47 protein-coding genes and 4 pseudogenes are annotated in these 41,149 nt (G+C 38.8%); 20 read left to right on the top strand and 31 right to left on the bottom strand.

Annotated features, from left to right (window positions below; translation table 11 throughout):
• Nucleotides 1-127 precede the first annotated feature (127 nt).
• Together ACIQXN_RS14270 and ACIQXN_RS14265 are read right to left on the bottom strand one after the other, a co-directional pair.
• The gene (locus tag ACIQXN_RS14270) at nucleotides 128-772 is read right to left on the bottom strand and encodes an FMN-dependent NADH-azoreductase (protein WP_402967577.1); all 645 of its coding nucleotides are present in this window, start codon (nucleotides 770-772) and stop codon (nucleotides 128-130) included.
• A 261-nt stretch (nucleotides 773-1,033) separates the two neighbouring features.
• On the bottom strand, nucleotides 1,034-1,183 hold the full coding sequence (locus ACIQXN_RS14265) for a hypothetical protein (protein WP_402967575.1): 150 nt from the start codon (nucleotides 1,181-1,183) through the stop codon (nucleotides 1,034-1,036).
• A gap of 123 nt (nucleotides 1,184-1,306) precedes the next feature.
• Between ACIQXN_RS14265 and ACIQXN_RS14260 the strand changes: the two genes are divergently transcribed.
• The gene (locus ACIQXN_RS14260) at nucleotides 1,307-1,831 is read left to right on the top strand and encodes a GNAT family N-acetyltransferase (protein WP_402967572.1); all 525 of its coding nucleotides are present in this window, start codon (nucleotides 1,307-1,309) and stop codon (nucleotides 1,829-1,831) included.
• 117 nt (nucleotides 1,832-1,948) lie between these two features.
• Here ACIQXN_RS14260 and ACIQXN_RS14255 read toward each other — a convergent pair whose 3' ends face one another.
• The 3 genes from ACIQXN_RS14255 to ACIQXN_RS14245 all read right to left on the bottom strand — a co-directional run bounded on the left by ACIQXN_RS14255 (nucleotide 1,949) and on the right by ACIQXN_RS14245 (nucleotide 3,419).
• On the bottom strand, nucleotides 1,949-2,779 hold the full coding sequence (locus ACIQXN_RS14255; protein WP_402967570.1) for an STAS domain-containing protein: 831 nt from the start codon (nucleotides 2,777-2,779) through the stop codon (nucleotides 1,949-1,951).
• A gap of 199 nt (nucleotides 2,780-2,978) precedes the next feature.
• Entirely contained in the window at nucleotides 2,979-3,137 is a 159-nt protein-coding gene (locus ACIQXN_RS14250; protein WP_402967567.1) for a hypothetical protein, read from the bottom strand.
• A gap of 30 nt (nucleotides 3,138-3,167) precedes the next feature.
• Nucleotides 3,168-3,419 (bottom strand): hypothetical protein, encoded by a 252-nt coding sequence (locus ACIQXN_RS14245; RefSeq protein WP_402967564.1) that lies wholly within the window; start codon nucleotides 3,417-3,419, stop codon nucleotides 3,168-3,170.
• A 527-nt stretch (nucleotides 3,420-3,946) separates the two neighbouring features.
• Here ACIQXN_RS14245 and ACIQXN_RS14240 point away from each other — a divergent pair.
• On the top strand, nucleotides 3,947-4,684 hold the full coding sequence (locus ACIQXN_RS14240; RefSeq protein ID WP_402967562.1) for a hypothetical protein: 738 nt from the start codon (nucleotides 3,947-3,949) through the stop codon (nucleotides 4,682-4,684).
• Between the two features lie 18 nt (nucleotides 4,685-4,702).
• Complete coding sequence (locus ACIQXN_RS14235) at nucleotides 4,703-5,230, top strand: hypothetical protein (protein WP_402967559.1); 528 nt, start codon at nucleotides 4,703-4,705, stop codon at nucleotides 5,228-5,230.
• A gap of 639 nt (nucleotides 5,231-5,869) precedes the next feature.
• Here the strand turns inward: ACIQXN_RS14235 and ACIQXN_RS14230 are convergent.
• A complete protein-coding gene (locus ACIQXN_RS14230; RefSeq protein WP_402967556.1) occupies nucleotides 5,870-6,193 on the bottom strand; it encodes an antibiotic biosynthesis monooxygenase in 324 nt (107 codons plus the stop codon).
• A gap of 227 nt (nucleotides 6,194-6,420) precedes the next feature.
• Here ACIQXN_RS14230 and ACIQXN_RS14225 point away from each other — a divergent pair, with 227 nt between their 5' ends.
• The 3 genes and pseudogenes from ACIQXN_RS14225 (at nucleotide 6,421) to ACIQXN_RS14215 (ending at nucleotide 8,220) form a co-directional block, all read left to right on the top strand.
• Complete coding sequence (locus ACIQXN_RS14225; RefSeq protein ID WP_402967554.1) at nucleotides 6,421-6,618, top strand: hypothetical protein; 198 nt, start codon at nucleotides 6,421-6,423, stop codon at nucleotides 6,616-6,618.
• 96 nt (nucleotides 6,619-6,714) lie between these two features.
• Nucleotides 6,715-7,794: pseudogene (locus ACIQXN_RS14220) on the top strand (CotH kinase family protein); the annotation flags it as partial.
• Between the two features lie 66 nt (nucleotides 7,795-7,860).
• Nucleotides 7,861-8,220 (top strand): SET domain-containing protein, encoded by a 360-nt coding sequence (locus tag ACIQXN_RS14215; RefSeq protein ID WP_402967616.1) that lies wholly within the window; start codon nucleotides 7,861-7,863, stop codon nucleotides 8,218-8,220.
• Between the two features lie 32 nt (nucleotides 8,221-8,252).
• Here ACIQXN_RS14215 and ACIQXN_RS14210 read toward each other — a convergent pair whose 3' ends face one another.
• From ACIQXN_RS14210 to ACIQXN_RS14170, 9 genes are all read right to left on the bottom strand, one after another.
• Complete coding sequence (locus tag ACIQXN_RS14210) at nucleotides 8,253-8,429, bottom strand: hypothetical protein (protein ID WP_402967551.1); 177 nt, start codon at nucleotides 8,427-8,429, stop codon at nucleotides 8,253-8,255.
• Nucleotides 8,430-8,487: 58 nt separating this feature from the next.
• Nucleotides 8,488-9,444, bottom strand: a complete 957-nt coding sequence (locus ACIQXN_RS14205; protein ID WP_402967548.1) for an ABC transporter permease — start codon at nucleotides 9,442-9,444, stop codon at nucleotides 8,488-8,490.
• Entirely contained in the window at nucleotides 9,441-10,373 is a 933-nt protein-coding gene (locus tag ACIQXN_RS14200) for an ABC transporter ATP-binding protein (RefSeq protein ID WP_402967545.1), read from the bottom strand. Before ACIQXN_RS14200 ends, ACIQXN_RS14205 begins: the two co-directional genes overlap by 4 nt.
• 556 nt (nucleotides 10,374-10,929) lie before the next feature.
• Nucleotides 10,930-11,739 (bottom strand): alpha/beta fold hydrolase, encoded by an 810-nt coding sequence (locus ACIQXN_RS14195; protein WP_402967542.1) that lies wholly within the window; start codon nucleotides 11,737-11,739, stop codon nucleotides 10,930-10,932.
• Nucleotides 11,740-11,826: 87 nt separating this feature from the next.
• The gene (locus ACIQXN_RS14190; protein WP_402967539.1) at nucleotides 11,827-12,264 is read right to left on the bottom strand and encodes a GNAT family N-acetyltransferase; all 438 of its coding nucleotides are present in this window, start codon (nucleotides 12,262-12,264) and stop codon (nucleotides 11,827-11,829) included.
• A 45-nt stretch (nucleotides 12,265-12,309) separates the two neighbouring features.
• Complete coding sequence (locus ACIQXN_RS14185; protein WP_402967536.1) at nucleotides 12,310-12,699, bottom strand: VOC family protein; 390 nt, start codon at nucleotides 12,697-12,699, stop codon at nucleotides 12,310-12,312.
• A 64-nt stretch (nucleotides 12,700-12,763) separates the two neighbouring features.
• A complete protein-coding gene (locus tag ACIQXN_RS14180; RefSeq protein WP_402967533.1) occupies nucleotides 12,764-13,099 on the bottom strand; it encodes a VOC family protein in 336 nt (111 codons plus the stop codon).
• A gap of 36 nt (nucleotides 13,100-13,135) precedes the next feature.
• The gene (locus ACIQXN_RS14175; RefSeq protein ID WP_402967530.1) at nucleotides 13,136-13,540 is read right to left on the bottom strand and encodes a PH domain-containing protein; all 405 of its coding nucleotides are present in this window, start codon (nucleotides 13,538-13,540) and stop codon (nucleotides 13,136-13,138) included.
• Entirely contained in the window at nucleotides 13,541-14,056 is a 516-nt protein-coding gene (locus ACIQXN_RS14170; protein WP_402967527.1) for a DinB family protein, read from the bottom strand. It abuts the gene before it with no gap.
• Nucleotides 14,057-14,199: 143 nt separating this feature from the next.
• Here ACIQXN_RS14170 and ACIQXN_RS14165 point away from each other — a divergent pair, with 143 nt between their 5' ends.
• The 3 genes and pseudogenes from ACIQXN_RS14165 to ACIQXN_RS14155 all read left to right on the top strand — a co-directional run.
• Nucleotides 14,200-14,847 (top strand): glycosyltransferase, encoded by a 648-nt coding sequence (locus ACIQXN_RS14165; RefSeq protein WP_402967613.1) that lies wholly within the window; start codon nucleotides 14,200-14,202, stop codon nucleotides 14,845-14,847.
• 119 nt (nucleotides 14,848-14,966) lie between these two features.
• Nucleotides 14,967-15,560, top strand: coding sequence for a GNAT family N-acetyltransferase (locus tag ACIQXN_RS14160; RefSeq protein WP_402967524.1), 594 nt, complete (start codon nucleotides 14,967-14,969; stop codon nucleotides 15,558-15,560).
• A 42-nt stretch (nucleotides 15,561-15,602) separates the two neighbouring features.
• Nucleotides 15,603-15,753: pseudogene (locus ACIQXN_RS14155) on the top strand (helix-turn-helix domain-containing protein); the annotation flags it as partial.
• Nucleotides 15,754-16,280: 527 nt separating this feature from the next.
• Here ACIQXN_RS14155 and ACIQXN_RS14150 read toward each other — a convergent pair.
• Both ACIQXN_RS14150 and ACIQXN_RS14145 read right to left on the bottom strand, forming a co-directional pair.
• Nucleotides 16,281-16,745: a stress protein gene (locus ACIQXN_RS14150; protein ID WP_402967521.1), complete on the bottom strand. Its 465-nt coding sequence runs from the start codon at nucleotides 16,743-16,745 to the stop codon at nucleotides 16,281-16,283.
• Nucleotides 16,746-16,974: 229 nt separating this feature from the next.
• On the bottom strand, nucleotides 16,975-17,829 hold the full coding sequence (locus tag ACIQXN_RS14145) for an alpha/beta fold hydrolase (protein WP_402967518.1): 855 nt from the start codon (nucleotides 17,827-17,829) through the stop codon (nucleotides 16,975-16,977).
• A 182-nt stretch (nucleotides 17,830-18,011) separates the two neighbouring features.
• Between ACIQXN_RS14145 and ACIQXN_RS14140 the strand changes: the two genes are divergently transcribed.
• The gene (locus ACIQXN_RS14140) at nucleotides 18,012-18,455 is read left to right on the top strand and encodes a MarR family winged helix-turn-helix transcriptional regulator (RefSeq protein ID WP_402967515.1); all 444 of its coding nucleotides are present in this window, start codon (nucleotides 18,012-18,014) and stop codon (nucleotides 18,453-18,455) included.
• A gap of 246 nt (nucleotides 18,456-18,701) precedes the next feature.
• Here ACIQXN_RS14140 and ACIQXN_RS14135 read toward each other — a convergent pair whose 3' ends face one another.
• Together ACIQXN_RS14135 and ACIQXN_RS14130 are read right to left on the bottom strand one after the other, a co-directional pair.
• Complete coding sequence (locus ACIQXN_RS14135) at nucleotides 18,702-19,238, bottom strand: TetR/AcrR family transcriptional regulator (protein ID WP_402967512.1); 537 nt, start codon at nucleotides 19,236-19,238, stop codon at nucleotides 18,702-18,704.
• A gap of 137 nt (nucleotides 19,239-19,375) precedes the next feature.
• Nucleotides 19,376-20,014, bottom strand: a complete 639-nt coding sequence (locus ACIQXN_RS14130; protein WP_402967509.1) for an FMN-dependent NADH-azoreductase — start codon at nucleotides 20,012-20,014, stop codon at nucleotides 19,376-19,378.
• Nucleotides 20,015-20,269: 255 nt separating this feature from the next.
• Between ACIQXN_RS14130 and ACIQXN_RS14125 the strand changes: the two genes are divergently transcribed.
• The 4 genes and pseudogenes from ACIQXN_RS14125 to ACIQXN_RS14110 all read left to right on the top strand — a co-directional run bounded on the left by ACIQXN_RS14125 (nucleotide 20,270) and on the right by ACIQXN_RS14110 (nucleotide 22,467).
• Nucleotides 20,270-20,581 carry an ArsR/SmtB family transcription factor gene (locus tag ACIQXN_RS14125; protein ID WP_402967506.1) on the top strand — a complete coding sequence of 104 codons (312 nt, stop codon included), beginning with the start codon at nucleotides 20,270-20,272 and terminating at the stop codon, nucleotides 20,579-20,581.
• Between the two features lie 92 nt (nucleotides 20,582-20,673).
• Nucleotides 20,674-20,739: pseudogene (locus tag ACIQXN_RS14120) on the top strand (arsenate reductase/protein-tyrosine-phosphatase family protein); the annotation flags it as partial.
• Between the two features lie 12 nt (nucleotides 20,740-20,751).
• Nucleotides 20,752-21,057, top strand: a complete 306-nt coding sequence (locus ACIQXN_RS14115) for a Fe-S cluster assembly protein HesB (protein ID WP_402967503.1) — start codon at nucleotides 20,752-20,754, stop codon at nucleotides 21,055-21,057.
• An 87-nt stretch (nucleotides 21,058-21,144) separates the two neighbouring features.
• Entirely contained in the window at nucleotides 21,145-22,467 is a 1,323-nt protein-coding gene (locus ACIQXN_RS14110) for an FAD-dependent oxidoreductase (RefSeq protein WP_402967500.1), read from the top strand.
• A gap of 44 nt (nucleotides 22,468-22,511) precedes the next feature.
• Here ACIQXN_RS14110 and ACIQXN_RS14105 read toward each other — a convergent pair whose 3' ends face one another.
• Nucleotides 22,512-22,928: a DUF2283 domain-containing protein gene (locus ACIQXN_RS14105; RefSeq protein WP_402967497.1), complete on the bottom strand. Its 417-nt coding sequence runs from the start codon at nucleotides 22,926-22,928 to the stop codon at nucleotides 22,512-22,514.
• 408 nt (nucleotides 22,929-23,336) lie between these two features.
• On the opposite strand from ACIQXN_RS14105, the gene ACIQXN_RS14100 reads away from it, so the two are divergent.
• Nucleotides 23,337-23,504, top strand: a complete 168-nt coding sequence (locus tag ACIQXN_RS14100) for a hypothetical protein (protein WP_402967494.1) — start codon at nucleotides 23,337-23,339, stop codon at nucleotides 23,502-23,504.
• Nucleotides 23,505-23,636: 132 nt separating this feature from the next.
• On the top strand, nucleotides 23,637-24,017 hold the full coding sequence (locus ACIQXN_RS14095) for a nuclear transport factor 2 family protein (protein ID WP_402967491.1): 381 nt from the start codon (nucleotides 23,637-23,639) through the stop codon (nucleotides 24,015-24,017).
• A gap of 271 nt (nucleotides 24,018-24,288) precedes the next feature.
• Here the strand turns inward: ACIQXN_RS14095 and ACIQXN_RS14090 are convergent, their stop codons facing one another.
• Together ACIQXN_RS14090 and ACIQXN_RS14085 are read right to left on the bottom strand one after the other, a co-directional pair.
• Complete coding sequence (locus ACIQXN_RS14090) at nucleotides 24,289-24,582, bottom strand: hypothetical protein (RefSeq protein ID WP_402967488.1); 294 nt, start codon at nucleotides 24,580-24,582, stop codon at nucleotides 24,289-24,291.
• 20 nt (nucleotides 24,583-24,602) lie between these two features.
• A complete protein-coding gene (locus tag ACIQXN_RS14085; RefSeq protein ID WP_402967485.1) occupies nucleotides 24,603-24,938 on the bottom strand; it encodes a hypothetical protein in 336 nt (111 codons plus the stop codon).
• Nucleotides 24,939-25,061: 123 nt separating this feature from the next.
• Between ACIQXN_RS14085 and ACIQXN_RS14080 the strand changes: the two are divergent.
• Both ACIQXN_RS14080 and ACIQXN_RS14075 read left to right on the top strand, forming a co-directional pair.
• Nucleotides 25,062-25,166: pseudogene (locus ACIQXN_RS14080) on the top strand (hypothetical protein); the annotation flags it as partial.
• A gap of 118 nt (nucleotides 25,167-25,284) precedes the next feature.
• Nucleotides 25,285-26,583: an MFS transporter gene (locus tag ACIQXN_RS14075; protein WP_402967610.1), complete on the top strand. Its 1,299-nt coding sequence runs from the start codon at nucleotides 25,285-25,287 to the stop codon at nucleotides 26,581-26,583.
• 211 nt (nucleotides 26,584-26,794) lie between these two features.
• Here ACIQXN_RS14075 and ACIQXN_RS14070 read toward each other — a convergent pair whose 3' ends face one another.
• Nucleotides 26,795-27,085 (bottom strand): DUF3817 domain-containing protein, encoded by a 291-nt coding sequence (locus ACIQXN_RS14070; RefSeq protein WP_402967482.1) that lies wholly within the window; start codon nucleotides 27,083-27,085, stop codon nucleotides 26,795-26,797.
• Nucleotides 27,086-27,376: 291 nt separating this feature from the next.
• On the opposite strand from ACIQXN_RS14070, the gene ACIQXN_RS14065 reads away from it, so the two are divergent.
• A complete protein-coding gene (locus ACIQXN_RS14065; protein WP_402967479.1) occupies nucleotides 27,377-28,174 on the top strand; it encodes a peptidoglycan-binding protein in 798 nt (265 codons plus the stop codon).
• An 81-nt stretch (nucleotides 28,175-28,255) separates the two neighbouring features.
• Here the strand turns inward: ACIQXN_RS14065 and ACIQXN_RS14060 are convergent, their stop codons facing one another.
• The 7 genes from ACIQXN_RS14060 to ACIQXN_RS14030 form a co-directional block, all read right to left on the bottom strand.
• On the bottom strand, nucleotides 28,256-32,590 hold the full coding sequence (locus ACIQXN_RS14060) for an endonuclease (RefSeq protein ID WP_402967476.1): 4,335 nt from the start codon (nucleotides 32,588-32,590) through the stop codon (nucleotides 28,256-28,258).
• Nucleotides 32,591-32,666: 76 nt separating this feature from the next.
• The gene (locus tag ACIQXN_RS14055; RefSeq protein WP_402967473.1) at nucleotides 32,667-35,471 is read right to left on the bottom strand and encodes a bifunctional metallophosphatase/5'-nucleotidase; all 2,805 of its coding nucleotides are present in this window, start codon (nucleotides 35,469-35,471) and stop codon (nucleotides 32,667-32,669) included.
• Between the two features lie 769 nt (nucleotides 35,472-36,240).
• Complete coding sequence (locus tag ACIQXN_RS14050; RefSeq protein WP_402967470.1) at nucleotides 36,241-36,621, bottom strand: DUF1648 domain-containing protein; 381 nt, start codon at nucleotides 36,619-36,621, stop codon at nucleotides 36,241-36,243.
• Between the two features lie 2 nt (nucleotides 36,622-36,623).
• Complete coding sequence (locus tag ACIQXN_RS14045; protein WP_402967467.1) at nucleotides 36,624-37,139, bottom strand: hypothetical protein; 516 nt, start codon at nucleotides 37,137-37,139, stop codon at nucleotides 36,624-36,626.
• Nucleotides 37,140-37,161: 22 nt separating this feature from the next.
• On the bottom strand, nucleotides 37,162-37,623 hold the full coding sequence (locus ACIQXN_RS14040) for a VOC family protein (protein ID WP_402967464.1): 462 nt from the start codon (nucleotides 37,621-37,623) through the stop codon (nucleotides 37,162-37,164).
• A 13-nt stretch (nucleotides 37,624-37,636) separates the two neighbouring features.
• Nucleotides 37,637-38,257 carry a class I SAM-dependent methyltransferase gene (locus ACIQXN_RS14035; protein WP_402967461.1) on the bottom strand — a complete coding sequence of 207 codons (621 nt, stop codon included), beginning with the start codon at nucleotides 38,255-38,257 and terminating at the stop codon, nucleotides 37,637-37,639.
• Between the two features lie 392 nt (nucleotides 38,258-38,649).
• Nucleotides 38,650-38,814, bottom strand: coding sequence for a hypothetical protein (locus ACIQXN_RS14030; protein WP_402967458.1), 165 nt, complete (start codon nucleotides 38,812-38,814; stop codon nucleotides 38,650-38,652).
• Nucleotides 38,815-39,115: 301 nt separating this feature from the next.
• Between ACIQXN_RS14030 and ACIQXN_RS14025 the strand changes: the two genes are divergently transcribed.
• Nucleotides 39,116-39,367, top strand: a complete 252-nt coding sequence (locus tag ACIQXN_RS14025; protein WP_402967455.1) for a hypothetical protein — start codon at nucleotides 39,116-39,118, stop codon at nucleotides 39,365-39,367.
• Between the two features lie 227 nt (nucleotides 39,368-39,594).
• Here the strand turns inward: ACIQXN_RS14025 and ACIQXN_RS14020 are convergent.
• Nucleotides 39,595-41,149: SH3 domain-containing protein (locus ACIQXN_RS14020; RefSeq protein ID WP_402967452.1), on the bottom strand; the 1,555-nt coding region annotated here is incomplete at its 5' end.

The following is a 41,149-nucleotide window of genomic DNA, read 5'->3' as shown; positions in this document are numbered from 1 at the left end:
CTTGAACAAGTTTGAATTTAAATTCCGTATTATATTTCACCAAAAAAAACACCCCAAAAGTTAGTTTTTAACTCTAACTTTTGGGGTGCAGCACCTGATTCAAAACTCAAATGCCTCTTTTTCTAGATTATGCTTTAGGAGCTAATTCTACTAAACGTTGTGCAGAAGCTTTTACTTCTTCTAGACCTGCAGAGATAATTTCTTGCGCTTTATCAGGCATTGCATTGTGACCTTCGATAATGACTTCGTCGATGATTTTCATGCCAAAGATGCCGCCAAATACGTTACGCATATAATTTACAGCCATCTCCATAGGAGCCGCTTCCGGTGTTGAATAAACTCCGCCGCGGGCGCTTAGGAAAATTGCTTTCTTGTCTGTCATTAATTGAACCATGTTTCCTTCTGCATCATATTTGAACGCGAATCCTGCCGCAAAGACATAATCGATGAACGTATGCAATTTAGCTGGGATCGTTAAGTTCCATAATGGGAAGGCGAATACCACTACATCTGCAGCAGTGATTGCGTCCATTGCTTTTTGTTTGGCAGCCAATAGGCGTGATTCAACGTCAGTTAATTCTCCGCCAGTTTGCACTTTACCAAAAGCGTTGAATAGCTCTTGTCCGAAATATGGCGTATCTTCTTCAAACACATCATACGTTGTTACATTTACGTCTTTGCCTTCTAATGAAGCCATAAATGTTTCGTACATTTTGCTTGAGATTCCTTCTGTTGCTGGACGGTTGTTAGCTTTCACTACTAATACATTCATTTATCCATTCTCCTCAATTATCCTATGTTTAGTTATATCGAAATAATATATCTCTATATCGAGATAATTACATCTTGGACGATTCACCGTGTTATGTCAATAATAAGTGATTCATTCATTATATTTTTCACTTTAATATAATAATAATCACATAATAAATATACCATTTCTGTAAATTTTCAAGTTGTGGCAATCGTATCGATTGCCCCTTTAATTGAATGTTAAAAACCGCTCTGCCTGTAAGGCAAAGCGGTTCTTGTTCTAATCTTGACTCGGACCAGGGTTGCTTCTTTTGCGTCTTGCCGCAGAATATTCTTTACCGTGTGCTTCATGTTCGGCAATGATGGCTTCTTCTGGAATATGGTTATTCTTTTTTGGTGAACTGATGCGATTGCGGTGTTTTTTACCCATGTAATTCCCCCCTTTTAGAAAAAGGATAAGCATAGTTTGTCCTTAGAGCAGGAAAACATGTACATGGCAGGAATCCTCCATTCAATGCCGAATAGATATAAAAATGGTTGGAGGATGATACATATGTTTCCGGTACTCGAGACAGACAGGCTAATCTTAAGGGAAATTATCGAAAGTGATACCGAAGAAATCTTCCGTTGCTTTTCAAATGATGAGCTTACACGGTTTTATGGACAGGATTCATTCGAAAGTTTAGAACAGGCGAGAGGCATCATCGAAACCTTCGCACAGAATTATAAGGAAAAACGGGCCATTCGCTGGGGAATAGAAAGAAAGGAGTCACCTGGACTAATTGGAACGATTGGCTTTCATGCTTATATGCCCAAAAATAAAAGAGCGGAAATCGGCTATGAGATCCACCCGGAGCACTGGCATAAAGGGTATATGACGGAGGCTTTGAATAAGATAAAGGCATTCGGTTTCGATGATCTCGGCCTAACGAGAATCGGCGCGGTGGTGTTTGTTGAAAATGAACCATCTAGCGCGTTATTAAAAAAAGCCGGCTTTGCCGAGGAGGGAATCCTTAGAAAATATATGTATCAAAATGGAATCCCGCATGATACCTATATGTATTCACTAATCAAGTGATAGAAGGTAAAGAGTAAAAGAAGAGGCTGCCCCACTATTGCTTGGGCAGTCTGTTTTTTGTACTATTCTATAGGGAAATCAAAAATGAAGTCATCCTGGATGACTTCATTGTAGCAATTAAAAGGTTAGATAATCTTGTAGGGCCTGTTGCAGCGTTCCTTTCGTTTCTGCTTTATTCTCAAAACAAACCCCAGCTCTGACCATTTTCGTGACGATTTCAGGTCGTAGGCCGGTAATGACCGCTTTACAGCCCATCATGGCCGTCCCATCTAGAATATTCATTAACTTTCTAAGGACCGAAATCTCCATATCGATGATTCCCGATAAATCCAAGATCAAGGTTTGAATCCGCAGTCTACCTATTTCAATCAATACTTTTTCCTCGATAATATACATGCGTGAATCATCCATCTCCCCAATTAAAGGCAGGATGCAAATGGTCGGGGTAATCGGAATGATGGGAACGGACAAATTCTCCACCAAGTTTTGTTGTGATAGGATCAAGCGGTCCTTATAGTCCGAATAACTGATAAAGAAGGCTTTAAGGAATTGATCGACCTGCTCATTCACTTTCTTCTCTAAATCGAAAAACACTTTCACATCTTTACATGCTTCATGTATTTGCTCGTATTCATAAAGAAATGTCCACAGCGTCCTGCGAATTGCTTGAACCCATTCCAATTTGAATGAAAGTGTCAACGAGTGAGTTGCCCACGCTTCTCCCTCTTGTTCCGCAAAGGAAATGATGGCTTCTTCATTCTGTTCCACAATGAACTGAACCAGCTTATGCGCATTATTCAGAAGATCGACATTCCCTATCAGCAGAATTTCCTCAATCTTCTCCCTGACATTGACGGCCTCTTCCAAAATCCGATATTCAAACTCTTCTTTTTTATCTAGGAGAAACCCAATTATCTTGTCTTCTTCATTAGTGGAAAAACTCACCATGTTCACTCCTTTGTCACACTTCTGTACCTTTAAAGATTCTCTATAACAGGATAAATGTCCTGCTATATGCAAAGAATTAGGTCACTAAAAAGCACCGAATAAATGGTTAAATCAAAGGATGACGAAAAATTCATCTTTTTTGGCATTATATCGACATAAAAAGAAATAAGCATAACTTTTCAGCTATGCTTATCTTTCATTACTTATCAGGTATTTCTTTTTCTTCTTCATCATTACGGTAGATTTCCGAGATACCATTCATCCCGTTCAACAGCTGTTGTGTCGTATAGTCCGTCCCTCCGACTAAATTATCTTCCCGTTTTTGCTGCTCATCTTTTTTCAAATTTGATTGATCCATGTGATGATCACCTCCATGATATAGGTTGTCTTATCCTGGAAGGAGTATACATGGAACACTTATATTAAAAATATAGACATTATGACCTTTTCCACCTTTAGCTTTTGCCGTGTTTTCGATGGATAAGATGCCTAGCTCCTTCGCTTTTCTTAGCATTCGTTCAAAAGTGGACCGACTCACGCCATATCCGTTCAGTTTTTCATTGATTGCTTTTACTAGCGTTCCGATCTTGGCCTGGGCCACACCTACAAATTTGGGCGGAGAACCGAACCAGGCGCTCAAAATGCGACGAGTTCTCCTTTTACAAAATCTTGCTTATGTTCGGCTAGGAACATTTCGATTGTGGTATTAAATTCTTTTTGCTGCTAAACTTGCTGAACTCTTTGAAATTCTCGATTCTACCAGCGATCCACCTGGTATTTCCTCCTAAGAGGACAATGAAAAAGACACTGCTCCCGATAAAGATTAAGGGAAACAGCGTCTTTTTTATTGTGTCTAAACGTTTAGGTCTTTTTTACGTCCGTATTTTTCAGGGTTAATTATCCAACATTTGTTACCAAAAAACAAGTAAATTTGATAGTTTATAAGTCTTTTTACTATTCAATGTTTCTGATAATATACTCATATTGGTATTCTCTGAAATGTATTCATACCAATTCACTTATCAAGTCAAACGAAAAAAAATTTAATTTCAGCTGTATACTTCCCAGAAACATGGACCTTTAGTTATATTCCTATTTTATTAGTCTTATTGTTATATTATATATAATATTGTTGTTCAATAGAGCATTATTAGAGGAGGAAATATTATGAGAAGGTTCTTTTTTATATTTTTATCGTTTATTCTCTTGTTCTCGTTCATTCTACCAAGTTTTGCACAAGCAACTATACCGGTAGAAAAAAGTAAAGAACAGGTAGATTCTGAAGAAACCCAACTAGACTGGATAGATATTGAAGAAGCAAAAAATTGGTTGATTGAAGAAGAAGCACCTGAATTATTTCAACATCTTGAAGAAATAAATTGGGATGAATTGGAAGTAGATTTCATTGAAGAAGAAGTAGATTGGAATAGTATCCCTATAGAAATCAATGAAGAAATTTCTACTAGTGAGATTCAACCTCTATTTTGGGGAATTGTAGCAAGACTTGTATTAAGTGGAGGAAAACACGTAATTAAATGGGGCTCTAAAATTTTCAAAAAGGCTCCTACATCCAAAGTTACAAATGCTTTAGCTAAATTTACAACTGGAACGTTTAAAACAGGAAGTCACACTTTTAAATTAACTAAAACAGATATGAAACATATGCTAACCAGGCATCATCCTAAGTATTGGGATGGCACAGTAAAAGCTAGTCAAACTTTCTATAATCCAAATTTAAGCGTAAACGATGTAAAAAAAATCGCCTTGACTATAGCTAAACAAAACAGTTCAACTTTGTCTAAAAAAGGAACCAATGCAACATTCCAAGTAGAAGGAACAGTGAATGGTATTAAATATGTAATGGGAATCACAAAAGGACACATCAAACAATTATATCCGAAATAATATACGAGGAGACATGTAATGGAGATATTAACATTCAATGAGTTTATCATAAAAAAACCTGTAACGGACCTTCAGGATTTAGTCAACAACCCTGTTCAATATATTGTAAATATTGAAAAAGATTTTAATGAATTCATCTCTATTATCAACAACAATCGGGATAGATACATAGAAGATGGGATTCTTACCTTAGAAGGTGGTCTCTTCATTCAACAGCATTATCGGGAAATTTCAGGAGTGAAATATTTTGATGATCTTCCTACGTTGTGGTCATATATTTTAAATGTAGTGGAGGAATATCTAGAAATCGGAAATGGGAAATCTTATTTTCCTAGTCAGCCAATTAAAATTCAATTAAATCAGCTTCAAAAGAGAAAAGTAGAATTTTTAATCGATCACAATAGATTAGAAGTTGAACAAGATGTGTTCTTGAAAGTTATCTTAGATCGTGCTGAGTTCTTTTTTATTACACTTGTAAAAGAATTAAGTTTAAGTAAATATAAATATGAGATTGATCAAATCCAAAAACTAAAATCTATGATTTAAATAAGTAAAGCAAAAAAACCTTAATCTGCGCCCCCCTGTCCAAAAGGACGGGGGGCGTTGTCTAACTAGACAATACACGATTTTTGTTAGTTATTTCCTATTGGAGAGAATCATTTGTAACCGAGGTACATTTGGATATACTGTTAATTTGGAAAGTACGATAATTGTAATTATCATACATTCAAAACGTGATATCGATGAAGAACCTATAAATGTGGAATATTACTAGATTGATACTGAGACAAATGAAACTATTAAGTTGACTGAAGAAGACGAAACATTAGGATTAGTCTTAGACTAGGAAGTCTATAAAGAAGAAGAAAATCAATAACAAATAAAAAAACGACAGCAACTTTAACTATCGTTTATTTGTTTGTTTTCTTAAACATAAGATATAGGCCAATAATTAGAGGTATTAGAACAAATAGATATTATTTAGTAGAGTAAATCCTATCATTAGTAATCCGTAAACCTTATTCGATACCAATAGATATCACCTTCTTTAAAATATAACCGCATCATTAGTTGTGATGATTTCTGTAGCATCATTAGCTATTAAAAAAAATACTTCTTCACATAAACACTGGATATACTACATACCATTTCCTACAAGTCTAGATGGAAAGTAGCCCCACTCTTTTATGATTTCACTGGTGTCTTAATTGCTTTCACTTCGTATAAGCCGCCTTCTGAACTGACGACATAATCGGGCTTTGGCTTGCCAAGATTGGCTTTATGTCCAGCAATATGGGCATCGCTCTTCTCCCATTGCTTCCAGTGTGCCTCCGATTCCCAACGAATCATAATGACCACTTCCTCATCGCCACGGCGCACCTTCTTGACCAATACACTTAGGTCGACGAACCCTTCTTGCTTTTCGATCAAGCCTTCTCTACTGAATCTTTGGACCACTTGATCTGCATGACCTTCTGTAACCACTGTTTTCTTCATTTGGACAAACATCTCGCATATCCCCCATCTATTTCTTTCTCTATAATCCATTTAATCAATAACGATTCTCATTGTCAATAAAGTGGTTCTTTTAGATTTCCACGTTTTTGAAAGGAATTCTCTAATCCTCGACAACATTCCTTACTCATACTCATTTTTCGCCCGATTTCGCTAAATCACATTCAAGTTCGGACAACCCTGCATACTATACCATTAGCTTCATGAAAGGAGGGGTTTGAATGCCGAAAGGAAAAAAAGGGAAAAAGGGTAAACATTCTACTGGTAGTAGGTCAACTGGCCATAAGTCCACTGGCCATAAGTCCACTGGTCACAAGTCCACTGGTCACAAGTCCACTGGTTGCACGCACACTGGTGGGACGTATACTGGTGAAACTTTTACTGGATTTACAACAAGAAAGAGAAGAAATAGAAGATAAATAAATGTTTGATTGAAGTTTCAGCTTGTTTAGTAGTAGCCGATTGATCAAGCTGAAGCTTCTTTCTTAACAATAGTCTAAAAGGTAGGTAATTGTATGAGCTATCCTATTCCCTCTTATTTCTTGACGATTGAAGAAAAAGATTTGGATCATTTACGGAGAAATGTATGGAGTGACAACCCGATTCCCGCTTATTTAAAGGTTGATAATGATACCTATGATATTGATATGGCCTACAGAGGCTCTTATACGCGGAAATTCCGAAAAAGGTCGTATTGGGTTGAGTTTATCGAACCTGAAAGATTCTTCGGCACACAAAAAATCCATCTGAATGCTGAATACAGAGACCCCTCGTTCATACGCAATAAGCTTTCTCTAGATTTCTTCGAAGACCTTGGAGTGCTTTCACCACATAGTCAGCACATCAATTTAACACGCAATGATTCCTTAAAGGGCGTATATTTACAATTGGAATCCGTGGATGAATGTTTTTTAGAAAAAAGAGGTCTTCCTTCCGGTCCCATCTACTACGCTGTCGGTAATGACGCAAACTTTGCCCTGGAAAGAGACGGAAAACCAAAACAATCTCTTCTATCTGGTTATAAGCGCGTATATGGCATCGAGTCCGACGATGTTTTCCTGCATAATTTCATCCATCAAATCAATACGACCCCTCTATTAAAATTGCTTGATGTCGTTTCACAACATATTTCTCTCGATTCTTACGTGCGCTGGCTAGCCGCAGCCGTTTGTACGATGAATAATGACGGTTTCACGCATAACTATGCCTTATACCGCAATAGTAAAACCGGTTTATTCGAAATCATGCCTTGGGACTATGATGCAACATGGGGACGGAAAGTGAGCGGTGGAATCATGGAGCACACATACGTGCCCATCGAAGGAAAAAAGCAAAATCACCTGAACTCTCTACTTCTACAAATACCCGAATTCCGTAAACGCTATAAAGATACATTAGAAGAAATCTTGGAAACTACATTCACAATTGATTATATGGAAAATAAAGTACAAACCCTCCATCAAGGGTTACGCCCCCATGTCCTCCTTGATCCTTATAAGCAAAAGCAAATTGATGTATTCGATCAAGAACCTGAATTCATCTTCGAATTCATCCGCAAACGCAATGCTTATTTAAAAACACAACTAAAAACCTTAGATAACGAACCCAAGAAAAGCAATCAAGAGTCACTGAAAGGAGATTCCACAGTGTCACCCATTTGCATGAAAAACACAGGAAAATATGGACGCGGGATATATGCGACACGTGATATAAAAAAAGATGAACTGATCGAGGTATCCCCTGTGGTCGTTTCGCCTCATAAGGAATGGAAATACTTAAAGAAAACCTCTCTATTTGAACATTGCTTCTATTGGGGAGATGACGATACAGCGATTGCCCTAGGATATGGTTCCCTATTCAATCATTCCTACACGCCAAATGCCCGGTATGATAATAATGAAGATCGTTTGACCATCGAGTTTTATGCCCATGCTGATATATTGGCCGGAGAGGAAATCACCATCAATTATAATGGCGAGGTGGATGATACAGGATCCTTGTGGTTTGATGTGATTGAATAATTAGCAAAAACCGTTCAGATAAGCGAACGGTTTTACTTTTTTCCTGATGAAGAACGATCATGAACCTCTTCCTTTTCAGAAAACAAGAAAAATATCAACAATCCATTTATCAACCAAATCGTTACAATCGAGATGAATCCATCCGTAAAAAAGGTCAAAATGATGGCAATTCCAATCATGGTGATGGAAGACAAGATTTTCTGTAGCATTCGAGCACCTCAGGTTTCTAAAAAACCGAAACCCCAGAGGATTTCGGTTTTTTGTAGATTAGTTCGTGATATCCTTTTTTTGAAAGAAGAAGAAGGTTAGCGCTAAGAATAGCAGATAATAGACGATAAGCACTCCTATAGAGAAACCAAGGGATGCCCCTTCGAACATGTTCACCGTTTCAGAGATATATCCTCTTAAATCAAGATGTGGGAACAGGACAAACTTTAACCACTCATTTTTTTCTATAAATGACTGAATGATCGCAGTCAACGTAGAAGAAGCAAATAAAATGAAGATGGAAATCCCCACTGCAAGAGCTTGGCTTTTAAATAGCGTGCTTAACATGAAAGCGATGGATGTGATTACCAAGAATCCTGGAATCCAATAGACCATCATATTCACAACATATTCGCCAACTAAAACAGGAGCGAATCCAAGAGAAGTCGGATCCGTGATTTTATCTGAATAGGAACCACTTCCAAAGAATAAAAGACCGATTAGATAACTGAATACGAGTAGAATTACAAGTAATAATGCCGCAAATAATAGAGAAGTGATGTATTTGGAAAGCAGGATCTTCCAACGTTTATACGGCCTGATCAACAACTGCTTAATTGTTCCATCCGAAAACTCGGAAGACACCAAGGAACTACAAACAATGACGACAAATAAAGTAATGAATGAAGTAATGGATGTCGTCCATTCCGACATATACGTCCAGCTTGTTTGAAGGTCTGGGTTTATGTTTTCCTTGAGAAGTTGTTCGTTAACTTCCATTCGTTCCTTGAAGAATTCCTTGTCTTCTTCATCGAATTCCGTACTTTTCATTTGTTTTTCCTGCTCTTTTATATCTGCACGAACATCTTGCTTCCAGTCTGCATTTTCATCGACTGGATTTAGTTTATATTCAATAAACGCCGAACCGATTACCATTAAGAGAAGGAAACCAATAAACACATAGCTCGACTTTTTTTGAAAAATTTTCATCCATTCATTGCGTATCAAGGACATCATACCGTTTCCCTCATTCCTTGCTGTGTTATTTCAAAGAACTTATCTTCTAACGATTTTCTAGTAATCACGATTTCATATACGTCCAGATCATTCTTTATGAAACTACTATTTATACTGGCCGTCTGTCCACGTGTCGCAGGTACAGTAATGGAATCCGCACTATGCTTAATCACCTGAAGGCTAGGAAACCCTTCTAGCAGAATCGTTTTTGCCCGCTCCCCGTCGCTAACGGTAAATGTCACTGCATGAATATCCTCTTGTTTTTCCTCTGTTCTTTTTTCTTCCGTATGTATGAGTTTTCCCTTTTCAATGATGGCAAATGTATCACACATCAATTGCATTTCCGAGAGGAGATGAGATGAAATCAAAACGCCTACACCTTCACTTGCCAACAACTTCAAATGATCGCGGAATTCACGTATCCCTTGTGGATCCAAGCCATTGGTTGGTTCATCAAAGATCAATAAAGCTGGTTTATGTAAGATAGCCTGTGCCACACCAAGACGCTGACGCATGCCCAACGAATAGGTTTTCACTTTTTTATCAATCGCCTCTTCTAATTTTACAATTTTAATCACTTCTTCAATCCGCTCAGGGGAAATCTTATGTTTGGACATCTGCGCATAATGCATGATGTTTTTTCTACCAGTCATATATTTATAGAATTCTGGATTTTCGACAATCGCCCCAATTTGGGTCATGGCCCTTTCAAAATCTTTATCAAGGTCATGTCCATTAATCCTGACACTGCCGCCCGACCGATTAATCAACCCCGTAATCATCCGGATAATCGTCGTTTTCCCCGCCCCGTTTGGACCAAGCAAACCGAATATTTCATTGCTTCTAATCTCGAAGCTCACATCATCCACAATGACGCTTTTCCCAATTTTTTTCTTTAAGGATTGGACCTTAAGAATAGTTTCTGACATAATATACCTACCTTCCTCATGAGTTATAAAAAACGTAACATAATAACCAATTATTTACCAGTCATTTAGGAAATTGTTTCCAAATATACAAAAGGTCTCTATCAAAAAATGAATAGGTTAGGAGAAATAGAACGATAAATAAAAAGTTCAAACTACTTCGTAAAGAGAGGTGGTATCGGGAGAGGTACAGTCCCGTCATACATTTCAATCATTCCGTGAGGGCCTTTATTGATAAGGAGGATATACAGACATCATTGAAAGATCCAGAAGAGAACCTAAGGATTCGTAGCGAATTAGAGAAGATAGTCAAGGAAGAGAATCTGTAAAACTTTTCAGTGAGCAGAGAGTGTAAGGGAATCCAATGACTTGGAGTTCCCTTGTTCTATCGTGGTGCATCATTATCGCGGGATACTGAAATCAAGAGGATTCCGCAGTTGTATTGGATCTCGTTTTCTGTGTCGATCTATAAAAAGTTTATCATTAAAAAAACAATAAATTTATCATTAAAAAAACAATAAATTTATCATAGCTTCCTGCCACATTCTTTAATCGTTTTTTACCCTTCAAGTCTATCCAACCACTCGTTTAATAAGGAATTAAAAATGTGTGGTTGCTCTATCTGCAAGTTATGACCTGCTGTATCCAAAACTGCAAATGTCCCTCTAGGATATCTATGGATAAGATCCAGAGCATCCTTATATCCAACCGAAGAGTCCTGTCTACCTAACAGGAATACACTAGGTTTAATAAAATCGGACTGGTCAATTTTAAATGAAAACCCATAATTCTGCTTAACCTTATTTAGAAACTTTTCATCTCCTATTTTACAACCACTTAAAATCTCTTTGTTATACCTCATCCAAGTATATTCATTAAGGACAACGTTATTATTTTTAAAATCTTCTAATTCATCATCTGATAAGCTTTCTATAAATTTCTCATCTGCACTTAATATTTCATGCTTCTCGACTGTTCTGTTTTCGGGGAAAGGAGTAATAACAGGGCATACAAATGCAGCACCAAGTATTTGATCTTGATGTTTTTCAATTATGCCTCTAGCTATATAGCCACCATAGGATTCACCAGCAATGACGTATTCTTGATCAGGAATGACAGCTTGTATAAAATCTAAAACAGCATTCAACATTTCATCAGAACTGCTTATTTCGTTATATTCTTTTGTTCTTCCCATTCCAGGAAGGTCAATATAAATACGTCGCCAGCCCTTCCTCTTAGTAAATATAGGTTCCATACAACCACTCATTAATTGATGGTCAGGGGAATATCCATGTATCATTAAAATCGGTATACCTTCCCCAAAATCTTCATAATATAGTTCAGCCTGGCGGACTTTGCAATATGCCATAGTATTCCCTCTTTCTTTAAATTCCTTACTTCCATGTAAAAAGAAGCACTGTTCAGTTCGTGATATTGAGGGAAAGCCATCTATATTTTAAACTTTCATGCTCATCGTCACGGTTCTTATATTAAATCCTAACTTTTCATAAGATTTTATTGCATGATTTCCTTCATATGCACTTAGACGGATTTCAGAATATCCATCTATTTTTAGATGGTCTATCCCCTTTTGCATTAACTTTTTTGAAATTCCAATCCCTCTGAATTCTTCCAAAACAAATAACTCGTAAATAAATCCGTTCTTCTTATCTGTAAATTGGTCTTTGCTTGCCCCTATAAGAATCCAACCCATTAGTCTATCGTTTTCTGTTGCTATTAAATAATAGCTTCCCTTCTGTAAAAGCGGTTCAATCAGCTGGTTCATTTTTTCATTCGTAGGTTTTACTTCACCTAATGTACCGTCAAATATAGCTTGTGGAGAAAACAAAAAAATCTTTTTAAGTTCCGTTTCATTCGGTTTCCTAATATCCATAGTTTTCCCCCCTTCCTATCCTAATACTCCAATCTTCCATTGACATCATCTTAAATTCTCCTTCAACATCCAACTTAAAGGGGTAATCAATTCAAGAGAGTTGCCATCGGGATCTTGAAAGTAAATGTCTGCGTGGGCATGAGGGGTATTAGGAAGAACAAGGGGCTGCATGTCAGGTGGAAAGTCGAAAGCTGTTTTTATCACAATCCCCTTATCGCCCAGCCATTCCTTTGCGTGTTCGATATCTTTTTTGTCCACATGTAAGGCGACATGTCTTAGCGAAGGATGGTAAAGGGTTTGCACTTTATCCGTTTCCCACAAGCCTAACCAGCTGCGTCCCTTCTCGATCCAGAAGAAAGCTAATGTCTCATTTCGATAGGCTAGTTCTAATTCCAGTAGTTCATAGAAGGTTTGATACAGGTAGATGTGCTTCATACAGGCCTTTGATCATGATTTGGCTCTCCTCTTCTTTTCCGATGAAAAAAGGGTCATTATCCCTTCAGCTCTTCGTTTTATCAATGATGCGAATTGGGTTTCCCGAGCGATCTTGAAAGATGGCGTATCTACCTGGTGGGATATCACATGGTTCCTTCACAAAATCCAATGTGCCGTTTTCATGGTAAAATCGATCAACACTATCCACGATGAAAACACCACCGGCCGAGAATCCTTCCCCGTCATCTTCAAGCATTAACTGCACGTCACTACCCGGCAGTTTCAACGCAACCGTATGGTCCCCTTCCTGCCAAGCTTCTTCAAATCCTAACACTTCCCGATAGTAACGGGATGAACCTTTTAAATATTTGACTGGATGACATAAAAAAGCTAATTTCATCAGCTCGCCTCCCATATATTTTTCATTCACTACGTCCTATTTCTTTCTGTCGACTACAATCGAATGATTCAATTTTTCTAATTCCTCAAGGAATTTATCACGATTGTCCGGGGATATAAGCACCATTTTGCCATTCCCATATATAATCTCTAACCGGTCGAGTGAAAGTGCTGGAGATGATAACGGATTAAAGGTTCTTCTTATCGATTTGATTTCATACACCGGAATGATTTTATGGATGAACGCCGACCGGACCACCAAGCTATTATTCTCGATTACATAATAGGTCGTAAACCATATCCACAGTATTAAACCGGCAACCGGAACGCCTATATAAAGACTTGTAAGATCTTGATCCATGAACAGCGGGATGAAGACTGCGATGATGATCCCTAAGAAAACAGGATAGGTCCACCAGTCTTTTTTCGATTGAAATTTCATTTAAATACTCCTTTTACTCGTTATAGAATGCTCAAACAAACCATTCCAAGCATTCCCCTTCAGCAGGTTGGCTATATATACGATTTGTCCGATATGATACGAATAGTGATACATTTGTCTTTCAAGGGCTTCAATCAAGGTTTGAGCTTCTTTTTTAATCAATATTTCTCGAAGTAGATGTTCCTTCTTTATGGCATGCAGTGAATAAAGGAGCACATTCCAACCCTTTTCCCAAACCTCGACTAACTCTTTACGGGTAGTAATGTCAGACTCGATTTCCGAGTCTCGATTCCAGGACTTTTTCTCCCCATCGGTATGTAAAAAGTCCGTCCATCGAGACATCATATTTTCACTCATATGCTTCACGATGCTGGCAATGCTTTTGGATTGATTATTCGGAGACCAAAATAACATGTCCTCACTAAGCTGATTCATCGCCTTATCTGCCGTATTTTTCATATCCTTAAACCGCAATTTAAACACCCTAATATATTCAGAAGAAATATCGTTTGACATCGTATCATCCCCTTGGTATTTATTTCTCTATTTAAGTGGGCATTTCCTTCTCCCCATCACGCTCAAATTGATTTAGGAGTAAAAATTGGAAATCCATCAAATAATAATCCGGTAATTCATTTTAAATAAAGGAGATGTTTTTTATCAGAAACCTATTCATGAAGGCAGCGCTATTGTTTATGTCAGTCGCCTTACTTTTTAATCCCCTACATCCGGAGGCGAAAGGAAAAGCCAATCCCCCAAGGCAATGTATGGATGAATCGTCCGTCCAACTTCAACATGCTTTACGGAAACTTTGGATCGATCATACGATCTGGACAAGAAGCTATATTGTAAGTGCCATCTCAGGCCTGGATGACCAAGAAAAGATATTGGCACGTTTATTAAAAAACCAGGATGATATCGGAAATGCCATTAAGCCCTATTATGGGGAGGAAGCCGGTAACAAGTTGGCTCAACTGTTAAGGGAACACATTCAACTTGCTGGAAAAGTGGTCGAGGCAGCCAAAAGCGGGAATCAAGATAACTTCAAGAAATACAATGCTGAATGGTATAGGAACGCGGATGATATCGCCCTTTTTCTCAGCCAAGCCAATCCGAATTGGGACAATGAAGAACTGAAGGAGCTATTATATACACATCTGCAATTGTTGACGGACCAAGTGAGTGCCAGGCTTAAAAAGGATACCGACGCTGAAATTGTCGCATTTGATCAAGGTGAAGACCATATCATTAAGCTGGCGGATGTCTTAACCAAAGGAATTATCAAGCAATTTCCAAAGAAGTTTTAAGGGATTGCTGTTTTGAACGACATCTAGCAATTAAGTAGCGTTCTTCTATAAAAGAATGCTACTTTTTTTCTGTATATTTTTATATAATGGAAATTACTAACAATAAAAGAGGTGGTTATATGGAAAAACCATTTGAAAATTTCCCTACTTTAGAAACGGAACGACTAATTTTGAGAAAAGTGACGTGGGATGATATTGAAGATATACATGCTTATAGTTCGAATGAAGAAGTAACAAAATACGTCACGTGGGAAACCCACAAAACACTAGCTGATACTAAAGAGTTTATTGAATTTGCTTTCACCCAATACGAGAATAAGCGAATCGCTCCCTGGGGAATTCAGTATAAAGAAAACGGAAAGATTATTGGAACCATTGACTTTGTCTCTCACCACGGAGGGCATCATGTAGCTGAAATCGGATATGTACTTTCTCAAGACTATTGGGGGAAAGGCATCATGACAGAAGCTGCCAATGAAGTGATTGCATTCGGCTTCGACCGGATGGATGTCGTTCGGATTCAAGCCAGATGTTTTGTAGACAATAAAGGATCCTCACGCGTAATGGAGAAAACAGGGATGTCCTTTGAAGGAACCATGAGAAAAATGATGTTCGTAAAAGGTAAACATCAAGATGTCAACATGTACTCCATCCTGAAAGAAGAGTTCGCCTCCCTTCATAAACCCAGGAAAGAAAAGGCAAATAATATATAAGTAGCTTGTGCTATCAAGCTGCTTTCTACTTTTGCAAGATAGTCAGTTTCAAATTGGGAAACTGGTAAAAATTATTCCAGCATCAAAGTGATAATTGAATGAAGTGATCTGTTCGATATCACTATCGATGAATGATTAAGGAGTGATGAGGAGTTGACGGAAAAGATAATTCAAGATAGTAAACAATTGAAATTCCTCGATCTGAAAGGTTATTTCATGCTTGTTGCTGGTGTTTTGTCGGGAATTTTACTTGTGAGCTTTCTCAAAAATGGAGAAGTGAATTGGACAATTACGGGTGCTACGTTTGCTTTTTCGGTGTTAGGATTTTTCATTTTATTACTTATTAGAGTTGAAATGAAAAGGGCAAGGACAAGTCCTAAATAATCGGGGAATACATATATGTGAGGGGTGGCAAACTAGCCACTCCTTTTATTCTCTTTGGTCAAAAGTGAACCTTGCTGCAGAAGAAAAAACGTAGCAATTGTCAACGGTAAATGTACCATTAACATAGCCTTTTTCTAATTCACTACTATCTTTATCTATTCTATATAAAAACACACGTTATCGATTACTTATAATCGATAACGTGTGTTTTGAACGATCATTCGGCTGTTGCTTTCCCTAGGCTACGACTGCTGGGGCTGAACAATAAGCTCTATCTCTTCTTCATCATGATCATTGGTTTTTCCCTACATCTATTTGTTGTCATCTCTATTTTGATTAAGGTCTATGAAAATTGACGGTATTCCCATCACGGTCAAACCATCCTCTAAACGCCCAGTTAATATATCCTCCATCACCTTCGTTAACAAATGTTCCTTCTTCAAATACCCAGACTCCGAATGTAACACCATCGTAATCTACCGTATCAAAGTACTGTATACCTTGTAAGCCGTTTGAATTATAGCCTTGACTCAAGTTCATCACCATTACATTATATGTCTGGCCTGCTTCAAAGAACGATTTTTCCATTGCTCCCTTGACAAAGCCGCTTCGATTGTCAGCCGTTTTCTTAGCATCAGCAATAGCTTGTCCAATAGCAACTGGATCAACCGTTACCTCTCCTCCAACCTCTGCTGCTTCTGCTATGCCAGTATTTCCCCAAAAAGTCGGTAGAGCTAATGGTGTCGCTAACACAGATAACCCCAATGCAGAAGTTACAATAAATTGTTTCGCTCTTCTCATTCGATCTCCTCCTTTTAGATGTTATACTTTCTTATTACCGTAATTCTACAAAAATAAACAAATATTTTGAATATTTATAAAATTAAGGAATATTACCTATATATATTCAATTTTATATTGTCTACAATTCTGATGTTTCAGTATTTCGATTAAACATTCCATAAGCAAATAAGTCTTAAAAGTGGGAATTAATCCTCACTTTTAAGACTTTGTACCAGTCGTTATGGTCTTATAGAGACACTGATTCAGTAGATTTTAAGAATTGAAGAAGTTCTGCATTGAACTCTTCAGCATGCGTCACATTAAATCCATGTGGACCTCCCTTAATTACTGCAAGACGACTATTAGGAATGCGTTCATGTGCTTTTTGCCCACTAATTTCTAATGGCACGATGACATCTGAATCACCGTGAATAACTAATGTAGGTACGTTGAACTTATCTAAATCTGCTCGGAAATCTGTTTTACTAAATGCTGCGATACAATCAAGAGTTCCCTTTGGTGAAGCAAATGCTGCAATGTCACGATTGTATAATCTGAATTCTTCACTTACGAGATTCTTTTTGTCCTCAGAAGCGAAGAAATTCGTTGTGAAATTATCTAAGAATGCAATTCGATCTGCTTTTACTCCATCTTGCAATCCTTTGATGGCTTCATCATCGAACCCACCATCTGGATTATCCGCGGTTTTGTAAAGGTAAGGAGGTACGGCCCCTGCCAATACGGCTCTTGATACACGCTCTGTTCCGTACGTTCCTATATAACGAGCAACCTCGCCACCACCCATTGAGAAGCCTACCAATGTTACATCCTGAAGATCCAAATGCTCTAAGATCTTATTTAAGTCTGCTGCAAACGTATCATATTCGTATCCATTCCATGGCTGTGAAGATTGACCGAATCCCCGACGATCATATGTGATCACACGGTAACCAGCCTCGACTAATGCAGGCACTTGTTTTTCCCAAGACCTTCCGCTAAGTGGCCAACCGTGAATTAATACGACCGGTTTTCCAGATCCTACATCCTCAATGTGAAGCTCGATTGGGGCACCATTTTCATGACCTACTGTAAGTTTACTCATTATAAATTCCTCCCTTTACTTTGATTTATATTTCGCTAAATTATATTTTGCAAAACATAATTTATAAAACCATATTATTCCATTCATTAAATATTGTCAACGATTATATTTTGCAAAACACTTTTTTAATTTAGCATCATATGCTAAGCTATAGGAATAAATAACCAATAGGAAGTGTAACCATGGAAAATGATCAACTACAACTAGAGGACCACTTATGCTTCTCTTTGTATGCCTGCTCAAGAGCAATTTTACGCCTTTACCGCCCTTACCTAGATGAACTTCAACTCACTTATCCTCAGTATCTCGTCTTAGTTACATTGTGGGAGAAACCACAAAGAACCATTAAAGAATTAGGGAATGTCCTTAATCTCGATACAGGCACACTGACACCTTTACTCAAACGAATGGAAGCAGCAGGTCTTATCGATCGTCACCGTGACACGATAGATGAACGTATCGTGAACATCCATATTACTCAAGCAGGCAAAGCCCTACAGCAAAAAGCATCTTGTGTTCCCCAATCCCTATTCGACGCTACTGGTTTAAGTAAACAGGAACTAAATGAAATAAACGAAACAATACTACACCTATTACACCAGCTGAATGCAACAGATAAGAAATAGATAAATGAAAAAATCCACTTTATAGAGTGGATTTTTTTGTGCAGCCAGTCCGTGATCAGCAGCAACCGAAGATATGAAATGAGCGTAAACTGCCTAAGGGTTATTGATTTTAGATGATGTTGGTACAAATGTTGTAATCAAGGATACAGATGGAACCGTTTATGAAGAAATTGAATAGATGTAAGAAGGACCTCTACTTAGGCCCTTTTTTCATTTATTCGGCTAGAATAGAATGATTGAAATATACTAGCCTAAAATAATGTTTGTCAAACGGTTTACCGCCGTATGTATTGTTTCTTTCCCCTCTACACATGCCATTGCAACCCCATAAATGCCCCAACTCCAAAAAGTGGCAACTGCATAATGTTCTTCCTTCACGCCATGCTCTTTATCTAATAAAGCTTGCAAAGTTTCCGTCAAACGTTGTTTAATTTCAGAGTCCATTTTCAATTTGAATTCTTCAAGAGCATGTTGACATTGTAGGGATAAGTTTATTTGAGTACCTATAATAGCCTGTAGGGACATACTAATCGTTTGTTCATCAATGACTTCTTGTAATGCTATGTCTTTAAAAATCTCTTTCGTAAGAACTTCTTTTTGAATCACATCAATCAAATCGTATTTATCAATGAAATGATAGTAAAACGTGGAACGGTTGATCTCTGCTTCTTTTGTAATATCAGATATGGTAATCTCACTAAACTTTTTTTGTTTAATCAGTCTCATAAAACCATTCATGATATTTTGTCTTGTCCGTTCAATCCGAGGATCTTGTTTTTTCATTTGTACCTACCTTTTCAAAAATGTTTTTTTAACACTTGTTGGATTAAATGAATGACCCGATTATAACAGAAAAAAGCAATAAAAAAAGCAATACGTGATCCACGGACCACATATCGCCATTTACAGGTAGTGACAGATTAGAAGCTTTGTGCCAATTGCTTTGCACGCTCGATGCCTGATGCTTTAATTTCCTCGGCTTTATGTCGAATTGCATGATGACCTTCAATAAATAAACTCTCAAATTCCGTAATACCCATGATGGCCATCAATTGTTTTAAATAGAGATTGCCTAGCTCTAAATGGGCTAAAGGATGACCCTCTGAATAAAAGTCACCACGGGCTTGAATGTGAAGCACTTTCTTACCTTGAAGTAAGCCTACAGGGCCTTTTTCCGTATATTTAAACGTTTTACCAGGTACAGCCACCACATCAATATATGCTTTCACAACGGCTGGGAATAAATAGTTCCATAACGGCGTTACGAATATCATTTTATCTGCAGAAATAAATTGATCAAGAATAACGTTTAGGCGACTAACTTTCGCTAATTCCTCAGTTGAAAGAGCGTCAATTGGCTGTCCAGCCCTAAGTTTCCCCAAACCACTGAAAGCATCTGCATCTAAGTTAGGGATTTCTTCCTTAAACAAATCCACGGTTATGATTTCATCCCTTGGGTTTGTTTCTTTATATGTTTCAATAAATGCCTTGCCTGCTGCCATACTATATGATCCATTTTCATCATTTGGATTTGCTGTAATAAATAACATCTTCGCCATAATAAATCCCTCAAATTCTATATTTTTTTTACAACAACTGTTGTAAATATAGTATAAAAAAATTCATCAACTAAACAAACAATCAATTTTCTTAAATTGTTGTAAATCCAACATTTAGCTAGAAATGACTAAAAAGTGAATACTCGAAATAATTTTCAATCCTGTCACGAAAGTCTTCGTTTTAAAGTTTGCAATTCCATCTAAAAAGTCATAATATAAGTATATTCTTATATAACAATATTTAGAGGTGATGAAATGGATTTTCTTTTACTGGAGAAGCAATTGAAAGCAGTAGCAGATGGAAATCGACTTACCCTCCTTTCTTGTTTGAAAGGTGGAGAGGTATGTGTATGTGATTTAGTCGATGTGCTTGGTTTATCGCAGCCTGCCGTCAGTCAGCAGTTAAAGAAGCTGGAGGAAGCCGGAATTATTGTGGCCCGTAAAGTGGGGACATGGAAACATTATCGGTTAGTAGAGGACCAAACGCCCCTTATGCAGACGGTACTCGCTCAATTAGAGAAGCAAGATACATGTCAGTGCGGATCTGAATGTGATGCTTCGTCATGAGTGAACATCCTTAAAGTCCGATCTTGATGGCATACGTGTAGCTATTCATTGACAAAAAAGCACTTTGAAACAATCAAGTTATAGGGGGATTTATCATGACTAAAACGCTATATTTTTTATGCACAGGTAACTCTTGCCGTAGCCAAATGGCGGAAGGTTGAGCAAGCATAATGAATATGACCGTTGAAGGAAAAAACTACTTAACACAGGCCATTGAAGGTTCAGAAGTGAAAACACTTCGATTTTACGGGATTGCCGGTTGTTGTGGAGTGAATCTTGGTGTCGGATTAGATGACGCACAAGCTACTGACGAGGTCGCCTTGATTGAAGGAATCCAAGTAGCCGTTGATTCCCAAGTGAAAGCACAATTAGAAGGTGTGACGATTCATGCGGAAGTAGAAAATGGTGAAATGGGTTTAGTGTTACTAGGTTTTACCCCAACAAGTTGCTTATACATTTTACAAAAATCATATTAATTGAATGATGAAGTAGATAAGTAGACTCGTGCTACCTCTTTTTTCATCACTATATAAGTAAATTCTTATTTAAGGGGTGCTTTTATCATGAAAACATTTAATATCTTAAATCAGCAGGCATGTTGCGAGCCTTCAACAGGGTGTTGCACGCCGGAATCATCGTTACCGGTAGCCATTATCGGGGCAGGTCCTGTTGGATTAGCTGCCGCTGCTCAACTGGCTGCAAGAAAACAGCCCTTTCTCTTGTTTGAAGCAGGAGATGAAGTAGCGACAAGCGTCCGGTCATGGGGACATGTGACACTATTTTCTCCTTGGCAGTATAACATCGATGCAGCAGCCAAAACGTTACTCCAGCAAACGGACTGGCAGGAACCAAATGGCGAAGAAATCCCAACAGGTCATGAATTAATCGACTTATATTTAAAACCTTTGACGGAACTGGAACAGATCAAGCCATTCATTTATACAAATCATCCTGTGATTGCCCTTAGCCGTCAGAATAATGACAAGATGAAATCAAAGGCTCGTAACGATCAGCCGTTTGTCATTTATACGGAGGTAGAAGGTGAATTGAAGACATTCCAAGCGCGTGCAGTGCTGGATGCAACTGGTACATGGGGAAATCCGAATCCTGCCCAAGGAAACGGTGTCTGGTTGCCTTCTGAAAAAGCATTGGCCGAACGAATCGATTATCACATTCCAAATGTAGCCGTAAACGCCTCGCTTTATTCAAATAAAAAGGTTGCAGTTATCGGAGGTGGGCATTCAGCCATTAATTCATTGCTAAATCTGGCGGAGTTGAAGAAACAAGCTCCTGACACAGACATTACATGGATTTTACGCAAAGAGAACGTCGAAATGGCGTATGGTGGAGAGCAAAATGATGAACTGATGGCACGTGGAGCATTGGGCTCGCGTATTCGTCAGCTTGTGGATGAAGGAAAAATTAACGTGGTCACCCCGTTCTTCATTTCCTCTTTAAAAGGAACGGATAACATTTCAATCATGGGTACACAGCGTGGCGAAGCAATCGTTTTAGAAGGTTTTGACCGCCTAATTGTCAATACAGGCAGTCGTCCAGACTATACGATAAACGGAGAGCTGCGTTTAACCATTGATTCCACAACGGAAAGTGTGGCGGCACTCGCTTCTCTCATCGATCCAAATGAGCATAGCTGTGGAACCGTGGAGGCGCATGGTGAAACCACTTTACGTCAGCCTGAGCAAGGCTTTTATGTCGTAGGTGCAAAAAGCTATGGTCGGGCTCCAACCTTCTTAATGGCAACCGGCTATGAACAAGTTCGCTCGATTGTAGCCTTTTTAGCTGGGGATGAAGAAAGTGCAAAACATGTTGAACTAAGCCTCCCTGAAACCGGGGTATGTAATAGTGGTGCAGGTGGATGCTGTTAAATGTAGGGCTGCTAGTGGAAACTAGCAGTCTTTTTTTAAGAGGATTATATCTGATTGGTCAAATCCTGCTCGGAGTATGACTCCGAATCAAAAATATCAATCCCTAGGAAATCTTCACAGATAGTATCCGAAAAATGAAACACTATGGATTCAACGTCAGGATGAAAAATAGACTTTCTTGGTTTTTCATCACTCAGTCTGAAAGAATAATACGTCTTTCCATCAGTAGTAACTTCCTTTTTAAAAATGTGCCCTTTATCAGCAAGCATTTCCATTCTCCTTGCCGTTTCCCCTCCTAACTCTATTCCAACGATTGGAATCCCTTCTCCAAAATCTAACATGATATCATCGTTTCCTGGAAGTTCTTTCGAGGAAGTAATCTTATATGTAGATGGTTCACAAAAGTAAATATACGCCATCTCCACTTCCTTATCATAAGTAACTTGAGCTCTGCTTCCCATAAGGTTTGTCCCCCAAGTTCAATGGATTTACAGACTATTTTAGAGACTGAGATCGATTGAAAAAATGCCAATATTTTGATTATTTATGTTAAAGTGAAAGTAATATCGTGATAATCCCTACTTAAATTTAAATTGTCGAAGGGTGTTAATTTAATATGGATCTAACTTTTACTTCATTTTTAGTCATTATAATAATAATTTAAATCGTAATAAATATTTATTTATACGCCCAGCTTAAAAGATATCAGGTAAATGATAGGTCTCATAAAGCTAAGTGGCAACAGGTCATGGGACTTCATAATCCGGTAAACTTAATAGGATGGTTCTTTTTAACTCTGGCTTTATTTTTGGGTGCCATAGTATTAATAGTCGAAGCATTCAACCCATAAAAGTATTGGAGAAAAAACGATGAAATCTAAAATTCTTGATCTTATAATTTATATTTTATTAATTGCCTTTTGTACTTATTGGCTAATTTCTGAAGAATCACCTGCTGTATATCGGGGGATCTATGCTGTATGTGCAGCACTTTTCCTTGGATATAAAATCAAAAAACTCAAAGAAAGTAATTCATAACAAAGAAGAATCTCCCTGATCTACTAATCGGGGAGTCCTTTTTTTGTTGATAAATGTTAATTATCTAGGCTATGTTTTTAGAGGAAAAGGTATGATTGTAAAAAAATATACAAATCAAAGGATGATAAAATTATGGATGCGGATTTAAAGATACAATTAAGAGAATTAGAAGAAAGTCACATAGGACTAGAAGTACGTAAAAGTCGTAAAAAACTAGATGAAATACTTGCAGACAATTTCTTTGAAATAGGTAGTTCTGGGTATATGTTTGATAAAAAAGAATGCCTTGAAACTGGAGTTGTGCTGACTAAAATGTCACTGCATAACTATGAAATTTATCCGTTAGCACCAGATGTAGTTTTATCTACTTATTTTATTGTAGATAGAACTAGGAATCGTAACACTTATCGCAGTTCTATCTGGAAATATATCGATGGCAGATGGCAATTATATTTTCATCAAGGCACTATATCACCATTGCAGTTAAGTGAAGTTCTAATAGAAACCAAATAAGTTGGGAAAATTTAATGAGTAATTGTATACAACAATTCCCCAACTGTTTCACCGATACTAACCGAATAATTAAACACGGAAAAACACAGGGCCGTTAGAGAAGCAATAAAAGTAAAAGTGATAATTGATGTAGGTACATTTAGATATTTAGATATCTGAGCAATTAATTGTCTAATGATAACTTCCTCCTAAAAAAAATCAGTAGCCTAATATTAGTTTTACTTTGTAAATAAGTAATTCCCTACTTAGTAATACCAAATATTCTATAAGATTACCATTCAAATATAAAACTCGAAATAATTGCAAGGATAAAAACGATAAGAAAGAACTCAAGATAATATCTTTTCTCTTTTTTATCTTTTTTCCCTTCACTCATTCTCCAACCAAAAAATAGAAATATAAACATGGAACTAATACTATATCTCAGCAACGAGAGTATATAGTCAAACACAGGTTTAGTCTGTGTAATACTTCCTCCCTCCACTTTATTACTTACTAATAAGATAGAGACCGCCAAACCAAATAAGAATCCATAAAACGCCCATTTTCGAAGGTTTTTTTCCATACATCATTTTCTCCTAACAATCATTGTTGTTTTCTTAACCGCTTATGCCGAAAAGAATAAATAAGTGGATTTACTATGCCAAAAACTATAATGATCAAAAACATGGAGGTAGCCATCGCATCTCCACCCAAACCAAGTTCATCGACAATGATCGCGTCATAGAAGACAACTTGGGCAGATACAATGATGGATAGTAGGGACATGCTGATAACAGTTGCGGCATTGATGAATTTATTTAGTGTTTTTGGCAAGATAATTCCTATAAACAAAAGAAAGCCCACGATGACAAACGTAAAAAGAATGGGCCTTAATAGAGTAAAAACACCAACTGTTTCAAATGACTCGTATGTATACATATTCCCTCCACTACTATTCTGTTTATTACATTATAAGGTTTTATAAGTATTTTGAGTGATTAAATTCCATAAAACTCTATACCCCCCGCAAACCCAACTTTAATTTCACACGGTTAAAAGAGAAGTTCTCCAGAAAGGGCTGTAAGGGTTTCTGTCTGTGCACCAAAAACAATCGAAGAACTTGAGAAAGGATTGATCGTCCTTAGACGTTTGCTAAACGATCTTAGCTACTATTGTTTGCCATACAATTATAATATTGTTTGGTTTTTTTGTGCATGTTATGATGATTCAAATCTAGTTGGAGTATAAGAAAATAGAATAATTAGTTTTCTAGAAAGGGGGTTCAATCGTGTTAAAGAAAGAAAGTGTAAAAGCGTTAGACGAACAAACAGCTACGTTACAAAGTTACATTCGTTCTCCAGAAAAACAAAAGTCGTTATACAAGCGTACATTATTTGTTGTAAGTATTTCACAAATCTTTGGTGGTGCAGGGTTAGCCGCAGGAGTAACTGTGGGGGCACTACTTGCACAGCAAATGCTCGGCACAGAAGCTTTCGCTGGACTCCCTTCAGCTCTACTCACTTTAGGGTCAGCAGTAGCAGCATTATTTGTAGGGAAACTTTCTCAACGTTATGGGCGTCGTACAGGTCTGTCAACCGGTTTTATCGTCGGTGGACTTGGAGCAATAGGAGTCATCATTGCAGCAATAATAAATAGCGCATACCTATTATTCCCTTCCCTGCTTGTTTATGGTGCCGGGACAGCAACTAATTTACAAGCTCGTTATGCAGGTACGGACTTAGCGAATAGTAAACAGCGAGCGACTGCCATTAGTATGACAATGGTTTTCACAACATTTGGTGCCGTGGCAGGTCCAAATTTAGTCAATGTGATGGGGAATTTCGCTCTCTCTATTGGTGTTCCCTCTCTTGCTGGTCCTTTTATTTTAGCAGCAGCAGCATATATCTTAGCAGGTATTGTCCTTTTCATCATGCTTCGTCCAGATCCACTCGTTATAGCAAGAATGATAGAAGCAACGAACCAAGAACCTAGTGATAAAGGAAATTTGACAGCAACTGAACATACAGAAGACAAAAAGGGCATAATGGTTGGGGCAACGATTATGGTTCTTACTCAAATTGTAATGGTGGCTATTATGACAATGACACCCGTTCATATGAGACATCATGGACATAGCTTGGGTGCAGTAGGTCTTGTTATCGGTTTTCATATAGGTGCCATGTATCTCCCTTCCCTGATTACAGGTTTCCTAGTTGATAAGTTGGGGCGTACTACGATGGCTATTGCTTCAGGAACTACGTTGCTTCTGGCAGGTTTACTATCAGCATTTGCACCAGGAGATTCTATAGTTCTTCTAATAATTGCTCTTTCTTTACTTGGATTAGGATGGAATTTTGGTTTGATAAGTGGGACTGCACTTATTGTTGATTCAACCAAAACTTCCACAAGGGCTAAAACACAAGGTTCAGTGGATGTTTTGATTGCGTTGTCAGGAGCTGCTGGCGGAGCATCGTCTGGAATGATTGTGGCAGGTTCAAGTTATCTAACATTATCATTGATTGGAGGGATTTTATCCTTATTACTAATTCCAGTGGTGATATGGTCTCGTGGAAGTGAAAAATAAAAACTGTTTACTAACGGGGAAATCTCTCAAACTTCATTTCATTCATTTATCGGTCAGTTTGGCGGTTTTATCGGTCTAGCCTGCTATATATCGGTCAATTTGGGCATTATATCGGTCTAACTTGCCTATTTATCAGTCTAATGCTTTGTCCTTGATGAATCCAGCTTACACAAAGGGACGCGCCTATTTAATCAGCACGTCCCTTTTGGATTTAAGCTTGTTTCAATACTTTTCGATCGATGACGAAGTTCCCTATTGGAATGAAGGATGCGATGAAGATAAGGGCCATTCTGAAAAAGGACCATTTCATCCTCAAGCCTACATATAATAGTAATAGTCCAAATGCGATGAAAAGCCCTCCATGTATGCTGCCTAATATTCTCGTAATCTCCTCATTACCCATGATGAATTTAGTTGGTAGGCCCACTCCGAGTAATAGAACATAGGAGATTCCTTCTATGATTGTGACGAACCTGAACCAGCCCATGGCTGTAGAAAACATTCGTTTATCCCCCACTCCATTTAAAAGTTTATTTCGCTATCATTATAAGGCACAAATATGAACCCTATATGAACGAACCATTACATTTGAGATCTTGAAAACACATGACAAAAACATACAAATCCCTTACAACAAGGGATTTGTAATCACATCGAACCTCCCCCTTCTCGGATTTACCGTTACATGTATTAACAGTTCTTTAGTCCCTTTGCGGTGTTTTTCCTTCCCCTGCACGTAAGAATCACTATCCAAACGAATTGTATACGTGCAGTTACAACAAGGAGGACAAACATGAAGAAAATTATATGCTTGATCATTACGATTTCGATTTTCATGATGGGAATGGCGATGCCTACTAAAGGTGAAGCTGCCCTGGGAGATCGTACACTATCAAAAGGTACAAGCCATAGTGATGTAAAAGAACTACAAGAATTATTGATGACAAAAGGGGACTATCCCTATTATGAAGCCACCGGTTACTACGGTTCGATTACAAAAGAAGCCGTGAAGGATTTCCAGAAGGAATCGAACCTGAAAGCCGATGGAATAGCTGGCTTACAAACGAATCATAAAATACAAGTTCTTCGCACGGGGGACATCGGTAAGCGTGTGGCCGATTTACAAAAACTATTGAAGGTGTGGGATGTTTACACTTCAACGGTTGATGGCATTTTCGGCAGTGGTACAAAACAAGCCGTCTCTACCTTTCAAAAACAAAAAGGATTGACCGCCGACGGAATTGCCGGGGCAAAAACTATGAGTAAGCTAGAATCGAAAGCCAATTCAGTTAGTAACAGCTCGAAGACATTAACCCTTTCCAGCACAGCTTACACAGCAAGCTGTCAAGGCTGTTCGGGTGTAACGAGAATGGGCGTCGATTTGAAGAAATATGATGATGCAAAAGTGATAGCCGTCGATCCAAAGGTGATTCCTTTAGGTTCTACTGTGGAAGTGGAAGGCTACGGAAAAGCCCTTGCAGTCGATACTGGGGGAGCAATCAAAGGTAATAGAATCGATGTATTCATCGCAAAACAAGCGGATGCCTTAATTTGGGGTAAAAAAGATGTAAAAGTGACGATAATAGATTAATAATCTAGTAGTTTAATAACGACAAAAAAGAGCATGGTAACGAGACATGCTCTTTTTTGTCGTTTACTAGTGTTTTAAGAACTAACTCGCTTTTTTCAGTTCCTTGGCCGGACCCCAAATCTCATTGGCCCAATCAGGATGATCGATGAACGGATTGCGGTTGTGCTGCCATTTTTCATAAATGACATTATTACGTTTGCTCTCAAATTCGTCGACTGGATCGAGTTCATTCCACTTCAAAAGCGTTGATAGCTTTCCATGAAGCGCCTTTGGATACGTATTGACCGTATCGGACATTTCCAAGTCAACCTCACCATTACCTTCATAGCGAACCGCCATATAAAATAACATGCGGGCGACATCGCCTTTAACATTGTTAGGTGGCTCCCATGAATCCGAATCAACCTTACAATCACAGCCGCTATATACCTGTCCTCCATTGTCGAAATCCAGATGTCCTCGTTTACTATTCACCGACACATCTTCTGGGCGAAGGTGATGAAGGTCTGTCCCGGGACCTACGCTTGTCCCAAAATTACCATGGGATTTAGCCCATACATGCTCACGGTTCCACTGTCCTGAATTTCCTCCATTTGAACTTTTCGAAATGGATTTTCCAGAGTACAGCAAGATGACGTTCTTAGAATTCTTAGGATCTTCATCTGCATCCTTTATGCCATCCCATACTTGAGCGTATGTTAACTTTGTCTGACTTTTAATGATGGTGTGTAGCGTAGCTTTCAATTCATTGCCCGTTTTTCCGGACGCTTTCTGATAATATGCTTCAAGAGTCTTTTCCTCTGATACTTTCAGACTGAAACGAGCTATCACTTCTGACGACTTGTCCTTTGCTGTTACAGCGACAAGATAATCTCCGACTTTATCGGTTGGAAGAGTCAACGTGGAGCCAGCTATTGTACCGATTGTAGACGAAAAGGTTAGTGAATCGTTATCAGGATCTTCAAAGTACTCACGTAGATCAAGAGTGACCGTCGAACCCACTTTCACATCTACATTTTTCATTGTTTTTGTTACTATAGGGGCTTTATTTTCCTTAGAAGCGAAAGGAGAAACAATCGCTTCTCCTTTAGCATTCAAAAATTTGATGTTCGTTGTGTCGACACCGTCTTTCGCCGTCCATTTCTGAACATTTTCGGCGCCTCTGATTTCTTTGATATTGTCGTTGTTAATGATGACTTCTTTTACCTCTTCACCACTGAAGTCAATGATTGCACCTGCTTTGGTCGGATCAAGGTTCACTTTGGTATTTTTCAAACCGGAACCCTGCAGTTTTGCCAAGTCACTCTTGATGAAGATGCCCTCTTCGATGGTAGAGTCCCCATCAAGATCAATCAAAACGCTCGGTGACGCAATCGTAAGTTTTTTTGTTTTGAAATTTGATAGATGGTACGTCTTTTCTGGAACGATCGGTTCTCCTGCTCCTGACGCCGTTAAGTCCGTCTGAATCAATACAGGATCATGATCACTTGCCCGTCCATGGGTTTCCATGAAAGAGGAGTTAATATGGACGATGTCCACTTCTGTGGAATCTGCCATATTGTTGGATACAAGAATATGATCGAGTACTTGGGAGTTTCCTTGGTATGTGTAAGAGTAACGTTGTTCAAACGGTACTTCCTCAATCATATTTTTTAATTCCTTACCCTTTAACTCTTTAAGTGGTGCTGAGAATTCAAAATCATTAAAGTCTCCAAGCAGAACAACATGTTCATCAGGATTTTCTTCCTTGATTCCTTTGACAAATTGATTAACAATAGAAGCAATTTGTAACCTTTGAACCTCACTTGATAATACAGGTGGCTGATTTTTCCCGAATAAAGGTTGATCTCCGCCCTTGGAATTGAAATGATTGGCGATGACAACTACACTTTCTCCTTTAAACTCAAATTGAGCAGCCAATGGCTTCCTGCTTGAAGCAAAAGCGGCATTCGTCGGATTGATTCTCCCAGGATTCAAGGTAAGTTTATCACCTTTATAAGCAACAGATTCCGTCGAATTCCCTTTTGTTCCCTTAACTAATTGAACACGGTCTGTATTATACAAAAAGCCTACTCGGATATTTCCACCAGGTGCCCCGCCATCCGCTTTATCTTCTGGCGCAATATCAATATATTGATAGGCTGGTCCGTCTAACTCCTTGATTTTATCGATTACTTTCTGTGCACTTTGATTAGCTTCCGTCGTTCCGCTATCCGTTGCCCCGTCATTATCCTGCATTTCCGTCACGCCGATAATATCCGGAGCTTTTAGATTCGTAATGATGGAATTTGCTATTGTCGATACCTTTGAGTCAGCAGTTTGTGTGGAAAAATTCTCGATATTATAAGATGCGATTGATAGTTTTTCTTCATTTTTTGCTAATGACGTCACTTCCCGAGCTGTTTTTCCATCCTCTAATTTTGGAAGCTGCTTTTTGTCCGTTAGCACCCTATAGTTGCTATAGCCGTAGCTGATGACTCCCGTAACATTACTTTCAAAGTAATCTCCTGTTTTGGCGACAAATGTTTCATCATCCATATCCAATGTGATTCTTTCTGGGTTGTAGTCTTCTTCCGTTGCTTTCACTCCACCTACTGCCGTGGTTGTTTTCATATCTCCCGGAATCACAACCAATTCGCCATAATCTTGGGGTGCCACTACTTTCGGTTGATAGACTTCGACGAGCATTCCTTCTAAACTCTCATAAAAATCGATTCCGTCTTCTGTCGGTTCGAATTTTGTTAATTGATCATCATCTACATTTTCAGAAGGTGGGATGACATCCTCTCCTATGACAATCGGTTTCGGAATGTCTTGAGTGCCATCCTTTTTAATCGTCGTATTGGTCAATTCAGTCGTTGGCAAATCCGTCGTTTTCATTTCAGCGTAGCCTTCGACATACCACTCCACAACTTTACCATCCACCGTGACGGAATCTCCCGCTTTCAACCCATGTGCTTTGTTGTAGACAAGAATTCCTTCTGACGTCGTCAAATCAGTGTCGGGGTTCGGGTCTTGCATGTAAAAGTTATTGGCATCCTTTACATATGTGACGACACCTTTTACGTTAGATACGAGCTCGTTTTCATACGGTGAAAAATGATTCATTCCTTGAATGTCACGAATCTTCAAGTCATTCGTTTTCGTGACGATATAGGAAAATGTGAATACTTCCGATGTTTTGTCATTCACGGCGATTGCCTTGATGACTGTATCTTTCGTTAACGTTATCGGTCCTGTATATAACATGCTTGTAGAGGTCGGAGTAGAACCATCTAACGTATAATGAATCTTGGCATCCTTCCAACCTGTTTCAAGAGACACTTTCGTATTTTCACTGACTGTACCAGGATAAATGTCCGTGTACACAGCCGGTTTGTTCACCAATTCATAGTCTTCAAGCCCTCTTGGCTTAAGCTGATACGCATCATTGAATTGTGACGCTATTCCAGTGACAGAAATGATATCTCCTTCTTTAAAGGTCTTCAGGAAATCATCATAATTTGAACCATTCCGGTTATCATGTCGTACGAGGACAGAATTTCCTTTCTCATCTTGTGCTTTAAATTCGAATGTTCCATATGTGCCCGATGCTGCCAATTCCGTAATGGTCGCCTTTTCAATGGTGACTAGCTCGCCTTGTGTGGCATCATTGATTCCAGCCGCATCGATTCTTTGTGTTTCAGGAAGGGTAATCCCAGAAGAAACAACTTCAAGGGACGTGGGCTGAATTTGTAATTCTTTATTATAAGCAGAGACTTTTCCGATTAAACGAACCTTATCTCCTACCTTCACATCCGTTGTCCATGCAGTACCATACACATAAAGTCCAGCGGTTTGATCTTGGATGTAAAAGCCTTTTCCTCCCCAATAGCCAACTCCTGTCGTAACGATTCCTTCGATTTGCACGACATCTGTGGTATTCGTGCGTGCTTTTGCAAGGGAATCCAGAACCTTCACATCAGGTTGTTCTGGCGGTGTGCCACCATCGCTAATGATTGTATAGTTAGTTGGAGACTTTAAACCAGGAACGCTAAAATAAGCTTCCAGTGAACCGGTAATCGTCACCTGTTTTTGGAGTAGCTCCGGGTGATCCACTAAATTCAAGGCTGCCCGAATAGTAGTACCGTTAGGTAGCTGAACCGGCATAATTTTCGATGGATCCGTTTCATCCTCTCTATCGGCAATTCCTATATTGGTATTCACAGAAAAAGGTGCTCTTTGGACATAGCTTGTACCACTAGAAGCTGTTCCTACGATATATCCTTTCACCGTTTTACCTTTCCCACTATTATTCGCGATGGCTTCCGCTACAGATAAGAACTCTTCCGCTTTTGCGACCGCTGCATATGGTAAAATCGTTGATAAAACTAGCAATACAGCAAAGAAAATCTTGCTTATCCCATTCTTCTTCAAGCACTCAACCCCTCCAGTTTTTATTAAACCTTGGCGATGTTACATGGTCATTGAGTCTGAAATTTCTACCTATCTATTAAAAAATGGTCTCCCCTGTGACTGTGATGCCTGTTAACTTAACGTTTTTCCCACTTAGCTCTGTTGCATCCAAATTTCCTTCCACTATCACATTTGAAAAAGTAAAACTCTCAGGAAGAGTTCCTTCTAAGGTAAGATTTCCTTTGACCACAACATTTTTAAACGAAGAAAGGTTGGTCATATCCAAAGTGGTATCACCCTTGTATATTTTGGTTGGATCCGCCGGTGTCCCTGGTTCAGGATCTGTGGGTGTACCTGGTTCCGGATTTGGTGTAATCCCAGAAACGTCTTTAATACGTCCCTCTATGATTGGATTGACTGTCTTCAACTCGCTTACATAATCCCTTAGGTTCTCCCAATCCGGAAGTCCAATATCCGTCACTCGACCCGCTTCATATGCCTTCGCGAAGACCGTAAAGCCGTCTCCCCCCTTGGCTGTAAAGGCATTGGTGGCTACAATGTATTGCTTGGTTTTATCCAATTCACTATACGTTCCATCTTGGCCTTTCACTTCAACCTTTTGTACGCGTTGACCTGCATCCTTTGTGCTGTCGTAGGTGAACTTCATGCCGGAGACATGTAGGAAACCGCCACTCTCTCTCGGTGCTTGGCTCACGCTATGCTCCAATGCTTGCGTTATTTCCGCACCAGTTAGCTTCATTGTCGCCAGTGTATTGCCAAACGGTAAAACGGTCAGGATATCCCCTAATGTGATGTCACCCTGATCGATTCCAGCACGGATGCCTCCTCCATTTTGGAAGGCTATGACCGTGTCTTTATTAAATTCCTTCGCTTTCGTCAGCATGGCATCGGTGATCAAGTTTCCTAATTCCGTTTCATTTTTGCGGACACTTGGTTTCGTTACGTCGCCTGAATCACGCAGGCTTTCCATTGCCTTCACTGCGGTTGCGCCCGTTTTGGTTTCTTTTACCTTTTTAATCGTCTCAGAGTAAGTTTGCAACATCTTGGCAGCTTCCGTATCATCCTGTTTATCGGCAACCTTGATTAACTGCCCTGCTTGGCCTATGATTTTCCCTTTATGGTCAAATTCCACATCAAGCGTTCCTAAATAATCACTATATTGGTAGCCTTGAACAATGACAGTAGGATCTTTCGATTGTCCTTTATCATCCTTACTTATCACGACTGGGGCATCTAACTGAGTATGGCTATGTCCGCCGACGATTACGTCAATCCCTTTTACTTTAGCCGCCAGTGTTAAATCATTATCATATTCGGCATTGTCGTCATAACCAAGGTGAGAAATGGCGACGATTTTATTCACGCCCATGCCTTCAAAAGCTTTTACCGCTTTTTCTGCTTCTTCCAGATAGTTTTCGAATGCTACACTTCCTGGGCTAGAAATATCTTTCGTTTCCTCTGTCGTCAGTCCAAAGAACCCGACCTTTTCACCGTCCACTTCTTTCACGATGCCATTGTAGATTTTCCCTTTTTCGGGCTCACTTGAATATAGATCCGAGAAAAGACCTTTGAACCTATTGTCTTTGGAAAAATCAACGTTCGAACTGACGAATGGGAAATGGGCACCTTTAATAAAGTCAGCCAATGCTTGGTGTCCTTCTTTGTCTGAGCCTAAATCGAACTCATGGTTTCCGAATGTCATCACGTCATACTTCATTAAGTTCATGAATTGAAGATCAGCTTGTCCTTTGAATTCATTGAAATATAAGGTACCCGAGAAAACATCACCCGCATCGATCAATAGCGCTTTCGGTTTGCTTTCCCTCACTTCCTTAACGGCAGTCACCCGTTTGGCCACGTTATCTAAGTGCGCATGTGTGTCATTTGTATGCATTAAAGATAAGGTAAATTGAAGCCCTTCTTCAGCCTTCAACACCTTTTTATCCGCTACTGCGATTCTTTTTTGGAAAGCCTTTGTATCTGCTTTGTTGATTCCTTTTAGATTAATGGACGCTTTCGCTTTTTTAGCCGCGTCGATTTGAACTCTTGTCTTAAGCTCTTCACTTGCTAGTTTTTCGTAAGCACGTACTTTCTTTTCAACTGCTGCTTTCTTTTCGGCGTAGACTGCCGCTTCGTATTTACTTGTTACTTTTTTTGCGTAAGCATGGATGGCCTTACCGAGTTTGGACGTTTTGCTTACTTTTTTCAATTGACCAGAAACGGCTTCTATCCGTTTAGCAGCCGTTTTCAAATCTCCTTTATCGATCCAATATTCGGCCTTATCGTGGTAGTACGGTACTTTAAGATCTCCGTCCAAGGATTTTTTGGTTCCTTTTGTGAACTTATCGTAGAGAAGCACTTCGATCTTTGCACCGTACACGGTATCTTTAATGTCTTTTTCGGTCTTTTTAACAGCTGAATTCAACGCATTATATTTCTTCTTTACTTCCGTTGGTTTTTGAGCGATGACTGAATTCGTAAGAGACTTCAACTCTTTATCATGGGATGCCTTTGCTTTTTCAGCTTTTTGATAGCCTTTAACATAACCCTCTGCCCGTGTTATGTATTTATCATAGGCTTTAATTTCATTTAGTTTTTCTTCTTTTTGTTTTTTTGGTAACGTTGATTTTTTTATAGAGGTGATTATGTCTTTTTTAGCCTGTTTGGCCGCTTTGATTTGTTTCTTGATGATGGATACAGAAGCGAGTTTAGAAGAGTGGAAGTATGTGTCGAACGGTTTTTTGATGGTGACCTTGGCTATCTTGATTTTACTGTTTAAGCTAGTTGTTGCTGCATCCGTTGGTACCGGAGCCACTGCGACGATTGTTGATGCAGCCAGTACGGTTGCTGATGCAAACTGAATCATTTTCTTTTTCCCCATTAAAGTAAAGCCTCCCTTTTTCTATACTGACATAATATCATTGGCATACCACCCAATAAACTATCTCAGCTCAAATATCTTAAACTTCATACAAATCGACCTATGTCTTTGCCCCTATCGATATGTGTACAACCTATAATACAACAATATAATCCAAATTAAAAACAGATAATTGGTTATTTTACAAAATATTCATAAAATTAACGATAAACTCATTTTATAACTAATTCCAATTACCCATTCTCAAGTAAAATAAGTAATTTTATAGTGCAATAGTAATAAAATTAAACTGAATCCACGTAATTCTTTGAATTACGCTATAGCTTCGAGCACAAACCGAGGTAGAAGGCGAGTTACCGCGCCGACCTCTCACACTGCCTTACGTATTGTTCCGTTTTACAGCGGTTCGAAAGTTCTATAAAACCATATGAATCCTTGCTCCAACCAATATTGGTTGGACAGGGCCCTATTTCGAACTGGATTGTTTGAGTTTTGCAATATCTCTTTCGGGAGTTAGCATGCATTCTTCGAGGAAATGCCTATCTTCTTTAGGTATCTATATTAAGTTCGAGTCTCTTCCATCTTTTCCACCGGTGTACACAGGAATTGCCTCGAGCTTCCTTCAGATTCCATGTCATCGTGAACACCCTCGCTTTCGGCTAATAATTCGCATATCTGGGCGTCATAACGGACTTTCATCATCTAGTAAATGAACATGCCTGGCACACAAAAAAGGCCATCCTTCACAATGAAGAATAACCCTTTGATCTTATAAAGCTGCTTCAATAATTCGCCAGTTAGCGAGGACCAGAACAATGACGATGGCATTTTTGATGGCATTTACAATTGTCCGATTATACTTCAATTCCTTCTCTTTATTTTTACTTTTATAGATTCGTAAGTTGATGTTATCAGGAAACTTTTCAACCAGACTAAACACACCAAACGCTACTAGTCCTATTAAAGGTAGCCCTAATATGCTTTTCTTATCTCCCCATTGGGAAGCCACCCCAGATGAATCGAAACTCATGGGAATGCTATCTGGAAGGACAGACCACTTGAAACATATGTAGATAAAAATAACGATAAGTAGAATCAAGGAAGCAAGATCTAAAGAACGCTCGATTGCAGTTCTTTTATTCGTGACCATAATTAATCCACCTTTACCTTTAGCATAGTCAATTCCTTTGCCAAGATGGAACTGCGAAATTTCTTTTGACGAAGGAACTCTTTTATCTCATCCAACGTTTGATAGGAAAGCCTGATGTGATAGTAATTGATATGTTCTATAATGGCGAACGCATAAAGAAAGGCGAACCAATAATGACCAGCCGGAAACTTTATGATTTGATAGACCAAAACGAGTGCCCCTATCACGATCAGAACAAAATTGATCTTTTTAAACAACAGAAACATGCGTAGTTGAGTATATGGCAACTGGACGTACTTCTTTTGTTTAGCTTGTTTCCATTTCAAGAACCAAAAGAGGCTCCCTTGAAGCAAAATGAATTCCAGTAATACGAATGCATATATAGGTGGAAATGAAGTTAAGTAGGTTATCCATATCTGTTGCTGAATGTATAACAGCCACATAACGGCAAAAAGGATGGTAGCCGTTAACTCACCTGTAAATAAATGAAATAGCTTTCGATTCGCCTTTTTTTGCATCGAACTCCCCTTTCACAAAAATTTACTTGTTAGATGCGTTCCACTCCTCTAATGACATCATTTTAAACTGTTCTTCGAAATTCAATCGCAGTGGCGCAATGAATTCCAAGGAATTACCATCGGGATCTTTAAAATAGATGGCAGCGTGAGCTTGTGGATTATTGTCTAGAACCAAAGGTTGCCTTTCTGGTGGAAAGTCTTCAAAAGAAGTAACCACTTCGATCCCTTTTTCAGTTAACCACTCTTTCGCTTTTTGGATATCCTCTAAGGAAACGTGGAAAGCGATATGTCTTAATGCTGGGTGATAAGGAGTTTTCACCGTATCCGATTCCCAAAGACCTAGCCAGCTCTTTCCTTCCTCTATCCAGAAGAATGTGACCCTTGAGCTCCTATATGCGACTTTTAATTCCAGCTTCTCATAAAATTCGATGGAATTTGCAAGATTACTGACAGGTAAATGTGCTTCATACAGTCCCTTTATCATTGCAGTCCCTCCTTTATCCCCGCTTATTAAGTATGATTTTTCTATACATTCCATTCCACATAATGGGTTGATCTTCTTCCACTTTCAAACGTTTCTCATGCTCACGGAACAAATCTTCAAACCGTAAGCCGATATCTGTTCCTAACACTTGAATCAGAGGTCGGAGCAACTTTTTAAGTAATGAAAGCTTTTCATTTTTAGAGATAAATTTATCAAAGATTATGATTTTTCCTTCAGGTTTTAAAACTCGAGTCATTTCCTGCAAGCATTTATCTGCTTCAGGAACAACGGAAAGAATTAAACTCCCCACTATATAGTCATACGATCCATCGTTAAAATCCAATTGTTGTGCATCCATTTCCATAAATTTAATAGAGGAATTTCCATATTTCTCTTTAGCCTTTTTAAGCATATCCGGGGAAAGGTCTATTGCGGTTATATCTAAATTAGAGTGCTTGATTAACTTCAAATCGGCACCCGTCCCAATACCGACAAACAGAATCTTGTCTTTATTATTGAATGTGATAGATTCAAACACATGTTTTCTAGCACGCAAAAAAATACCTGAATTGAAAATCTTGTCGTAAATCCGGGACCCTATCTTATATATAACTCTATTCCAAGAATTATTCATAAACATCCTCTCTCCAGCTATTTCTACATACTTACTTCTCTACAGAATAAAATAATCCTTCTAAAATAGTTCTCTTTCAACAACCATACTCTAATTCTTATGGTTCTGAAAAACCCAGGGCAAACATTATAAGAAGACAATACATAGTTAAAACAATGAAAAATAACCCATTAGAAATGCAACTAAGTACGATAATCCCTACTTGTTTTGTCCGTATAGCTAAAAATATGGCTACTAAAAATCCTAGATCAATGATCCATAACAATCCTATGTACACTTTGTCAGCTTAAACCACTGATTTTAGTGAAAGAAGTAAGATGACCGGTAGCATCAGTGAAACAGCTGCCATTTTATTCTTTGCTTTCACATTTTCCACGATACCCACCAACCTTTCATTTTTGTGCCTTACGTTTATTTCCGGTAATAATTGCTGCAAAGATCAAAAATATAATGGCAAGAAGATTTCCTAGCAAACCTTGTTTTAATACAACTGAAATGATCAAATTTGATCCCACTGCCAATACGATAAACAGAAGTGTATAGCGACTTAACCTCATAGTTATGGCCCTCCTATAACAGTAGCAATAATGTTAAACATCACAGGAAATAGGTAATCCCTGAATTTCCAATGGAACGATATCAAATAAAACATTAATGATAAATACAGTTATGAATCCTAAGACTGATTTCAGTCAAATAAATCTCCCCGTCTCTTTTCATAACACTTCAGAAACCATTCATTAATTCTATTAAATCAGTGAACCCTGAGCCTTTTGTTGAAATACCATGACAAATTGATAAGCTAACTTGTCCGTTAAAGCATTAACTATATAAACCAATAGAAAAGAGGTGAAGTAAATGTCTGATTCTGTGAGCATTCCTAGACCTCCAGATGTAGTGACTATTCTATGGGCAAGAAATCCTTTAAAGCCTCACTCATCACGTACAATTGTAGAAGCCACCGTCATTGGAAGTGCTGAACCCTGCAAGCTATCAACAGGTAAGTGCTACCGGAAGGCTGAAAATTGTCTACTATCGAATGATTTTGTAAGGGTTTCGAATACCTGTTTGGGAGTTTTCGGTGTTTCCGTCTTCGTCCGTGAATTCTAGTATATTTTTTTAGAGAGACGATATTGGACTGAAGGTGGAAATGTAAAAGGTTCAGGCCAAGCATTATAGCCTGAACCTTTTACTACTTAATAATACTGAAGAATTTTGTCGAAAAATCGATTTAATGGCAATTTCCGAAGATAAAATTGCCTTTTCGTAGATAAATGTTGAAATACGCTATATAACGTGAAAACCACATGATGTAGCTTCATGTGGTTTTCTTGTTTTTATTTATATTTAGGAATATCCATATTTAGATTATAGGAATCTAACAAACTATATAGATTATAAATCTGTTTGACTTGTTTCAAGGCCCAACCGATATCTGTTGCATATTGATGGGTTGCATATCCATAACTCGTTGCGGCTGCGGGGTTCCATCTCATTTTATATAAGGTATCCTGCCCGGTGGAGATATACCCTTTGGCGATGAATTCTGCACCGCCGATGATCGCCGCCTCCGGAGTGAACCAACCTGCATTATAGGCATATTGCGCGCCGCTGCTTACTGCCGTTCCGTCATAAGCACCGATTCCGTACATATTATAGACCGTCTTTCCGTTCACCTTAACGCCTGTTGCTAATGGTGAAGTCCCTTTGCCGGTTTCCAATAATGCATGGGAGATAAGATAAATATCATTTACCCCATATTTATCCCCTGCCGTCATGAAGGTTGCTGCTTGTCCTTCTAAGATGCCTTTGCCGGATAGGATTCTACTATTCACTTCAGCCGCATTCAGGTTAGCACTTTGAGAGAGTTTAACAAACTGGAACGTGTTCACCGGATCACCCAAGAAATTATCTGGATTCAGATGATATTTCACATCTGTTGGACTGGCATTGACCCAGGTCTTATTGATATCGACCTCGTACCAGTAATATCCGTCAGAGCCTTTCACTTTCGATTTGATTGTAAGAGACTGATTATTGCTGACCGAGCCGACTACCCAGTTATCCGGACCGGCGCCTCCCCTTACTCGCCAGCCTGAACCATTGACCGTACCTTTAGTGGAAGAGGTCAAAATAATGCCGTCCTCACGTATATAAGTTTGGTAGCTTTTATCTGTTTGTGCATCGGCGGCCATCTGCATATCTACCATCATATCGATCGTCAAGTTATACTCGTTATAATTCTTAATGATCGTTCCTGTTGCATTACCCGGAGTTTCTGCAGCCGTGTCCACTAAATATTGTGAGTTCACAAAGCCTGTCTTCCCATTGGCAGAAACTCTTGACCAACCATCAGATTCAGCATACACGGTGACCGCTGTATTATTGGCAAGCATCCCAACGATGGAGGCAGAAGCTGAAGCAGCCGATCGTATATTCAAATTAGATCCATCATTCACTTTCACAAATTTAATGAGCGTGTTTTCTTCAATTGGAGGAGTAGGTTCTGGCTTTTCCTCTTTCGCATTTGGTTTGACCGTTGAAAGATACTGGGAATTAACATAGCCTTCCCCACCATATACCTCGATAAGTGACCAACCATCCTCTTCAGAAAGAACTGTAACCTCTACACCCTTCGCCAATTTCACAATGATGGAGGCGGTCTCTGTCGCTTGTTTTCGCATGTTAAGGGAACCTGAGCTAACGTTCACATATTTTGTAACTTTGACAGGAGTCACCGTTTCCGTTGCTGGCTTTGTTGTCGAAAGATATTTCGTATTCACATATCCTTCCTTGTTGTTCGCTTTGATTTTTGCCCAGCCCTTGGACTCTGAATATACTGTTACCTTCGTGCCTTTCGTTAGCTCCGTTACGATGCTGGCAGTCGCCGAA

This window comes from Peribacillus sp. NPDC097295 (genome assembly GCF_044761665.1).
Lineage (GTDB): Bacteria > Bacillota > Bacilli > Bacillales > DSM-1321 > Peribacillus.
The sequence above is the reverse complement of the archived record's forward strand: the minus strand, read 5'-3'. Positions and strand labels throughout refer to the sequence as shown.

What these genes read in the sequence shown, in the direction of transcription:
- ACIQXN_RS14270 (WP_402967577.1), bottom strand. Translation starts at nt 772, where the DNA reads ATGAATGTATTAGTAGTGAAAGCTAACAACCGTCCAGCAACAGAAGGA.
- ACIQXN_RS14265 (WP_402967575.1), bottom strand. Translation starts at nt 1,183, where the DNA reads ATGGGTAAAAAACACCGCAATCGCATCAGTTCACCAAAAAAGAATAAC.
- ACIQXN_RS14260 (WP_402967572.1), top strand. Translation starts at nt 1,307, where the DNA reads ATGTTTCCGGTACTCGAGACAGACAGGCTAATCTTAAGGGAAATTATC.
- ACIQXN_RS14255 (WP_402967570.1), bottom strand. Translation starts at nt 2,779, where the DNA reads ATGGTGAGTTTTTCCACTAATGAAGAAGACAAGATAATTGGGTTTCTC.
- ACIQXN_RS14250 (WP_402967567.1), bottom strand. Translation starts at nt 3,137, where the DNA reads ATGGATCAATCAAATTTGAAAAAAGATGAGCAGCAAAAACGGGAAGAT.
- ACIQXN_RS14240 (WP_402967562.1), top strand. Translation starts at nt 3,947, where the DNA reads ATGAGAAGGTTCTTTTTTATATTTTTATCGTTTATTCTCTTGTTCTCG.
- ACIQXN_RS14235 (WP_402967559.1), top strand. Translation starts at nt 4,703, where the DNA reads ATGGAGATATTAACATTCAATGAGTTTATCATAAAAAAACCTGTAACG.
- ACIQXN_RS14230 (WP_402967556.1), bottom strand. Translation starts at nt 6,193, where the DNA reads ATGTTTGTCCAAATGAAGAAAACAGTGGTTACAGAAGGTCATGCAGAT.
- ACIQXN_RS14225 (WP_402967554.1), top strand. Translation starts at nt 6,421, where the DNA reads ATGCCGAAAGGAAAAAAAGGGAAAAAGGGTAAACATTCTACTGGTAGT.
- ACIQXN_RS14215 (WP_402967616.1), top strand. Translation starts at nt 7,861, where the DNA reads ATGAAAAACACAGGAAAATATGGACGCGGGATATATGCGACACGTGAT.
- ACIQXN_RS14210 (WP_402967551.1), bottom strand. Translation starts at nt 8,429, where the DNA reads ATGCTACAGAAAATCTTGTCTTCCATCACCATGATTGGAATTGCCATC.
- ACIQXN_RS14205 (WP_402967548.1), bottom strand. Translation starts at nt 9,444, where the DNA reads ATGATGTCCTTGATACGCAATGAATGGATGAAAATTTTTCAAAAAAAG.
- ACIQXN_RS14200 (WP_402967545.1), bottom strand. Translation starts at nt 10,373, where the DNA reads ATGTCAGAAACTATTCTTAAGGTCCAATCCTTAAAGAAAAAAATTGGG.
- ACIQXN_RS14195 (WP_402967542.1), bottom strand. Translation starts at nt 11,739, where the DNA reads ATGGCATATTGCAAAGTCCGCCAGGCTGAACTATATTATGAAGATTTT.
- ACIQXN_RS14190 (WP_402967539.1), bottom strand. Translation starts at nt 12,264, where the DNA reads ATGGATATTAGGAAACCGAATGAAACGGAACTTAAAAAGATTTTTTTG.
- ACIQXN_RS14185 (WP_402967536.1), bottom strand. Translation starts at nt 12,699, where the DNA reads ATGAAGCACATCTACCTGTATCAAACCTTCTATGAACTACTGGAATTA.
- ACIQXN_RS14180 (WP_402967533.1), bottom strand. Translation starts at nt 13,099, where the DNA reads ATGAAATTAGCTTTTTTATGTCATCCAGTCAAATATTTAAAAGGTTCA.
- ACIQXN_RS14175 (WP_402967530.1), bottom strand. Translation starts at nt 13,540, where the DNA reads ATGAAATTTCAATCGAAAAAAGACTGGTGGACCTATCCTGTTTTCTTA.
- ACIQXN_RS14170 (WP_402967527.1), bottom strand. Translation starts at nt 14,056, where the DNA reads ATGTCAAACGATATTTCTTCTGAATATATTAGGGTGTTTAAATTGCGG.
- ACIQXN_RS14160 (WP_402967524.1), top strand. Translation starts at nt 14,967, where the DNA reads ATGGAAAAACCATTTGAAAATTTCCCTACTTTAGAAACGGAACGACTA.
- ACIQXN_RS14150 (WP_402967521.1), bottom strand. Translation starts at nt 16,745, where the DNA reads ATGAGAAGAGCGAAACAATTTATTGTAACTTCTGCATTGGGGTTATCT.
- ACIQXN_RS14145 (WP_402967518.1), bottom strand. Translation starts at nt 17,829, where the DNA reads ATGAGTAAACTTACAGTAGGTCATGAAAATGGTGCCCCAATCGAGCTT.
- ACIQXN_RS14140 (WP_402967515.1), top strand. Translation starts at nt 18,012, where the DNA reads ATGGAAAATGATCAACTACAACTAGAGGACCACTTATGCTTCTCTTTG.
- ACIQXN_RS14135 (WP_402967512.1), bottom strand. Translation starts at nt 19,238, where the DNA reads ATGAAAAAACAAGATCCTCGGATTGAACGGACAAGACAAAATATCATG.
- ACIQXN_RS14130 (WP_402967509.1), bottom strand. Translation starts at nt 20,014, where the DNA reads ATGGCGAAGATGTTATTTATTACAGCAAATCCAAATGATGAAAATGGA.
- ACIQXN_RS14125 (WP_402967506.1), top strand. Translation starts at nt 20,270, where the DNA reads ATGGATTTTCTTTTACTGGAGAAGCAATTGAAAGCAGTAGCAGATGGA.
- ACIQXN_RS14115 (WP_402967503.1), top strand. Translation starts at nt 20,752, where the DNA reads ATGAATATGACCGTTGAAGGAAAAAACTACTTAACACAGGCCATTGAA.
- ACIQXN_RS14110 (WP_402967500.1), top strand. Translation starts at nt 21,145, where the DNA reads ATGAAAACATTTAATATCTTAAATCAGCAGGCATGTTGCGAGCCTTCA.
- ACIQXN_RS14105 (WP_402967497.1), bottom strand. Translation starts at nt 22,928, where the DNA reads ATGGGAAGCAGAGCTCAAGTTACTTATGATAAGGAAGTGGAGATGGCG.
- ACIQXN_RS14100 (WP_402967494.1), top strand. Translation starts at nt 23,337, where the DNA reads ATGAAATCTAAAATTCTTGATCTTATAATTTATATTTTATTAATTGCC.
- ACIQXN_RS14095 (WP_402967491.1), top strand. Translation starts at nt 23,637, where the DNA reads ATGGATGCGGATTTAAAGATACAATTAAGAGAATTAGAAGAAAGTCAC.
- ACIQXN_RS14090 (WP_402967488.1), bottom strand. Translation starts at nt 24,582, where the DNA reads ATGGAAAAAAACCTTCGAAAATGGGCGTTTTATGGATTCTTATTTGGT.
- ACIQXN_RS14085 (WP_402967485.1), bottom strand. Translation starts at nt 24,938, where the DNA reads ATGTATACATACGAGTCATTTGAAACAGTTGGTGTTTTTACTCTATTA.
- ACIQXN_RS14070 (WP_402967482.1), bottom strand. Translation starts at nt 27,085, where the DNA reads ATGTTTTCTACAGCCATGGGCTGGTTCAGGTTCGTCACAATCATAGAA.
- ACIQXN_RS14065 (WP_402967479.1), top strand. Translation starts at nt 27,377, where the DNA reads ATGAAGAAAATTATATGCTTGATCATTACGATTTCGATTTTCATGATG.
- ACIQXN_RS14055 (WP_402967473.1), bottom strand. Translation starts at nt 35,471, where the DNA reads ATGGGGAAAAAGAAAATGATTCAGTTTGCATCAGCAACCGTACTGGCT.
- ACIQXN_RS14050 (WP_402967470.1), bottom strand. Translation starts at nt 36,621, where the DNA reads ATGGTCACGAATAAAAGAACTGCAATCGAGCGTTCTTTAGATCTTGCT.
- ACIQXN_RS14045 (WP_402967467.1), bottom strand. Translation starts at nt 37,139, where the DNA reads ATGCAAAAAAAGGCGAATCGAAAGCTATTTCATTTATTTACAGGTGAG.
- ACIQXN_RS14040 (WP_402967464.1), bottom strand. Translation starts at nt 37,623, where the DNA reads ATGATAAAGGGACTGTATGAAGCACATTTACCTGTCAGTAATCTTGCA.
- ACIQXN_RS14035 (WP_402967461.1), bottom strand. Translation starts at nt 38,257, where the DNA reads ATGAATAATTCTTGGAATAGAGTTATATATAAGATAGGGTCCCGGATT.
- ACIQXN_RS14030 (WP_402967458.1), bottom strand. Translation starts at nt 38,814, where the DNA reads ATGAGGTTAAGTCGCTATACACTTCTGTTTATCGTATTGGCAGTGGGA.
- ACIQXN_RS14025 (WP_402967455.1), top strand. Translation starts at nt 39,116, where the DNA reads ATGTCTGATTCTGTGAGCATTCCTAGACCTCCAGATGTAGTGACTATT.